This window comes from Lysobacter sp. P5_B9, from assembly GCF_054049835.1.
This window is the reverse complement of the sequence record NZ_JBFULP010000008.1, coordinates 55513-110224: the sequence shown is the minus strand read 5'-3', so window position 1 is coordinate 110224 and position 54712 is coordinate 55513. Positions and strand designations below refer to the sequence as shown.

The 54712-nt window shown below is 67.3% G+C and carries 58 protein-coding genes, 1 pseudogene and 1 riboswitch (2 of these 60 running past the window's edge); of the genes and pseudogenes, 23 read left to right on the top strand and 36 right to left on the bottom strand.

Translation table 11 applies throughout. The features are described 5' to 3' along the window. Positions 1 to 462 carry the 3' end of a vanadium-dependent haloperoxidase gene (locus ACXJJ9_RS15250; protein WP_457097977.1) on the top strand. Its footprint begins 846 nt before the window's first position, so the window shows 462 of its 1308 coding nt (coding positions 847-1308); the start codon falls outside the window, past its left edge; it ends in the stop codon at positions 460 to 462. Positions 463 to 542: 80 nt separating this feature from the next. Here the strand turns inward: ACXJJ9_RS15250 and ACXJJ9_RS15245 are convergent, their stop codons facing one another. From ACXJJ9_RS15245 to ACXJJ9_RS15235, 3 genes are all read right to left on the bottom strand, one after another. Beyond that, the gene (locus ACXJJ9_RS15245) at positions 543 to 920 is read right to left on the bottom strand and encodes a hypothetical protein (protein WP_457097976.1); all 378 of its coding nucleotides are present in this window, start codon (positions 918 to 920) and stop codon (positions 543 to 545) included. An 84-nt stretch (positions 921 to 1004) separates the two neighbouring features. Beyond that, the gene (locus tag ACXJJ9_RS15240; RefSeq protein ID WP_457097975.1) at positions 1005 to 1787 is read right to left on the bottom strand and encodes a LytR/AlgR family response regulator transcription factor; all 783 of its coding nucleotides are present in this window, start codon (positions 1785 to 1787) and stop codon (positions 1005 to 1007) included. After that, the gene (locus ACXJJ9_RS15235) at positions 1780 to 3108 is read right to left on the bottom strand and encodes a sensor histidine kinase (RefSeq protein WP_457097974.1); all 1329 of its coding nucleotides are present in this window, start codon (positions 3106 to 3108) and stop codon (positions 1780 to 1782) included. Before ACXJJ9_RS15235 ends, ACXJJ9_RS15240 begins: the two co-directional genes overlap by 8 nt. 317 nt (positions 3109 to 3425) lie before the next feature. Between ACXJJ9_RS15235 and ACXJJ9_RS15230 the strand changes: the two genes are divergently transcribed. Beyond that, a complete protein-coding gene (locus ACXJJ9_RS15230; RefSeq protein ID WP_457097973.1) occupies positions 3426 to 6107 on the top strand; it encodes a M1 family metallopeptidase in 2682 nt (893 codons plus the stop codon). A gap of 59 nt (positions 6108 to 6166) precedes the next feature. Here the strand turns inward: ACXJJ9_RS15230 and ACXJJ9_RS15225 are convergent, their stop codons facing one another. The 3 genes from ACXJJ9_RS15225 to ACXJJ9_RS15215 all read right to left on the bottom strand — a co-directional run bounded on the left by ACXJJ9_RS15225 (position 6167) and on the right by ACXJJ9_RS15215 (position 9911). Then, positions 6167 to 7270: a HupE/UreJ family protein gene (locus ACXJJ9_RS15225; protein WP_457097972.1), complete on the bottom strand. Its 1104-nt coding sequence runs from the start codon at positions 7268 to 7270 to the stop codon at positions 6167 to 6169. Then, positions 7270 to 8418, bottom strand: coding sequence for a tetratricopeptide repeat protein (locus tag ACXJJ9_RS15220; protein ID WP_457097971.1), 1149 nt, complete (start codon positions 8416 to 8418; stop codon positions 7270 to 7272). Before ACXJJ9_RS15220 ends, ACXJJ9_RS15225 begins: the two co-directional genes overlap by 1 nt. Before the next feature lie 86 nt (positions 8419 to 8504). Next, complete coding sequence (locus ACXJJ9_RS15215) at positions 8505 to 9911, bottom strand: DUF4331 domain-containing protein (RefSeq protein ID WP_457097970.1); 1407 nt, start codon at positions 9909 to 9911, stop codon at positions 8505 to 8507. A 362-nt stretch (positions 9912 to 10273) separates the two neighbouring features. Here ACXJJ9_RS15215 and ACXJJ9_RS15210 point away from each other — a divergent pair, with 362 nt between their 5' ends. Next, positions 10274 to 10849: a sigma-70 family RNA polymerase sigma factor gene (locus tag ACXJJ9_RS15210; protein WP_457097969.1), complete on the top strand. Its 576-nt coding sequence runs from the start codon at positions 10274 to 10276 to the stop codon at positions 10847 to 10849. Continuing rightward, positions 10846 to 11610 carry an anti-sigma factor gene (locus ACXJJ9_RS15205; protein ID WP_457097968.1) on the top strand — a complete coding sequence of 255 codons (765 nt, stop codon included), beginning with the start codon at positions 10846 to 10848 and terminating at the stop codon, positions 11608 to 11610. Before ACXJJ9_RS15210 ends, ACXJJ9_RS15205 begins: the two co-directional genes overlap by 4 nt. Positions 11611 to 11660: 50 nt before the next feature. On the opposite strand, the gene gcvP is transcribed toward ACXJJ9_RS15205, so the two are convergent. Both gcvP and ACXJJ9_RS15195 read right to left on the bottom strand, forming a co-directional pair. Continuing rightward, the gene (gene gcvP / locus ACXJJ9_RS15200; RefSeq protein ID WP_457097967.1) at positions 11661 to 14558 is read right to left on the bottom strand and encodes an aminomethyl-transferring glycine dehydrogenase; all 2898 of its coding nucleotides are present in this window, start codon (positions 14556 to 14558) and stop codon (positions 11661 to 11663) included. 63 nt (positions 14559 to 14621) lie between these two features. After that, positions 14622 to 14773: riboswitch (glycine riboswitch) on the bottom strand. Positions 14774 to 15066: 293 nt separating this feature from the next. After that, positions 15067 to 16116: a sensor domain-containing diguanylate cyclase gene (locus ACXJJ9_RS15195; RefSeq protein WP_457097966.1), complete on the bottom strand. Its 1050-nt coding sequence runs from the start codon at positions 16114 to 16116 to the stop codon at positions 15067 to 15069. A 423-nt stretch (positions 16117 to 16539) separates the two neighbouring features. Here ACXJJ9_RS15195 and ACXJJ9_RS15190 point away from each other — a divergent pair, with 423 nt between their 5' ends. Both ACXJJ9_RS15190 and ACXJJ9_RS15185 read left to right on the top strand, forming a co-directional pair. Further along, on the top strand, positions 16540 to 16959 hold the full coding sequence (locus ACXJJ9_RS15190) for a VOC family protein (RefSeq protein WP_457097965.1): 420 nt from the start codon (positions 16540 to 16542) through the stop codon (positions 16957 to 16959). A gap of 134 nt (positions 16960 to 17093) precedes the next feature. Then, positions 17094 to 18347, top strand: coding sequence for a multidrug effflux MFS transporter (locus tag ACXJJ9_RS15185; protein WP_457097964.1), 1254 nt, complete (start codon positions 17094 to 17096; stop codon positions 18345 to 18347). 47 nt (positions 18348 to 18394) lie between these two features. On the opposite strand, the gene ACXJJ9_RS15180 is transcribed toward ACXJJ9_RS15185, so the two are convergent. Further along, positions 18395 to 19501, bottom strand: a complete 1107-nt coding sequence (locus tag ACXJJ9_RS15180) for an aromatic ring-hydroxylating oxygenase subunit alpha (RefSeq protein WP_457097963.1) — start codon at positions 19499 to 19501, stop codon at positions 18395 to 18397. Positions 19502 to 19761: 260 nt separating this feature from the next. On the opposite strand from ACXJJ9_RS15180, the gene ACXJJ9_RS15175 reads away from it, so the two are divergent. Then, a complete protein-coding gene (locus ACXJJ9_RS15175) occupies positions 19762 to 20460 on the top strand; it encodes a glutathione binding-like protein (RefSeq protein ID WP_457097962.1) in 699 nt (232 codons plus the stop codon). A gap of 89 nt (positions 20461 to 20549) precedes the next feature. Here ACXJJ9_RS15175 and ACXJJ9_RS15170 read toward each other — a convergent pair whose 3' ends face one another. The 6 genes from ACXJJ9_RS15170 to ACXJJ9_RS15145 form a co-directional block, all read right to left on the bottom strand. Next, the gene (locus ACXJJ9_RS15170; RefSeq protein ID WP_457097961.1) at positions 20550 to 22535 is read right to left on the bottom strand and encodes a M2 family metallopeptidase; all 1986 of its coding nucleotides are present in this window, start codon (positions 22533 to 22535) and stop codon (positions 20550 to 20552) included. A gap of 109 nt (positions 22536 to 22644) precedes the next feature. Beyond that, a complete protein-coding gene (locus ACXJJ9_RS15165; protein WP_457097960.1) occupies positions 22645 to 23127 on the bottom strand; it encodes a hypothetical protein in 483 nt (160 codons plus the stop codon). Positions 23128 to 23173: 46 nt separating this feature from the next. Continuing rightward, positions 23174 to 23437, bottom strand: coding sequence for a cell division topological specificity factor MinE (gene minE, locus ACXJJ9_RS15160; RefSeq protein ID WP_310053614.1), 264 nt, complete (start codon positions 23435 to 23437; stop codon positions 23174 to 23176). 2 nt (positions 23438 to 23439) lie between these two features. Continuing rightward, positions 23440 to 24249: a septum site-determining protein MinD gene (gene minD / locus ACXJJ9_RS15155; RefSeq protein WP_310053613.1), complete on the bottom strand. Its 810-nt coding sequence runs from the start codon at positions 24247 to 24249 to the stop codon at positions 23440 to 23442. Positions 24250 to 24391: 142 nt separating this feature from the next. Continuing rightward, the gene (gene minC / locus ACXJJ9_RS15150) at positions 24392 to 25174 is read right to left on the bottom strand and encodes a septum site-determining protein MinC (RefSeq protein ID WP_457097959.1); all 783 of its coding nucleotides are present in this window, start codon (positions 25172 to 25174) and stop codon (positions 24392 to 24394) included. Between the two features lie 49 nt (positions 25175 to 25223). Further along, positions 25224 to 25829, bottom strand: a complete 606-nt coding sequence (locus ACXJJ9_RS15145) for a GNAT family N-acetyltransferase (RefSeq protein ID WP_310053611.1) — start codon at positions 25827 to 25829, stop codon at positions 25224 to 25226. 192 nt (positions 25830 to 26021) lie between these two features. Here ACXJJ9_RS15145 and ACXJJ9_RS15140 point away from each other — a divergent pair, with 192 nt between their 5' ends. The 6 genes from ACXJJ9_RS15140 to ACXJJ9_RS15115 all read left to right on the top strand — a co-directional run bounded on the left by ACXJJ9_RS15140 (position 26022) and on the right by ACXJJ9_RS15115 (position 30798). Continuing rightward, positions 26022 to 27230, top strand: a complete 1209-nt coding sequence (locus ACXJJ9_RS15140; protein ID WP_310053610.1) for a sensor histidine kinase — start codon at positions 26022 to 26024, stop codon at positions 27228 to 27230. Further along, complete coding sequence (locus tag ACXJJ9_RS15135) at positions 27227 to 27880, top strand: response regulator transcription factor (protein WP_310053609.1); 654 nt, start codon at positions 27227 to 27229, stop codon at positions 27878 to 27880. Before ACXJJ9_RS15140 ends, ACXJJ9_RS15135 begins: the two co-directional genes overlap by 4 nt. A 233-nt stretch (positions 27881 to 28113) precedes the next feature. After that, positions 28114 to 29193: a polyketide cyclase gene (locus tag ACXJJ9_RS15130; protein ID WP_457097958.1), complete on the top strand. Its 1080-nt coding sequence runs from the start codon at positions 28114 to 28116 to the stop codon at positions 29191 to 29193. Positions 29194 to 29296: 103 nt separating this feature from the next. After that, positions 29297 to 29665, top strand: a complete 369-nt coding sequence (locus tag ACXJJ9_RS15125; protein ID WP_457097957.1) for a DUF423 domain-containing protein — start codon at positions 29297 to 29299, stop codon at positions 29663 to 29665. A 2-nt stretch (positions 29666 to 29667) separates the two neighbouring features. Beyond that, complete coding sequence (locus ACXJJ9_RS15120) at positions 29668 to 30342, top strand: DNA-3-methyladenine glycosylase family protein (RefSeq protein WP_457097956.1); 675 nt, start codon at positions 29668 to 29670, stop codon at positions 30340 to 30342. Between the two features lie 69 nt (positions 30343 to 30411). Then, a complete protein-coding gene (locus ACXJJ9_RS15115; protein WP_457097955.1) occupies positions 30412 to 30798 on the top strand; it encodes a hypothetical protein in 387 nt (128 codons plus the stop codon). A gap of 31 nt (positions 30799 to 30829) precedes the next feature. On the opposite strand, the gene ACXJJ9_RS15110 is transcribed toward ACXJJ9_RS15115, so the two are convergent. From ACXJJ9_RS15110 to ACXJJ9_RS15080, 7 genes are all read right to left on the bottom strand, one after another. Beyond that, on the bottom strand, positions 30830 to 31630 hold the full coding sequence (locus ACXJJ9_RS15110; RefSeq protein ID WP_457097954.1) for a M15 family metallopeptidase: 801 nt from the start codon (positions 31628 to 31630) through the stop codon (positions 30830 to 30832). A gap of 9 nt (positions 31631 to 31639) precedes the next feature. After that, the gene (locus tag ACXJJ9_RS15105; RefSeq protein WP_457097953.1) at positions 31640 to 32008 is read right to left on the bottom strand and encodes a hypothetical protein; all 369 of its coding nucleotides are present in this window, start codon (positions 32006 to 32008) and stop codon (positions 31640 to 31642) included. Between the two features lie 41 nt (positions 32009 to 32049). Then, the gene (locus tag ACXJJ9_RS15100; RefSeq protein WP_457097952.1) at positions 32050 to 32235 is read right to left on the bottom strand and encodes a hypothetical protein; all 186 of its coding nucleotides are present in this window, start codon (positions 32233 to 32235) and stop codon (positions 32050 to 32052) included. Positions 32236 to 32239: 4 nt separating this feature from the next. Further along, a complete protein-coding gene (locus ACXJJ9_RS15095; RefSeq protein ID WP_457097951.1) occupies positions 32240 to 32425 on the bottom strand; it encodes a hypothetical protein in 186 nt (61 codons plus the stop codon). Then, the gene (locus ACXJJ9_RS15090) at positions 32422 to 32616 is read right to left on the bottom strand and encodes an Arc family DNA binding domain-containing protein (RefSeq protein ID WP_457097950.1); all 195 of its coding nucleotides are present in this window, start codon (positions 32614 to 32616) and stop codon (positions 32422 to 32424) included. The genes ACXJJ9_RS15095 and ACXJJ9_RS15090 overlap by 4 nt, the downstream gene beginning before the upstream one ends. Positions 32617 to 32714: 98 nt before the next feature. Next, positions 32715 to 33605: an SPFH domain-containing protein gene (locus ACXJJ9_RS15085; protein WP_457097949.1), complete on the bottom strand. Its 891-nt coding sequence runs from the start codon at positions 33603 to 33605 to the stop codon at positions 32715 to 32717. Between the two features lie 104 nt (positions 33606 to 33709). Further along, a complete protein-coding gene (locus ACXJJ9_RS15080; protein ID WP_457097948.1) occupies positions 33710 to 34621 on the bottom strand; it encodes a hypothetical protein in 912 nt (303 codons plus the stop codon). Between the two features lie 90 nt (positions 34622 to 34711). On the opposite strand from ACXJJ9_RS15080, the gene purT reads away from it, so the two are divergent. Both purT and ACXJJ9_RS15070 read left to right on the top strand, forming a co-directional pair. Continuing rightward, complete coding sequence (gene purT / locus ACXJJ9_RS15075) at positions 34712 to 35911, top strand: formate-dependent phosphoribosylglycinamide formyltransferase (protein ID WP_457097947.1); 1200 nt, start codon at positions 34712 to 34714, stop codon at positions 35909 to 35911. A gap of 14 nt (positions 35912 to 35925) precedes the next feature. Beyond that, the gene (locus ACXJJ9_RS15070) at positions 35926 to 36330 is read left to right on the top strand and encodes a hypothetical protein (protein WP_457097946.1); all 405 of its coding nucleotides are present in this window, start codon (positions 35926 to 35928) and stop codon (positions 36328 to 36330) included. Between the two features lie 9 nt (positions 36331 to 36339). Here the strand turns inward: ACXJJ9_RS15070 and ACXJJ9_RS15065 are convergent, their stop codons facing one another. From ACXJJ9_RS15065 to ACXJJ9_RS15045, 5 genes are all read right to left on the bottom strand, one after another. Further along, positions 36340 to 36672 (bottom strand): hypothetical protein, encoded by a 333-nt coding sequence (locus ACXJJ9_RS15065; protein WP_457097945.1) that lies wholly within the window; start codon positions 36670 to 36672, stop codon positions 36340 to 36342. Positions 36673 to 36766: 94 nt separating this feature from the next. Continuing rightward, positions 36767 to 37597: an arginyltransferase gene (locus tag ACXJJ9_RS15060; RefSeq protein ID WP_457097944.1), complete on the bottom strand. Its 831-nt coding sequence runs from the start codon at positions 37595 to 37597 to the stop codon at positions 36767 to 36769. 23 nt (positions 37598 to 37620) lie between these two features. Then, the gene (locus ACXJJ9_RS15055) at positions 37621 to 38466 is read right to left on the bottom strand and encodes a hypothetical protein (protein WP_457097943.1); all 846 of its coding nucleotides are present in this window, start codon (positions 38464 to 38466) and stop codon (positions 37621 to 37623) included. A gap of 3 nt (positions 38467 to 38469) precedes the next feature. Beyond that, positions 38470 to 39387 (bottom strand): acyl-CoA thioesterase, encoded by a 918-nt coding sequence (locus tag ACXJJ9_RS15050; RefSeq protein WP_457097942.1) that lies wholly within the window; start codon positions 39385 to 39387, stop codon positions 38470 to 38472. A 62-nt stretch (positions 39388 to 39449) separates the two neighbouring features. Then, a complete protein-coding gene (locus tag ACXJJ9_RS15045) occupies positions 39450 to 40022 on the bottom strand; it encodes an N-acetylmuramoyl-L-alanine amidase (protein WP_457097941.1) in 573 nt (190 codons plus the stop codon). 57 nt (positions 40023 to 40079) lie between these two features. Here ACXJJ9_RS15045 and ACXJJ9_RS15040 point away from each other — a divergent pair, with 57 nt between their 5' ends. The 5 genes from ACXJJ9_RS15040 to ACXJJ9_RS15020 all read left to right on the top strand — a co-directional run bounded on the left by ACXJJ9_RS15040 (position 40080) and on the right by ACXJJ9_RS15020 (position 44918). After that, the gene (locus ACXJJ9_RS15040; protein WP_457097940.1) at positions 40080 to 40577 is read left to right on the top strand and encodes an MOSC domain-containing protein; all 498 of its coding nucleotides are present in this window, start codon (positions 40080 to 40082) and stop codon (positions 40575 to 40577) included. A 68-nt stretch (positions 40578 to 40645) separates the two neighbouring features. Further along, entirely contained in the window at positions 40646 to 41170 is a 525-nt protein-coding gene (locus tag ACXJJ9_RS15035) for a hypothetical protein (RefSeq protein WP_457098089.1), read from the top strand. Then, the gene (gene rlmKL, locus ACXJJ9_RS15030) at positions 41167 to 43362 is read left to right on the top strand and encodes a bifunctional 23S rRNA (guanine(2069)-N(7))-methyltransferase RlmK/23S rRNA (guanine(2445)-N(2))-methyltransferase RlmL (protein ID WP_457097939.1); all 2196 of its coding nucleotides are present in this window, start codon (positions 41167 to 41169) and stop codon (positions 43360 to 43362) included. The genes ACXJJ9_RS15035 and rlmKL overlap by 4 nt, the downstream gene beginning before the upstream one ends. Before the next feature lie 4 nt (positions 43363 to 43366). Beyond that, positions 43367 to 43966, top strand: a complete 600-nt coding sequence (locus tag ACXJJ9_RS15025) for a class I SAM-dependent methyltransferase (RefSeq protein WP_457097938.1) — start codon at positions 43367 to 43369, stop codon at positions 43964 to 43966. Positions 43967 to 44057: 91 nt separating this feature from the next. Continuing rightward, positions 44058 to 44918, top strand: a complete 861-nt coding sequence (locus ACXJJ9_RS15020; RefSeq protein WP_457097937.1) for a pirin family protein — start codon at positions 44058 to 44060, stop codon at positions 44916 to 44918. A 138-nt stretch (positions 44919 to 45056) separates the two neighbouring features. On the opposite strand, the gene aqpZ is transcribed toward ACXJJ9_RS15020, so the two are convergent. From aqpZ to ACXJJ9_RS14975, 9 genes and pseudogenes are all read right to left on the bottom strand, one after another. After that, positions 45057 to 45767, bottom strand: a complete 711-nt coding sequence (gene aqpZ / locus ACXJJ9_RS15015) for an aquaporin Z (RefSeq protein ID WP_457097936.1) — start codon at positions 45765 to 45767, stop codon at positions 45057 to 45059. A gap of 121 nt (positions 45768 to 45888) precedes the next feature. Then, positions 45889 to 46329 carry a hypothetical protein gene (locus ACXJJ9_RS15010; RefSeq protein ID WP_457097935.1) on the bottom strand — a complete coding sequence of 147 codons (441 nt, stop codon included), beginning with the start codon at positions 46327 to 46329 and terminating at the stop codon, positions 45889 to 45891. A 203-nt stretch (positions 46330 to 46532) separates the two neighbouring features. Further along, positions 46533 to 47382, bottom strand: a pseudogene (locus ACXJJ9_RS15005) (pirin family protein). Continuing rightward, positions 47379 to 47756, bottom strand: a complete 378-nt coding sequence (locus tag ACXJJ9_RS15000) for a hypothetical protein (RefSeq protein ID WP_457097934.1) — start codon at positions 47754 to 47756, stop codon at positions 47379 to 47381. The pseudogene ACXJJ9_RS15005 and the gene ACXJJ9_RS15000 overlap by 4 nt, the downstream one beginning before the upstream one ends. A 76-nt stretch (positions 47757 to 47832) precedes the next feature. Then, entirely contained in the window at positions 47833 to 48501 is a 669-nt protein-coding gene (gene nfi, locus ACXJJ9_RS14995) for a deoxyribonuclease V (protein WP_457097933.1), read from the bottom strand. Continuing rightward, complete coding sequence (locus ACXJJ9_RS14990; RefSeq protein WP_457097932.1) at positions 48501 to 49019, bottom strand: phosphoglycerate mutase family protein; 519 nt, start codon at positions 49017 to 49019, stop codon at positions 48501 to 48503. Before ACXJJ9_RS14990 ends, nfi begins: the two co-directional genes overlap by 1 nt. Before the next feature lie 41 nt (positions 49020 to 49060). Further along, positions 49061 to 52534 (bottom strand): transcription-repair coupling factor, encoded by a 3474-nt coding sequence (gene mfd / locus ACXJJ9_RS14985; RefSeq protein ID WP_457097931.1) that lies wholly within the window; start codon positions 52532 to 52534, stop codon positions 49061 to 49063. Between the two features lie 138 nt (positions 52535 to 52672). Beyond that, on the bottom strand, positions 52673 to 52945 hold the full coding sequence (locus ACXJJ9_RS14980) for a DUF4242 domain-containing protein (protein ID WP_310053580.1): 273 nt from the start codon (positions 52943 to 52945) through the stop codon (positions 52673 to 52675). A gap of 74 nt (positions 52946 to 53019) precedes the next feature. After that, positions 53020 to 53634 carry an N-acetyltransferase family protein gene (locus ACXJJ9_RS14975; RefSeq protein ID WP_457097930.1) on the bottom strand — a complete coding sequence of 205 codons (615 nt, stop codon included), beginning with the start codon at positions 53632 to 53634 and terminating at the stop codon, positions 53020 to 53022. Between the two features lie 60 nt (positions 53635 to 53694). Between ACXJJ9_RS14975 and ACXJJ9_RS14970 the strand changes: the two genes are divergently transcribed. From ACXJJ9_RS14970 to ACXJJ9_RS14960, 3 genes are all read left to right on the top strand, one after another. After that, positions 53695 to 54042 carry an MmcQ/YjbR family DNA-binding protein gene (locus tag ACXJJ9_RS14970; protein WP_457097929.1) on the top strand — a complete coding sequence of 116 codons (348 nt, stop codon included), beginning with the start codon at positions 53695 to 53697 and terminating at the stop codon, positions 54040 to 54042. Positions 54043 to 54224: 182 nt separating this feature from the next. Continuing rightward, positions 54225 to 54398 (top strand): hypothetical protein, encoded by a 174-nt coding sequence (locus ACXJJ9_RS14965; RefSeq protein ID WP_457097928.1) that lies wholly within the window; start codon positions 54225 to 54227, stop codon positions 54396 to 54398. A 59-nt stretch (positions 54399 to 54457) separates the two neighbouring features. Next, positions 54458 to 54712, top strand: the beginning of a protein-coding gene (locus ACXJJ9_RS14960) for a cation diffusion facilitator family transporter (RefSeq protein WP_457097927.1). 669 nt of this gene lie beyond the right edge of the window; 255 of the gene's 924 nt are visible here — the first part of the coding sequence; its start codon is at positions 54458 to 54460; the stop codon falls past the right edge of the window.

Here is a 54712-nt window from a genome sequence, read left to right as displayed (position 1 = left end):
GAGAACGCACGTCTGTTCGCACTGATGAACATCGCCGTGAACGACACGCTGATCGCGACGTTCAGGACCAAGTACAAGTACAACTTCTGGCGTCCGGTCACCGCGATCCACTGGGCAGATGACGGCAACCCGGATACCGAGTCCGATCCCAACTGGTCCTCCTACATCACCACGCCGCCGTACCCGGACTACACCTGTGGGCTTCCCTCGACGATCGGTGCCGGTACCGAAGTGATCCGCGACGTCTTTGGCACTGATGATGTTGCTTTCACCTTCACCGCCGCGGGATTGCCGCCAGCCGTGACCCGCAGCTACACCAGCCTGTCGCAGGCGGCGGACGAAGCCGCATCCGCGCGCGTGTATGGCGGGATCCATTTCCGTACCGGCTGCGTCAACGCGGTGACGTTGGGCGAGCACATCGGCAAGTACGTGTTCAACACACGACTGCGTCCACTGCACTGATTCGACATCGGACTCGCCTGCTCCAAGGCAAAGGCCCCGCATGGCGGGGCCTTTGTCATCTCCATGCGCAACATGGGCTGCTACCTGGGCTCGTTGGCCCCGCCACCCTGTGGTGGCTTGCAGTCGCTGCCCAGCGGGATGTCCGCCTGGGTGACGCAGGCGTTGAAACCAGGCAGGCCGACGACTTCGCGCGTGGCGCCCGCCGTCATGGTGAAGCGTTCGATCGGCTGTGTGGCGCAGTCGCTGTCGGCCGGGGCGCACTGGCGCGGAAACAGCGTGTAGTGGCATTCGCCGCTGGCGCTGGCGATGCATTCGAAGTGGGCGATGCCGGCCATGATGCGGGTCTTGCTGTGGATCACGTCGACGCCGTCGATGACGGAGCGACTCACGATGGTGGTGCCACCTTCGCAACCGAACATGGCAAGCAGGTAGTAGATCACGGCGATCAGGTTGCGCATGGCTGTTGTCTCGCGGTTGCTGGCGGCATGGCCGCCATGGCGGAAGGCACGATCACGGAAGCGGCTACGCGCCGTGCGTCGCGATCACATGTGCCGGAACAGGGTCATGAAGGGCTGGCTGACAGTCAGGGTTTCGGGGCGGTTCTTCAGGCGGACCGTGCCCTTGCCGGTGTCGTCGCGCACGATCGAGGCGATCGCCTTGAGGTTGACGATCGTGGAGCGGTGGATCTGCTTGAACGTATCGGTATCCAGCACCGACAGCAGTTCGCGGATCGGCGTGCGCAGCAGGGCTTCGCCCTCGGCCGTCATCACCGTCGTGTACTTGTTGTCGGCGCGGAAGTAGGCGACGTCGTCGACCAGGATCAGCTTCGTCTCGCGGCCGGCGCTGGCGGTGAGCCAGGTAAGCGGCGGGCGCGAGGGGTTCCTCGGCAACGTCGCGCCCAGGCGCTCCAGGACGGCGTTCAGCGCCGCTGCGTCGCTGGCACCCGATGCGGCGCGCAGTTTCAGGCGTTGCACGGTGGCGGCCAGGCGTTCGCGCGCGATGGGCTTGAGCAGATAGTCGATCGCCCCGCGGTCGAAGGCATCGATCGCGTACTGGTCGTAGGCGGTGACAAAGACGATCTGCGTGTGCGGGCTCGCCTGCGCCGCGGCGGCCGCGACTTCCAGACCGGTAAGGCCCGGCATGCGGATGTCGAGGAAGGCGACGTCGGGCTGGTGCTCGTCGATGGCTTCCAGTGCGCTGGCGCCGTCTTCGCACTCGGCGACGATGTCCAGTTGCGGCCAGGCCTCGCGCAGTTGTTCCAGCATGGCGCTGCGCAACAGGGCTTCGTCTTCCGCGATGACGGCAGTGCAGGTGGCCTTAGACATTGCCGTGATCCTCGGCGGCCTTGGCAGGCATGGCAGTGGCGGGCATGGCAGCGGCAGGTGCAGACGCCGGCGGTGAAGTCGAGTTCGCGGCCGGCACGGCCGGAACGGTGATCGTCGCGGCGACGCCGGAGGGGAAGTTGGCGACCACCGCGAGCGAGGCCTTGCCATTGAAGACCAGTTGCAACCGCTCGCGTATGTTCTTCAGGCCAATGCCGGTGCCGGCGCTCTGCACGTTGAAGCCTTCGCCATCGTCGGCGACGGTGATCGACACGCCGTCATCGACAGGCCGTGCGCGGATCCAGACCGTGCCGCCGGCGGTGCGTGGCTCCAGGCCGTGCTTGATCGCATTTTCCACCAGCGTCTGCAGCATCATCGCCGGCAGTTTGGTGCCGCGCAGATTGTCGGGTACGTCGACCTGCACGGCCAGGCGCTGGCCCATGCGGATCTTGAGGATTTCCAGATAGGCGAGGGCGCGTTCGAGTTCGTCGCCCAGCGTCGCCTGTTCGTCCTGCGTGCGCGGCAACGAATGGCGCAGGTACTGGATCAGGTGGCCGAGCATCTCGTCGGCGCGCGGCGGATCGGTACGGGTGAGGTACTGCGCGCTGGCCAGCGTGTTGTAGAGGAAGTGGGGCTCGACCTGCGCATGCAGCAGGTTGAGGCGGGCCACGGTGAGCTCCTTCTCGGTCGCGGTCTGCGCGGCGGCATCGCGTTCGTTGCGGCGGCGCTCGGCGACGCGGCGGGTGATGGCGCGGGTGATCGCGTTGGCGTTCTCGAGGTTGGTGCCGTCGTCGACGCGGAACCAGTCGCTCCATGCACCGCTTTCCGGCTCGCAGATCAGGGTGACGCTGCCGGTGCCGTTGACGGGCGTGACCGTGGCGAGGATCTGGTTACGCGTGTTGCCGAACCATTGCATCGGGTGGAAGCGACCCAGGGGCGGCTCGTCGCCGTAGGTGACCGGGCGCAGTACCTTCGCACGCACCTGCAGGCTGTCGCGTGCGCTCTCGACGTCCTGCGTGCGCGGCAGTTCGCGGATGGCGGCATCGAGCAGGTCGAAGGCCTCGCCTGCCTCGAACGGAATCTCGATCTGGCGGCGCTGGCGGTTGCCCAGGCCTTCCTGCTCGGAGCCGGCGATCAGGCGCACCCGGCGCAGGTGCGAGAACGCGCTGGTCACGACCAGGCCGAGGGTGATGAAGGTGAACAGCACCATCGGCAGTTCAAACCGGCCGATGAGGGGGATCTCGTTGTAGAACGACGTCAGCAGGATGAGCGCGAGGCCCCAGGCGATGGCGATGCGGGCGACGAAGAAGACGTTGCGGATCACGGTGGTTCCCGGGGCGTCGTTGGTTGCGGCGAAGAATAGCCGCCGCTGGCGCGATGGGAACCGAAGCGCGACGAAACCGGGGATCGCGCGACGGAAGTGGCCGAAAGCGGGATGAACCGACGGGATGAACGGGCCGGCAGGCCGGATCTGCGCGAGGGCTCCCATGGGCCCCGCGAAAACCGCAACACCTGTCGATTCCGGCATGACTTCTGGCGGTCGGTGCCATCCCCGCCAGCCCTCACCATCGATCCTTTCACTCACCTCCGGTTTGCGGATATCGGCCCATGGCCGCGCGAGCCCACCACAAGGGACATTGCATGCGTCGCACCCTGGTTACCGCCATCGCCCTGGCTCTCGCCGGCACCGGTTCCGTCCTCGCCGCACCGGCCCCGGCCGCTGCGTCCATGACGACCGCGCCCGAAGTGAAGGATGCGACCACGCAACTGCCACGCACGGTGCGCCCGGCGCATTACGACGTGGCGGTGGTGCCGCACGCCGGGACGATGACCTTCGACGGCCATGTCGCGATCACGCTCGACGTGCTGGAGCCGACGGCGTCCATCACCGTCAACGCCGTCGACATGATCTTCGCCAACGCCACGTTGGCCGGGTTGGCCGGCTCCGGCCGCAAGGCGCTGGTCCCGAAGGTGTCGATCGACGCCGACGCGCAGACCGCGACCTTCACCGTCGACAAGCCGCTCGCCCCGGGCCGTTACACGCTGGCCACCGACTACACCGGCAAGATCGGCACCCAGGCCAATGGCCTGTTCGCGATCGACTACGACACCCGGGCCGGCAAGAAGCGCGCGCTGTACACCCAGTTCGAGAATTCCGACGCGCGCAAGTTCGTGCCGTCATGGGACGAGCCCAACTACAAGGCGACCTTCGCGCTGACGGCCACCGTGCCCGCGAACCAGCTGGCCGTGAGCAACATGCCGGCGGTGGAAACCACGGACCTCGGCAACGGCACCAAGCGGGTGCGGTTCGACCAGTCGCCGAAGATGTCGACCTACCTGCTCTTCTTCAGCCTTGGCGATTTCGAGCGCGCCACCGCGAAGCTGGGCGACACCGAAATCGGCGTCGTCACCCAGTCCGGCCTGGTCGAGCAGGCGAAGTTCGCGCTGGATTCCTCCGTGGACGTACTGCGCGAATACAACGACTACTTCGGTACGCCCTATCCGCTGCCCAAGCTCGACAACGTGGCCTCGCCCGGAAGCAGCCAGTTCTTCGGCGCGATGGAGAACTGGGGCGCGATCTTCACCTTCGAACACACTCTGCTGCTCGATCCGACCATCTCGACGCAATCGGACAAGCAGCGCGTGTATTCGGTCGCCGCGCACGAGATCGCACACCAGTGGTTCGGCGACCTGGTGACGATGAGCTGGTGGGACGACCTGTGGCTCAACGAGGGCTTCGCCACGTGGATGGCGGGCCGCACCACCCAGAAGCTGCATCCGGAATGGAATACCCGGCTCGGCACCGTCGACGGCCGTGAGCGCGCGATGTCGCGCGACGCCGTCGCATCCACGCATCCGGTCGTGCAGCACGTGGAGACGGTCGAGCAGGCAAGCCAGGCCTTCGATGCGATCACCTACCAGAAGGGCGGTGCGGTGATCCGCATGCTCGAGGGCTTCGTCGGCCCCGACGCCTGGCGCGAGGGCGTGCGCAAATACATGAAGGCGCATGCCTACGGCAACACGGTGTCGGACGACCTCTGGCGCGAGGTGCAGACCGCCGCGGGCAAGCCCATTCTCGACATCGCCCACGACTTCACCCTGCAGCCGGGCGTGCCGCTGATCCGCGTCGAATCGGCGTCGTGTGATGGCCACACGACCACGGTCAAGCTGACCCAGGGCGAATTCACCAAGGACCGCCCCGGCAAGGCCGCGCTGCAGTGGCGCGTGCCGGTGATCGCGCAGGCCGGCGGCGAAGCCGTGCGCACGGTTGTCGAAGGCGGCGCGGCGACAATCGAGGTGCCGGGTTGCGGTCCGCTGGTCGTCAATGCGGGGCAGAGCGGCTACTACCGCACGCTGTATGCGCAGCCGCAGTTCGAGACGCTCCGCAAGGAGTTCGCCAGGCTCGACGCCATCGACCAGCTCGGCCTGATGGGCGATGCGTGGGCGCTGGGCATGGCCGGGCTGCGTCCGGCGACGGACTATCTCGAGCTGGCCAAGGCCACGCCCATCGACGCCGACCCGCAGATCTGGGGCGACATTGCCGAAACCTTGACCGGCCTGGATGACTACTACCGTGGCGACGCGAAGCGCCAGGCCAGGTTCCGCGCCTTCGCGATCGACACGCTCTCGCCGGTGTTCAAGCGCGTGGGCTGGGAGGCCAGGGCGGGCGAGGCCGATCCGGTCACCATCCTGCGCACCCAGCTGATCGACGCATTGGGCACGCTGGGCGACGCGTCTGTCATCCAAGAAGCGCAACGCCGTTATGCCGCCGGCGATGCGAATGCGATGCCGCCCGCACTGCGCAAGACCATCCTCGGCGCGGTTGCACGGCACGCGGACGCGGCAACCTGGGAGCGGCTGCACGCTGCAGCGCAGGAGGAAAAGACGCCGCTGGTGAAAGACGAGTACTACGCCCTGCTGTCGTCGGCCGAGGATCCGGCCCTGGCGAAGCGCGCGCTGGACCTCGCCTTGACGGCGGAACCCGGCGAGACCAACAGCGCGGGGATGATCTCGACGGTGGCCTATCACCACCCCGAACTCGCGTTCGACTTTGCCACTGCACATCGTGAGCAAGTGAACGCCAAGGTCGACACCACCTCGCTCAGCCGCTACTACCCGGGGCTGGCGAACAACTCGCTGGACGCGGCCACGATCGCCAAGCTCAAGGACTTCGCGTCGAAGCACATCGCCGCGAGCTCGCGACGCGCCACGGACACGGCGGTGGCCAACATCGAGTACCGGCTGAAGGTGCGCAACGAGCGCCTGCCGGCGATCGATGCGTGGCTGCAGCGGCAGCAGGGCACGACGCGGATGGGGCGTTGAGCGTTGAATAGGTGAACAAAAAGGCCCCGCACGCGGGGCCTTTTTTGTTGCGCATGCTTCTACACGACGCGCTGCCACAGCCACGTCGCCGCCACCGCACAGATTCCCAACGAGAGCAGGGGCATGGCGGTGCCGGCATACCAGCGCGCGCGCCGTAGCAGGAACAGGCCTGGCAGCACCGCGCATACGACGACCAGCTGCCCCAGCTCGACACCCGCGTTGAATCCCACCAGCGCGAGCAGGCGCGTGGTGGTGGGCAAGCCCAATTCGCCCAGCGCCCCCGCGAAGCCGAAGCCATGAATCAGACCGAAGCCGAAGCCGACCACCCAGGCGCGCCGCGTGATCAGTGGCCGGACGTTGTTGATCGCGGCGAGCAACACACTGATGGCGATTGCGGGTTCGACCCAGCGTGATGCGGGCGTCACCCAGCCGAGCGCCGCCAGGCTCAGGGTGAGCGAGTGCGCCAGCGTGAACGCGGTGACTATCCCCAGCACCTGGGTCAGGACGCGACGAAAGCCTTCCGCCGGCAACCATTCGCCGTGCTGGCGCAGCAATGCCGCGGGCAACAGCAGTGACAGCAGGAAGGCGAGGTGGTCGTAACCGATCAGGATGTGGTGCACGCCCTCGCGCAGGAAGTCGGTGAACGGTCGGTCCGGCGCCGCCCCCAGGACCACCGTGCGCGCATCGGTGCGCACGGTGGCGGTGCGTACGCCTGCGCCCTGTCGCAGCGTGACCAGGACGCGATGCTGCGGATCCTGTGCGAACAGCAGGTCGTAGCGCACGCGCATGCGCATGCGTGTGCCCGCTGGCGCAGGACACTGCGCGAGCAGTTGCACCGTGGCGTAGGCACCATCGTCGTAACGGCGCGTGGCGAGTCCGAGTGGATGCAACGCACACGCGCCGGCCGCGGTCGACAGCGTGAGTCCCGAAGCAACCCACTGCTGCAACGGGCGCTCCAACGCGTGGAGTTCGCCCCACGTCACCTGTTCGTCGCGATTGGCGTCGAGCGGGAAACTGAGGGCGATATCGCGGATCGCCAGGTCCAGCTCGATCCGCGTTTCGCTGCCGGAATGCGCGATGTCCAGGTGCGCGACCGACAAGGTGTGCGCCTGCACGGAACACGCGAGCAGCAACAGCAGCAATGCCAGCCAGTGACGCTGCATCAGCGCGCGACCTCCGGCACCGGTGGCAATGACAGGTGCTGCGCCGCCGCCCAACTGCGCAGCGGCTGCAGGACCTCGCTGCGCCCTGCCGCCACGGCCGCGCGCTGCAGCAGCGCCACGTCTTCGTAGTCGCGTTGCGTGCGGAAATTGGCCTGGGCCAGCGCCAGCGCTGCGACGGGGGCATGGCGCGCGACCAGCAGGAACTCGGCTTCGTCGCGCAATTCCACGGGGCTGCCCGCGGCACGCGCGGCCGCGAAGCGTCGTTCCTGTGCGGCCACCAGGGACGACGCTGCGCCGGAGGACAGGCGGCACGCCGCCAGGGTGCGCTGCAGCTGCAGTCCTTCGTGGCCGGTTTGCGCGGCGAGCAGGGACATCACTTCGCGATCGCGGCCCGCGTTGCGCAGGTAGCGCGCGTATGCGGTCAAGGTGCGGACGTCGTCCGGCGCGGGTGCCAGCGCGCGTCGGAACCACGTGTCGGCATCGCGATCACCAGCACGTTCGGCGACTTCGGCACGCATCAGCAGTGCGTAGCGGCGGGTCTCATCCGTAGCGGGGGCGTCCTGCAACCAGTGCTCGAGCGCGCCTGCCGCTGCGGCGTAATCGCCGCGGCGCAAGGACAGCATCCCCACGCACAGCAGGCCGCTGCCAGCGTCGATGCCCAACGCCAGTGCCGTGCAGTCGGCGCGGGCCAGATCCACATTGCCGAGTACCAGCTGGAGTTGCGCGCGCGACAGGTGCGCCGCGGCGTTGCGCGGCGAGTGCGCGATCACGACGTCGAGAAGGGCTACCGCGGCGGAAAAGTCGTGCCGATGCTGGGCGCTGAAGGCGCGGGCCAGCAGCACGTCGGGATCTTTCGTGCCTGCCGGCAGGCGCGCGAGCAGGGCGTCGGCCCGTGCCGCCAACCGCGCGTCGCCGGTCTGCGCCGCGGTGGTCAGCAACTCCCGGATGCGCGTGATCGAAACCGGTGCGACGGCCGATGCCGCGGGAATGGACGATGGCATCAGTCGTGCGTAGCCGTGGGGCAGGCGCTCGAGCACGGCATGCGGATCGTCCGGGACCTGCGATGGTGGGCGTTGCGCCCACGCGGCGGAGGCCGCCATCAGACCGGCAACCAGGGGCAGCGTGCGCAACAGCGCAAGGCGCGACATCGTGACTTCCTCCAGGCCATCCGGCAGCACGCAGGGCGTGGTTGCCGGATGGCCATGCAAGGACGGGCTACGTCAAAGCAGCCCGCTCAGTTGCTCGGTGAACCCGGCAGCGGTGTGTTGAGGTAAGGGAACGTCGCGCGGAAGTCGCTGGCCTTGAGCGCCGCGCCATCGGTGTATGGCAGTTGCCCCGATGGAGCGTCGGCGATGGGCAGCAACACGCCCATCGCCACGCGCAGCTCGATGTCGACCACGTCGTCGCCCGGGCGGCGGCCGTTCGGGAAGCCGGCGCTATCGCCCGCGAGCACGCCGAGCGTCTTCTGTGAGGTGGCGGCCTTGGGCGCGATCGACGTATTCAGGCGCATCATTTCCGCCGGCTTCACCGAGGCCGGCTGATTGAGGCCCGACACACCGGTCAGGAAGGCCGCGATCAGGTCCGTGCGCGGATACCTGGTCGGCGCCTTTACGCCGGGAAACAGCGCCTGGATCAGGATCGGCAGGCTGGGGTTGGTGACGTACTTCGCGAAGGTCGCATCGTTGGCGGGCTGCGAGGCATTGAACCGGTCCTTGTCCGGCAGGCCGATCACCACTTCGTTCACCAGTGGCGCCGACAGGCGCGACACCTGCCGGTAGTGATCGCCTTCGCGCGTGTAGGCCGCGGTCCAGGCGCCGATGATCGGGTTGCCGGAATGGGTGAGGCACGCGATCGGCAATTCCAGCGCCAGCGTGGTGACGTTCGCATCGTCGAGCAGATTGCGCTCGCCGTCCGGCGCACCGACGGGATTGGTGTTGATCAGGTCGAATACCTCGCCGAGGTTGACCGCGAAGCCGTCCTTGCGTTGTCCGGCGAAGACGCGGCCTTCGCCCGCGCATTTGTCCACGCCGATACGCGAGATCTGGCGATCGGCGTACTTGGCGTAGTCGGCGATGGACTTGGTGCCGATGTTGTCGAACGGCTTCTTGAACAGATAGCCACCGGTGCCGAGATTGCGGGCCACCTCGGTCTGGCCGCCTTCCCGCACGCTGACGACGGAGTAGCGTTCGTCGACGTTGCGATTGGCTTCCTGCGCCGCGGTGGCGCCGAACGGCCCGATGTTGCTCAGCGGCGCCGCCACATCGATGCCGTTCACCGGCACGGTGAGGTTCTTGAAACGGTTGCGGAACTTGAAGAAGTAGGAGATGTCGGGAACCGCATCGCCATCGTTGTCGATGTGGATGGCGTACAGCGCATGGGGATCCATCAGGAAGTAGTTCGGACCGCCGTAGGGCGCCTGCAGCGGCTGATAGTTGGCGAGGAAGGTGACGTAGCCGGCGCGCCCGCTTTCATAGCTGCGGAACAGGTAGAAATCAGTGCCGTCGACTTTCGGGGTCTGGGTGATCAGCGGGGCTTCGCGATGGCTGGAACCAAGCGCGGAGCCGGCCGCGACCGTCAAGCCTGCGATGGCGACCGCGAGCAGGCCGCGCTTCGTGAGGGAGGGTTTGACCAAGGGCTTCATGGCGGGGTCCTGGGTAAGTGCAGGCACGAACGGCGCCTGCCTAGCCGAACCGCAGATGCTTGCGCGTCGCGCTGCCTGCGTTCCTGCGTGCTTACGGGGCAAACCCGGTGTCCGGATGCATCCGTTCGTCGGACGGGTCAGGTGGGAGGCGGAACCAGGGAGGCGCCCATCGGTCGGCATCGATGGATACGTCGGTGGGCTGCATCCGGATGCGCCATCGACTCGTATAGCGCTTCGTAGCGCGCATCGTTCGTGGATGTTGGCCGCGACAGCTGCTTGCTGCCGTTAGCCACAGACGGATGGCGACCTGCGTGCGCGCTTCGCCCCTTGCCGCGCTGCATTCGATATCGCCAGGTGCCTGGATGCCCCATTCATCGCTACTACCCAGTGTCGACTCCCGCGAAGAACTGGCGGAGTTGCTGGTGGATGTCGCCAGCGGCAGCCGCAGCGCCTTCGAGACGCTGTATCGCGCGACATCGAGCAAGCTGTTCGGTATCTGCCTGCGATTTCTCTCCGATCGCGCGGAGGCCGAGGATGTGCTCCAGGAGGTGTACGCCAGTGTCTGGCACAAGGCTGTGCAGTTCGACGCGGCACGGGCGAGCGCGATCACGTGGTTGGGAATGATCGCGCGGAACAAGGCGATCGACCGGTTGCGCGCCTTGCCGGGTCCGCAACGGAACGCGCCGATTGAACTGGCCGAAGAAGTGGCCGATCCGCTCGCTTCGCCCTTGCAGCACACCGAGGCAACGACGGAACGCGAGCGGTTGGATCACTGCATGGAGCAACTCGACGACCGCCGCCGCACGCTGATTCATACAGCGTTCTTCGAAGGGGCCACCTATGAGGAACTGGCGGTACGCAGCGGCTCGCCGCTGGGCTCGATCAAGAGCTGGATCCGCCGCGGCCTGATGCAACTGCGGACGTGCCTTGAACAATGAACATTCGCGACCCTCGATTCGATGAAGGCCCAGGGCGCGAACCGCCGGATGCGGACATGCTCGCAGGCGAATACGTGCTGGGCGTGCTCGATGCCGGGCAGCGACGCCAGGTGCAGGCGCGGATCACCACCGACGCCGCATTCGCGCGCCTGGTCGCAGGCTGGGAGCAACGCCTGGGTGCATGGCTCGATGGCATCGAGCCGGTGGTCGTGCCCGTGCATCTGTGGCCACGCATCCGCACGCGCCTGGGCTGGTCGCCGGTCGAAGGCGGCAAGCGCGGCATGTGGCAGAGCGTGGGCTTCTGGAGGGGAATGACGGCGTTGGCCGCGGCTGCGGCTGTGGCGGCGGTGTTCTTTGGCCGCGTGCAACCGCCGCCTGCACCACCGGTCACGCCGCCGGTGGCCGTGCAGCCTGCCGAATCGGCGCAACCAGTGACCACGCTGGCGCGCGACGACGGCTCGCCGGGCTGGCTGGCTTCGATCGACGCGGCACGCGGCACGGTGCGGATGGTGCCGGTGCCGGCACCTGCCGATGCGCAGGGGCGCGTTCCCGAGCTGTGGCTGATTCCGCCAGGCGAGGCGCCGCGTTCGCTGGGCCTGATCTCGGTCGACCGGACACAGCTGGTGATCGTGCCGAAGGCGTTGCTGCGCGCACTGGCGAAGGGCTCCACGCTGGCGATCTCGCTGGAGCCGCCGGGCGGTGCGCCGCAGGGCGTGCCGACCGGGCCGATCATCGCCAAGGGCGGTATCGAGACCATCTAACGAAAAGGCCCCGCAATCGCGGGGCCTTTTCTCCTGGAGCCTGAAGCGGCTTACGCCTCGACTTCGTCCTTGTACGCATCCACCGGGATGCACGCGCACATCACGTTCTTGTCGCCGTAGACGTTGTCGACGCGCGCGACCGGCGGCCAATACTTCTGCAGCCTGAGGGTCGCCAGCGGGAAGGCGGCGAGTTCGCGCGGGTAAGCGTGGGTCCATTCGCTGGCGCTGACCGCGGTCGCGGTGTGCGGCGCGTTCTTCAGCGGGTTGTCCTCGCGGTCGAGCTTGCCTTCCTCGACGGCGCGGATCTCGTCGCGGATCTGGATCATCGCGTCGATGAAGCGGTCGAGTTCGTGCTGCGATTCGGATTCGGTCGGTTCCACCATCAGCGTGCCGGCGACCGGGAAGCTCAGGGTCGGGGCGTGGAAGCCGAAATCGATCAGGCGCTTGGCGACGTCTTCCGCGCTGATGCCGGTGGCATCCTTGAGCGGGCGCAGGTCGAGGATGCACTCGTGCGCGACGAGGCCATTGCGGCCGGTGTACAGCGTCTCGTAGTGCGGCGCGAGGCGCTTGGCGATGTAGTTGGCGTTGAGCAATGCCACCTGGGTGGCTTTACGCAGGCCGTGCGCGCCCATCATCGTGATGTACATCCAGCTGATCGGCAGGATCGAGGCGGAACCGAAGCTGGCTGCGCTGACCATGCCGACTTCGCCGTTGCCCACGCCCTGCGTGCGCACGCCGTCGCTGCCCAGCGCGCGCGGCAGGAACGGCGCGAGGTGCGACTTCACCGCGCACGGGCCGACGCCAGGACCGCCGCCGCCGTGCGGGATGCAGAAGGTCTTGTGCAGGTTGAGGTGCGAGACGTCCGAGCCCCACTTGCCGGGCTTGGCGACGCCGACGAGGGCGTTCATGTTGGCGCCGTCGGTGTACACCTGGCCGCCGTGCTTGTGCACGATCTCGCAGATCTCGACCACGTCTTCCTCGAACACGCCGTGCGTGGACGGGTAGGTCATCATGATCGCGGCGAGGCGGTCGCTGTACTTCTCCGCGGCGCGGCGGATGTCCTCGACATCGACATTGCCGTTGGCGTCGCACTTGGTGACGACTACGGTCATGCCGCACATCTGCGCCGAAGCGGGATTGGTGCCGTGCGCGGATTCCGGGATCAGGCAGATGTCGCGCTTGTCGTCGCCGCGCGAGCGGTGGTACGCGCGGATCGCGAGCAGGCCGGCGTATTCACCCTGCGCACCGGAGTTCGGCTGCAGGCTGACGGCGTCGTAGCCGGTGCACTCGACCAGCATGGCCTCAAGGCCGTCGATCAGCTCCTTGTAACCCAGAGCCTGCTCGGCGGGGGCAAGCGGATGCAGGTTGCCGAATTCCGGCCACGTCACCGGGATCATTTCCGCGGTGGCGTTGAGCTTCATCGTGCACGAGCCGAGCGGGATCATGGTGCGATCCATCGCCAGGTCCTTGTCCGCGAGCGCGCGCATGTAGCGCAGCAGTTCGTGCTCGCTGTGGTGCGTGTTGAAGACCGGGTGGGTGAGGAATGCGGACGTACGCTTGAGGCCGGCCGGGATCGCGTCGGCGGTGGCGGCATCGAGCGCGTCGATGTCGGACGCATCCGCACCGAACAGAGTGGCGAGCCTGGCGACGTCTTCGCGCGTCGTGGTCTCGTCGAGGCTGATCGCGACGCTGCCGCCGTCGATGGCGCGCAGGTTGACCCGCGCGGCTTTCGCCTTGGCATGGATCGCTGCGGCATCGATGCCGGTGACGTGCAGGGTGTCGAAGAAGTCCGGGCCCACGTTGACGCCGGCCTTGCCGAGCGCGGCCGCGAGGATCGCGGCGAGGCGATGCGTGCGCTGCGCAATGCGGGTCAGGCCTTCCGAGCCGTGGTAGGCGGCGTACATCGACGCCATCACCGCCAGCAGCACCTGCGCGGTGCAGATGTTGGACGTGGCCTTCTCGCGGCGAATGTGCTGCTCGCGAGTCTGCAGGGTGAGACGGTAGGCCGGCTTGCCTTCGGCATCGACCGACACGCCGATCAGGCGGCCCGGCATCGAGCGCTTGTAGGCGTCGCGGCAGGCCATGAACGCGGCGTGCGGGCCACCGAAGCCGAACGGCACGCCGAAGCGCTGGGTGTTGCCGACGACGATGTCCGCGCCCCACTCGCCGGGAGCGGCGATCAGGGTGAGTGCGAGCAGGTCGGTGGCGACGGCGACCAGGCCACCGCGCGCATGCACGGCATCGGCGAGCGCCTTGTAGTCGCTGACCTGGCCGAAGGTGTTGGGGTACTGCAGCAGCACGCCGAAGGCGTCGAGGTTCAGCGCTTCAGCGTCGTCGGCGACGACGACTTCAATGCCCAGCGGTTCGGCGCGGGTACGGATGACCTCGAGCGACTGCGGATGCACGCCACTGGAGACGAAGAAGGTGTTCGACTTCGATTTGCACGAACGCTTGGCCAGCGTCATCGCTTCGGCGGCGGCGGTGGCTTCGTCGAGCAGCGAGGCGTTGGCGATCTCCATGCCCGTCAGGTCGGCGCACATGGTCTGGAAGTTGATCAGCGCTTCCATGCGGCCCTGCGAGATCTCGGCCTGGTACGGCGTGTAGGCCGTGTACCACGCCGGGTTCTCCAGGATGTTGCGCAGGATGACGTTCGGCGTGTGCGTGCCGTAGTAGCCCTGGCCGATGTAGGACTTGAACACCTGGTTCTTGTCGGCGATCGCACGGATCTTGGCGATGGCTTCGACTTCGGTGATCGGCGCCGGCAGCGCGAGCGGATTGGCTGACTTGATCGAACCGGGAACGATGGCGTCGGTCAGCGCTTCCAGCGAGTCGTGGCCGACGACGCGCAGCATGTGTGCGATCTCGGCGTCGTTGGGGCCGATGTGGCGCTCGAGGAAGGCGTCGTGGTGTTCGAGTGCGCGCAGGGAAGCAGGCTTGGTCTGGGACATGGCAGGGCGTCGTCTGGAGGCCGCGGTCGCGGATGCGGTTGCGGCATGGCGTGCTCGATGAGAGCGTGCCCCTCTGTCCTTTTGCCTGAGAGTTTGGAAGCGCGCGGGAGGGGGAGGAGATCCCGATCTGCGCTTCTTGCCCCTTCGGCGCCGGTTCTCGCTCATGCCCCCATACCGGGCGGGCGGTGCAAGCCGGTCTCTCCAGAGTTTGTCGCGACACGGAAGTACGTGGGCCTGAGCGATTCCGGGCGGTTGCGCCTTCGGCAGCGGATCAGGCCAGGGCCCGATTGGTCCGCTTCTCCCACCGTGTGCGTGGAGTGCGAATTATACCGGTTGGAAGCGCTCCGCCGGCGCTGCCGTGCCGGCCCGGGGAAGGCGGATTCGCTGGGCGGAATCGAGGTTCGGAGCCGTCCTCGTTCAGATTCGTGGCCGGCACCGTCGCGGGCCTCCGGTGCCGCCCCTGCGACCAAGGCGGCGACGCGGCGCTGGAATGGGGCGGGTTCGGCCGCTACGCGGACGTGGACGTCGGGAAGCAGTGATCGTCGGGTCGGACCAGGTCGCCTGCCGCATACACGCGGTTGCGTCCCGCCGCCTTCGCCGCATACAGCGCCTGATCGGCGCGCTTCAGTACCGCTTCGACGCGATGGGCGCCCTGCATGCACGCCACGCCGACGCTTACCTTCGGCGTGATCTCATCCTCCCACTCGCCCACCAGCCGGATGGCGTCGATGCGCGCGCGCAGGCGTTCGGCGACGGTCACCGCGCCTTCGCTGCTGGTGTTGGGCAATACCACGCCGAATTCCTCGCCGCCCAGCCGGCCCAGCACGTCGCTGTCGCGCAGCTCGCGGCGGCAGGCATCGGCGACCGCCTTCAGTACCTTGTCGCCGACATCGTGTCCGTGGCTGTCGTTGATGCGCTTGAAGTGGTCGATGTCGAGCATCAGCACCGACAGCGGATGGCCGTAGCGATTGGCGCGCGAGAACTCCTGCCGCGCGGTTTCCAGCAGGCTGCGGCGGTTGCGCACCCCGGTGAGTTCGTCGGTGGTGGCCTGGCGCGCGAGTTCTTCCTTCAACCGGTAGAACTTGGTGAAGTCGGTCGCGATGCCGAGCAGGGAAACGATCTCGCCCCCGCTGTCGCGCTGCGGGATCTGCACGACCCAGAAGTGGCGGATCTCGCCATCGGCGGATGCGGAAATCTGTTCGCCCGACTGGGTCTCGCCGGTCGCGAACACGCGGTCGTCGAGCACGCGCCAGTCCGCGGCGATGTCAGCGGAAACCAGTTCCTCGTCGGTGCGGCCGATCAGCTCATGCGGCGCGCGACCCGCGACCGCGGCCATCTTTGCGTTGGCATAGGTGTAACGGCGCTGGCGGTCCTTGGTGTAGATGCAGGCATCGACGTTTTCCAGGACCGATTCCAGCAGCGCGTTCTTCTCCAGCAGCTCTGATTCGAGGCGCTTGAAGTGGCTGGTGTCGCCGGCGATGCCGGCAGGATCGGCGATGTCCGTGCGCCCGCCGCGAGGGCTCGCGTTCAACGGGGGGCGCGGCTCGTTGTCGTTCACGGCCGGCTCCTCCCTGGGCTCCATGCGGCGGTCGCCGGTTCCGCGGCGATCTTCCAGGCGTGCCGTGCGCGACCGTAAACCTGCCCGCCCGTACCTGGCGACGCCGGGTACGTACAACCGATCCATCGCGGTGCGCGGACGCGCGGTTTCGCGATGGGCCGGTGCTTCTGCGTGGGCAGGTTTCGGGACACGTGAGCAAGGTACCCGCAGGGGTGAAGAGCTTCCACCACGACGACGACCCGTTCCGTGACGGGCGTGGCACATGGTCCGGGCGCTGGCGCCGGTTTTCGACGAGTGGCTGGGCGTCGTTCACGGATGTGACCAAATTCGTCGTTGCCTGCACTCCCGGGGCACATGCATTCCGGCACGGGATCGCGTGCCGGTGGTGCTTGCTATGCTGGCCCGCCCACGCCATTGAATTTCATGACCACGCGACCGCCCTTCGCGCTCCAGCAGATCGACCACGTCGTGCTGCGTGTCCGCGATGAAGCGGCGATGGTGGCCTTCTACTGCGACGTGCTCGGTTGCACCGTGGAGCGGCGCCAGGATGCGATCGGCCTGGTCCAGCTGCGCGCGGGCCGATCGCTGATCGACCTGGTGCCGGTGGCGGGCAAGCTCGGCGCCATGGGCGGTGCGGCACCGGGCGTCGAGGGCCGGAACATGGACCATCTGTGCCTGCGCGCCGAGCCCTTCGACCTCGAAGCGATCGTGGCGCACCTGCAGGCGCACGGCGTGCGCATCGGCGACTTCGGGTCGCGCTATGGCGCCGAGGGGGAAGGACCTTCCCAATACCTGTTCGATCCGGAAGGCAACCTGGTCGAACTGAAAGGCGCCCCCGATTGAAATGAAGCGGCCGCGCAGACGAGGCCGCCTCCGCGGCCATGGATCGCGAACGGCTTGATTGCCGAAAGAAATAAGCAGGGCCGCTTTCGAAAGAAGCATCGGCCACGGCGATAGAACAAAAACAACAGGAAGCCATGACCGACACCGCCACATCGCGCATCCCTTTCCGACGCCTCGCCCTGTTGCTGGGCGGCCTGGCGATGTTCGGACCGTTCTCGATCGACACGATCTTCCCTGCGTTCCCGGCCATCGGTGCGCAACTCGATGCGGACAAGGTCGCCATCCAGCAGACGATCAGTGCCTATCTCGTCGCCTATGCGCTGATGAGCCTGGTGCACGGGCCCTTGTCGGATGCGATCGGACGCAAGCGCGTCATCCTCGGCGGGCTGGTCGTCTTCACCTTCGCTTCGATCGGCTGCGCGCTGTCGCGTGACCTGACGACCCTGCTGGCGTTCCGTGCGCTGCAGGGCCTGTCGTCGGGCGTCGGCCTGATCGTGGGACGCGCGGTGATCCGCGACGTGCTGCACGGCGAAGCCGCGCAACGGCTGATGAGCCAGGTGTCGATGATCTTCGGCATCGCTCCCGCGATCGCGCCGATCATCGGCGGCTGGATCCTCGGCTGGAGCGCATGGCCGGTGATCTTCTGGTTCCTCGCCGCGTTCTCGGTCGTGTTGCTGGTGGTGACCTGGCTGGGACTGCCGGAAACCCACTTGAAGGAAGCGCGCCTGCCGTTGCGCGCCGGTCCGCTGTTGCGCGATTACGTGTCGATCTTCGCCAATCCGCGCTTCCAGCGGTTGGCGGCGGCGAGTGCGTTCAACTTCGCCGCGTTGTGGCTGTTCATTTCCTCCGCACCGGCATTCGTCGTCGACCACCTCAAGCTGGGTGAAGGCCAGTTCGGCTGGTTCTTCGTGCCGATGATCGGCGGCATGGTGACGGGGTCGTTCGTCTCCGGGCGCACGGCGGGCAAGATCAGCGGCGAGAAGCTGGTGCGAATCGGCTTCATCGCCAGCGCCATCGCGATGCTGCTCAACTTCGCCTACACGCTGCTGGTCGACACGCCGACCGTGCCATGGGCCGTGCTCCCGATCTCGCTCAATGCCTTCGGCATCGCCCTGGTATTCCCGATCGTGACGCTGGCGATCCTCGACATGTATCCGCGCCAGCGTGGCTCGGCCTCGTCGCTGCAGGCGTTCACCAGCCTGGTGCTCAATGCCCTGATCGCGGGCGTGCTGTCACCGCTGATCAGCGCGCACGTACTGTGGATGGTGGTCACCGCAACGGTGTTCCTGTCGCTGGCATTCCTGTTCTGGACGTGGGAACGGCGCGTGTCCAAACCCATGGTCACGTCCACCGGCGAAGCCGAAACCATGCCGGGCGAAACCCTGTAACCAGGCGGCGTCCCGCCCGCGGCGCGATGCGCCTCACCGGGAACGTCCTAGCGGGAAGCTGCTTCGGCGAGCCCCGCGTTCCGGTAGGTGCTGCGCAGCAGTTCGTGGAAGTGGTGCACGGCGTTTTCGCGCAGCGGATTCAAGCGTCCGGGCTCATACGAACCGGAAGCCAGTCCGCGCTGCACGTCCTCGCAGATGGTCAGGTCCTCGAACTGCACTTCATCGCTGAAGCGGACGTCGGCCAGGCGCCGCGCCGAGGCTTCCTCGGACTCGTCCATCGCGTAGTAGAAGTCGAATTCCACCCGGCAGCGGTCGACGCCCTTGGGAATGATGCGGTTGGTCTGCATGCGCCCGGGGACGATGTTGAGCATCGTGTTCGGCCACATCCAGTAGTACAGGGCGTCGCCGCTGCCGTAGAGGTCGTCGCCGCTTTCCAGCGGACTCCATTGCAGCGAGTACCAGTCGTGCGTCTCGGTGACGTAGTTGCGGTAGTCGAGCAGCTTGTTCAGACCGGGATGCACATGCGGGACGTGGTAGCCCTCGAGATAGTTGTCGACGTAGATCTTCCAGTTGCACCCCACGTCGTAACCGACGCGGCGATGATGTCCATAGCGTTCGAGGTGACGGTCGGGTCCCAGGCGCGCGTCGATGTCCTTCACGAAGGCGTCGAAGGCCGGGGCATGGGCTTCGTCGACGGCCGCGAACACCAGGCCTTGCCACACCCGGACCGCCAGTTGCGGCAGCTTGATGTCGCCGACATCGAACTCAGTCGCCGTGCCCATTTCCGGAGCGGAGCGCAGCGTGCCTTCAAGCGTGTAGGTCCAGCCGTGGTAACGGCAGCGCAGCGATTTCGCCGCCAGGCCATCGCATTGCGCGAGTGGACCGGCGCGATGGCGGCAGACGTTGTGGAAGACCCGGATCTGCCCGTCGGCGCCGCGAACCGTGATCACCGGCAGGCCGGCAAAATCGCTGACCACGTGATCGCCCGCGTTCTGCAGCTGGCACACGTGCGCCAGCAGCTGCCAACCGCGGTCGAAGATGAGCTGGCGGTCGACCGCGACCATCGCGGGGTCGGCGTAGTAGCGGGCGTGCAACGCACGGGCGCGGTCGAGCGGCTGCGGTGCGAGGTCGTGGGCGGCGTCGGATCGGTTCATCCGCGGAGTATCGCTCTTTTCATCCGGGCTGCCATCGGCTGGCATGGCCGCAAATCGCACGTTCCAGACAACTGGTTCCCGCAAAGGACCGCGATCTGGTTCCCACGCGCGGCGGTCGAAAACCCATCCTGTGCACCAGCGGATCACGGTGTGGCGCACGCCGGCATTTCCGCAACACAGTGAGCCGCGAACGCGCTTGCGCAAGGCAACCTGCGTCGCAATAGATACCAGGCAACCCGTTACCGCCGGAGCCGCGACAGATGATCGACCTGTACTACTGGGGCACGCCCAACGGCCTCAAGCTCAAGCTGTTCATGGAGGAGAGCGGCCTGCCGCACCGGATCATTCCGGTGGACATCGGCGCGGGCGCGCAGTTCGCGGCCGACTATCTGCGTATCTCGCCCAACAACAAGATCCCCGCCCTGGTGGACCACGATCCGGCAGGAGGCGGGGCGCCGGTTGCGCTGTTCGAATCCGGCGCGATGCTGCTGTACCTCGCCGAGAAGTGCGGTCGCTTCCTTCCGGCCGACATCCGCGGCCGTGCCGAGGTGCTGCAGTGGCTGTTCTGGCAGGTCGGCGGACTGGGACCCATGGCGGGACAGAACGGTCACTTCGTCGTGCATGCACCGGAGAAGGTCCCGTATGCGATCGGGCGCTACGTGAAGGAAACCAATCGACTTTACGGTGTGCTGGACAAGCGCCTGGCCGACCGTGAATTCATCGCCGGCGACTACTCGATCGCTGACATGGCCAGTTACCCATGGATCGTCCCGCATGAGCCACACGGCCAGGACCTCGATGAATTCCCCAACCTCCGGCGCTGGTTCGAGACGATCCGGGCGCGGCCGGCCACGATGCGCGCCTACCAGGGCGTAGCGCCGGCGTATGCAGGTCGCAACAACATCTCCGACGACGAGCGTCGCATCCTGTTCGGGCAGACGGCCGCCAGCGTGCGGTGACGTGGCACGGACGGGACTCCGCAGGCAAGAACAGCGCAGATAAAAAAAGGGCCGGCGATTGCCGGCCCTTCCTGTTGCGGTGTTGCCTGTCAGCCGGCCGCTTTCTTTTCCGCCGGAGCCGACGCCGCGCTGGCGGCTTCCGCGTTCCAGCCGCAGGTCTTGCCTTCGTTCTGCTGCTTCAGCCACGCCTGCAGCGGGGAGAAGTATTCGAGCACGGCGGAGGCGTCCATCTTCTCGCTGCCGGTGAGTTCCTTCAGCGTCTGCTGCCACGGCTGGCTCGCGCCCTTGCTCAGCATCGCCTGGTACTTCGCGCCGGCGGCCTTGTTGCCGTAGAAGCTGCATTCGTGCAGCGGGCCCTTGTAGCCCGAGGCATCGCACAGCGCCTTGTAGAACTGGAACTGCAGGATGTGCGAAAGGAAGTAGCGCGTGTACGGCGTGTTGCCCGGCACGTGGTACTTGGCGCCCGCGTCGAAGAAGTCTTCGCCGCGCGCGGTGACCGGGGCGACGCCCTGGTACTTGGCCTTCAGGTCCCACCAGGCCTTGTTGTAGTTGTCCGGCTTGATCGAGCCATCGAACACGCCCCAGCGCCAGCGATCGATCATCAGGCCGAACGGCAGGAACGACACCTTCGCCAGCGCCATGCGCATCTGCGCGTTGATCACCGCCTCGTTGCTCGGCGTCTGCGCGCCGACCAGTCCGATCGACTGCAGGTAGGACGGGGTCATCGACAGCACGATGGTGTCGCCGATCGCCTCGTGGAAGCCGTCGTGCGCGCCCTGCTGGAACATCGGCGGCTGGTCGTTGTACGCGAGGTAGTAATAGACGTGGCCGAGTTCGTGGTAGATGGTGGTGAAGTCTTCCTCGTTCGGCTTGATGCACATCTTGGTGCGCACGTCGCCGGCCATGTTGATGTCCCACGCACTGGCGTGGCAGACGACGTCGCGGTCGCGCGGCTTGATGAACTGCGTCTTGGTCCAATAGCTCTCCGGCAGCTTGGGCATGCCGAGCGAGGTATAGAAGTCCTGCGCGCGCTCGGCCATCGCCTTGGCCTCGAACAGGTCGGCGGCCTGGGCGATGTCGTTGCGTTCCACGTAGTTGGCGTCGTGGTCGAGGTCGCGCAGCAGCTCGGCTTCCTTGGCATCACGTGCCTTCTTCAGCGCGGACGTGATGTCGAGGTTGCCGGCCTGTTCGTCGCTGTAGGGCTTCAGGATCGGCCAGAGGTTGCCCCAGTCCTGCTGCCACATGTTGCCGGTCAGGTGTGCCGGCAGCATGCCGCCGGCCACGTGGCCCTTGTCGCCGTACTTCTTCTCCAGCTGCGTGCGGGTGTAGCAGTGCAGCTGTTCGTACAGCGGCTTGACCTGCAGCCACAGGCGATCGGTCTCGGCGGAGAGTTCCGCCGGCGTCATGTCGTAGCCGGAGCGCCACAGTTCGCCGGTATCGGCGAAACCCATGTCCTTGGCGCCGGTGTTCACCAGTTCGACGAAGCGGGTGTAGTCCTTGCGCATCGGCTGCGCGATGGTGTGCCAGCCCTGCCAGGCGTCGAGCTGTTCCTCGTACGAGGAGGACGGGTCGCGCAGCACGTCCTCGAGGTCGCCGAGCTGGCGACACTTGCGCGCGCTGCCTTCACCCTTGCAGTACTCGCCCGAGCCGTACATGCCTTCCAGCTTCGTGGCGATGCCGGTGAGTTCCTCCAGCTGCTTCGGGTCCTTCGGCGGTGGCATGGCCACCGACAGCTTCAGCAGCTTGATCGCGCGCGCGGTCTGGGGCGACATCTTCTGGCCCTCGAACTTGCGCGATTCGTCGATCCACTTGTTGAGCTGGGTCAGGAAGCGTTCGTTGGCCTTCGCGGTCAGCGCTTCGGTGTCGCCGTTGATGTAGGTCGACGATACCCACTGCGCCGCATTGAGCTCGGGATAGATCTTGCGCATTTCATCGTTGACGCGCGCGACGAACTGGTCGGCGGTCTCGCCCTCCGGTGCCTTCACCGCTTCCGCGGGGGCCTGTTCCTTCTTGCAGGCCGACAAGGTGAAGCCCGCGGCTATGGCGAGCGCGAGCAGGGCATGACGATGGTTCACGGTGGATCCTCTGCGGGCGCCCGGGCGGGCGCGAGAAACGCGAGGCTAGTGTGGGCGGGCGGGGGGCTGCAAGTGATGCCCGTCGCGGCCCCGCGATCGGCAAAGCCGATCAGGCCGCTGCCGGGACCAGACGGCCGTTTGGAGCGTCGATCAGCCCGTGCGCGAACAACCACTGCCACGCGGCCTCGGCATCGTGTTCGAAGTAGGCGCGGGCGGAGCCCAGGCGGAAGGTGTAACCCCATTCGTCCATGTCGGCGAGGACGCGGTCGCGGCCTACGCCCGCAAGCTCGTCGCCGAGGAGCGCTTGCAGCACGCAGACGGCGTCTTCTTCCTCGACCGAATCGGTGGCATCGGTGTGGACCAGGGCCCGGCGCTCGGGGGGCAGCACGATCAGGTGGGCGGCCTCGTGCAGCAGCGAATGCACGGGCGTGTCGCCGCGCGCATGGACGGTAGTGCCGATCAGGCCGGCTTCGCTCTCGCCCCAGTAGCTGCCGGGAATCGCGTCGCCGTCAGGCACGAGCTGCAGTTGCAGGCCGTACCGGGCGAGGAGGGTGGTGATGTCGGAAACGGCGATGTCGGCGAGGGTGAGCATGCGAACGTAGCCGACTCCCCTGCGGCGTGCGCAGGGGAGTGGTGGATCAGGCCTGGATCGGGTTTTCCGGCAGTGCGACGGAGATGTCGAGCACCTTGTTGTCGCCTTCGCCGATCAGGTCGACCTTTACCGCCTCGTCTTCGACCTTGACGTACTTGCGGATCACTTCCAGCAGCTCGCGCTGCAGCATCGGCAGGTAGTCGGGGCTGCTGCCGCGGCCGCTGCGCTCGTGCGCGACGATGATGCGCAGGCGGTCCTTGGCGATCGAGGCGGTGGGCTTCTTGGTGATGAGGAAATCGAACAGGCCCATGGTCAGCCTCCGAACATCTTGCTGAAGAACCCCTTCTTCTCGACCTGCGTGAAGCGCATCGGGCGGTCCTCGCCCAGCAGTCGCGAAACCGCATCGTCGTAGGCCTGGGCCGCATCGGATTCGGTTTCAAGGATGACGGGCTCGCCCTTGTTCGAGGCGTTGAGCACGTCGCCGGATTCGGGGATGACGCCGATCGTCTTGAGGCCGAGGATTTCCTCGACGTCGCCGACGCTGAGCATCTCCCCGGTTTCCACGCGCTTGGGGCTGTAGCGGGTGAGGAGCAGGTGTTCCTTGACGCGCTCGCCGTTCTCGGCGCGCTTGGTCTTGGAGGCCAGCAGGCCGAGGATGCGGTCGGAGTCGCGGACCGAGGACACTTCCGGGTTCACCACCACGATCGCCTGGTCGGCGAAGTACATGGCGAGGAAGGCGCCCTTCTCGATGCCGGCGGGCGAGTCGCACACGATGTAGTCGAAACCCTCGTCGGACAGGTCCTTCAGCACCTTCTCCACGCCTTCCGTCGTCAGCGCGTCCTTGTCGCGCGTCTGCGAGGCGGCGAGCACGAAGAGATTGTCGAAGCGCTTGTCCTTGATCAGAGCCTGCTTGAGGCCGGCTTCGCCGCTGATGACATTGACGAAGTCGTACACCACGCGGCGTTCGCAACCCATGATCAGGTCGAGGTTGCGCAGGCCGACGTCGAAGTCGATGACGGCGACCTTGTGGCCACGGCGGGCGAGACCGCAGGCAACGCTGGCGCTGGATGTGGTTTTCCCCACGCCGCCCTTGCCCGAGGTGACAACGATGATTTCTGCCAAGTTTTCTCTCCCAAGTCCTGTTCGACGGCGGGGTGCGCCGTTCTTCTTTTAGCGTGCTTTCTTGAAGCCGGGGCTCGAGCCCCGCGTTCTTGTGAGCACTATGTACAACAAAAACACGCCGGGCAGGCCCGGCGTGCGTGAATCAGTCGAGCGCGGCGATCTTCAGGTCCTCGCCCTCCAGCCAGATCTGCACGGCCTTGCCGCGCAATTCCTTCGGGATGTCTTCCAGGACCTTGTAGCGGCCCGCGATCGCGACGAGTTCGGCGTGGAACTCGCGACAGAAGATGCGCGCCTGCTCCCAGCCCTGCGCGCCAGCCAGGGCGCGGCCGCGCAAGGGGCCATAGATGTGGATGGAGCCGTCGGCCATCACCTCGGCGCCGGCGCCGATGGTGGTCAGTACGCTCAGGTCGCGGTTGGCGGCATAGACCTGTTGGCCGGAGCGCACGGGCGTCGACTGGATCAGGCCGGGCGCAGTCGGGGCGGCTTGTGCGGGGACGGGCTGTGCCGGGGCGGGCTCGGCCTTCGCCTTGGTTTCGTGCTTGGCGCGCGGAGCGGGTGCAGGAGGTGCTTCGGCTTCGCCATCGCGCTCGTAGGAAGCGCGGAACTTCGCCAGAAGGGGCAAATCGAGCTGTTCCGACAGGCGCTCGATCTCGCTGGTGCCGTAGGCGAGCGCGACCGGCAGCACGCCGGCGTCGCGCAGGCCGTCGATCAGCCGGCGCGCGGTGTCGACGTCCGGAGCCTGCGTCAGCCCGCCGAAATCGATCACCACTGCGGCACGCGCGAACAGCTTGGGCGCGCGCTGCACGCGCCCGCGCATTTCCTCGATGAGGCGAGGAACGTCGAGGCTGCGGATGCGGAGATTGGCGATGCCTACCTGGCCGATCTTGAGATCGCCGGCCAGCTCGTAGTCGACCGCCACGCTCACGTGCCCACCATGGGCAGCGGCGTCGCGGACGTTGTCGTGGGCGACGACGTCATGGACGTGTTCCGGTTGCGCGCGGCGGGACGTGGCCGTTCAGGGCACGCGGCTGGCTGAGCCATGCCACATCGGGAAGCTGGTCGCCGTAGGTGTCGTGCACCCAGGCGTAGCTGCACAGCGGCTTCATCAGCATCGCCGCGCGCACGCCGGTTTCATCCATCACGTGCTGGCCGACTTCGCGGAAGCCGAAGCTGCCATGGAACAACAGCACCGGGTCGTTGGTGCCATCGAGGAATACTTCGCAGGCCATGTGCGGGTAGCGGAGCTCGGCATAGCTTTGCGCGTCGGCGTAGAACGCGCGGCCGACACCGCCGCCGCGGCGGCGGCTCGCCACCACGATGCGGTCGATGTAGAAGAATTCCGGGTAACGCTCGCGGAACCAGCGGAAATTGCTGCTGTCGTGCTGCGTACCCGAACCCATCCCGATCAGGAAACCCGCCAGCGTCCCGTCACGTTCGGCCACGCGGAAGTACTCGGCGTGATCGAAGAAGTGGCGCAGTCGCGTCGCGTCCAGCGGCAAGATCGCGGGTCCGGCGGCGTTGTTGAGAGCGAGGACGGAATCCAGCTCGTGCTCACGCACGTCGCGGACAACGATCGACATTTCGTCGTAACTCCATGGTTCTGGCCGGCAGCGGCCCTGGTGCCGTCGGCCGGGCGATTATCGCATGCCGGCAGGCACGGCGAGTGGGGGCCCCCCACCGAAGTCGCGCAGGTCGGCATGGGCCTCGTTCCGGGCGCCCTTGCATGACTTTCGGACGGCTCCGCTACAGCAGGTAGTGGTTAGCATGGGTTCATGCTTTCCCGACTCAACCATTCGCGCCTGCTGCGCTACGCCGGTCTCTTCACCTGGGGCGCGGTGGGCCTGTGGTTGCTGAACGTCTGGCTGGACCCGACCTTCGTGCCGCCCGAGCCGGGCGAGGTGCTGAGCCTGCGCATCATGCGCTGGCTGGCGGTCTACCTCGTCTTCGGCGTCGTCTACTGGTGGATCACGCGGTCGCTGGGCCAGCGCCGCCCCGGCTTCGCCGACCACGCCCTGTTGCTGGTGCTCACCGCCTGCGCGATCGGGGTGAGTTATTTCTCCGGCTCCGGCCTGGGCAGCATCCTGCTGATGGTGCTGGCGGGGCTGCTGCCCTGGCTGCTGCGGCTGCCGGTGGGCATGGCCTGGCTGATCGCCAGCAACCTTGCCACCGTGCCCGTGTTCGTCAACGCGCTGGATTTCCCGCCCATGATCGGGGTCCTGCAGTCGCTGCTGTACCTGGGCTTCTCCAGCTTCGTCTTCGTGACCGCGCTCGTCGCCCGCCAGCAGGCCGAAGCCCGCGAGGAACAGCGCCGCCTGAACGCCGAACTGCGCGCCACCCGCGCCCTGCTGGGCGAAAGCGTGCGCGTCAACGAGCGCACCCGCATCTCGCGCGAGCTGCATGACCTGCTCGGCCACCACCTGACCGCACTGAGCCTGAACCTCGAAGTCGCCAGCCATCTCGCGCCGGAAGGCCGGGCGCGCGAGCACGTCCAGCAGGCCCACACGCTGGCGAAGTTGCTGCTGACCGATGTGCGCGAAGCCGTCAGCCAGCTGCGCGAGGGCGGGGCGATCGACCTCGCCGCCGCGCTCACGCCGTTGTCGGAGAACGTTCCCGCCATCGACATCCACATGGATATCGAAACTCCGCTTACCCTGGACGATCCCGAGCGCGCCCACGTGCTGCTGCGCTGCACCCAGGAAATCATCACCAATACGGTTCGGCACGCCCACGCGCACAACCTCTGGATCCATGCGCGCCGCGAGGGTGGCAACATCGTGGTCGACGCACGCGACGACGGGCGCGGCGCGGATGCACTGGTGGCGGGCAATGGGCTGCGCGGCATGCGCGAGCGCCTGGTCCAGCATGGCGGCGACCTGAGCATCGAAACCCAACCCCGACCCCATCCCGAAGCGGGATTCCGCCTGCGGCTGACGCTGCCGGCATCGGCCACCCTGGCCGCAAGCGAAGGAGCGATTGCATGAGTGAAAAGAGCATCCGTGTGCTGCTGGTGGACGACCAGACCCTGGTGCGCCAGGGCGTGCGTTCGTTGCTGGCCCTGGCAGAAGGCATCGAGGTGGTTGCCGAAGCCAGTGACGGCAAGCAGGCAGTGGACGTGATTCCACAGGTCCAGCCCGACGTGGTGCTGATGGACATGCGCATGCCGGTGATGTCGGGCCTCGAGGCTCTGCAGGCGCTGGCACGCACGAATTCGCTGCCTCCGACGATCATCCTCACCACCTTCGACGACGACCAGCTGGTGCTGGCTGGCCTGAAGGCGGGTGCCAAGGGCTACCTGCTCAAGGACGTGTCGCTGGAACAGCTGGTCGGCGCCATCCAGACCGTGGCCGACGGTGGTTCGCTGGTGCAGCCGGCGATGACCCAGCGCCTGCTCTCCGGCCTGGAACACATGCGTAACGACTTTGTCAGCCTGGATCGTCCCGATCCGCTGACCGAGCGTGAAACCGAGATCCTGCGCCTGATGGCGGGTGGTTTCTCCAACAAGGAGATCGCCAATTCCCTGGGCGTGGCCGAGGGCACGATCAAGAACCATGTGTCGAACATCCTGTCCAAGCTCGGCGTGCGTGATCGCACCCGGGCCGTACTCAAGGCGTTCGAGCTGCAACTGGTCTGACCGACAGGATGCCGGCCCGGCGCAGCGCGCCGGGCGGGCCACCCCCGGCGCGCCCGCCGGCGGGACCGTGCCGCAACCTTGACCGCCTTTGCGTTTCATGGCGGTCCGGGCGGTTTCCGGCCCCGGGACCCGCCCCATCACCCGCTTGCCTGCTGCCTTGCGGGCACCGGCTGCGGTACGATTGTCGACTTGCGCCCCGGCCGATTGCCGAGACCGGGCCCTGGAGAACCTGAATGACCCGTCTGCTCGAGATCCTGATTTCCCTGGCGATCGTCGCCGTGCTGTTTACTGTCGTCGGCTTCATCCTGCCGTCGAGCCGTCATCTGGAAAATTCGGTTGAGACCAACCGCAAGATGACCATCGTGTTCGACACCTTGAACAGCGTGCGCCGCTTCAAGGACTGGAACCCCGCCGTCGCCGGCGATCCCAAGATCAAGATCAACCTCTCGGGCCCGGAAACGGGCGTGGGCGCGAAGGTCAGCTGGGACTCCGAAGAAAAGGCCCTGGGTCAGGGCAACTGGGCCATCACCAAGAGCGTGCCGGGCCAGGTGGTCGAATACGCGATCGAAGACGTCGACCGCGGCCATAACAAGCGTTCGGAATTCACCTTCTCCAAGACGGGCAAGGCGGGTCGCAACATCCAGATTACCCAGAGCTACGACGTCGACTACGGCATGAACCTGCTCGGCCGCTACTCGGGCCTGTATGTCACCAGCAACGTCGGCGAGAAGATGAAGCTCGGCCTGAGCAGCCTGAGCAACATGCTGGCCACGATCCCGAACCTCGACTACACCGTCCTGGGCAAGGACGATCCGACGATGGCGCCGCGCCTGGTCGATCGCCCGGCCGAGAACCTGCTGGTGCTCAATGCCGCGGTTCCGCTGAACCAGATCACGATCCAGACCCAGATGAAGACCAACATCGAGTGGATCAAGAAGAACATGGCCGCCAACGGCCTTGAAGCCGCCGGCCCGGTGCGCATCATCACCAACGAATACGGCAGCCAGATCTACTCGTTCGACGTCGCCCAGCCGGTCCGCAAGGCCGGTACGGATGCGAGCGCCAAGCTGGAAGGCCTGAACCTGGCCAACAACGTCGAGCTGCTCTACAACCCGCCGAGCAAGATCGCCATGGTTCCGTTCAAGGGCCACATGTCGAACCTGCAGAACGTGCGTGATGCGCTGCGCGCCTGGACGATGACCCGCGGCTATGAGCCGACCGATCGCGCCTACGAGTCCTGGAAGGCCGGCATCGACGCCGGCTTCGCCCCGGGCCAGGAAGGCGAGTACGACGTGGTCTGGTCGGTGAAGTAAGCTACTTCCGATCCGTCCCGCCAGAACGCCGCGCATTGCGCGGCGTTCTGCTTTTCAGGTCCCGGCACTACAAAGGTCCGGCGTGCCGACTTATCGTGCGGGCATGTACACCCCCAACGATCTGGCTGCACGCCTGCGCCTGTTGACCGCTACCGGCGCCGTGCTCGCCGCCGCGGCCGTCGCCTTGTCGGCCTATGCCGCCCACGCCGCCCAGGGCAACGCGCAGGCATCGCTGTACGTCGCGTCGATCCTGGCCTTCGGCCATGGCATCGCCCTCGTCGCATTGGCGCCGCGCACGCCGACCCAACTCCATTTCGCGGCGCTGTGCGGCCTGCTGCTTGGCACCCTGCTGTTTTCCGGCAGCCTGGTGCTGCACCACGTGCTCGAGCTGCCCGTACGCCTCGCACCCCTGGGCGGCAGCGTGCTGATCCTGTCCTGGCTGCTGTACGCAGTCGCGGCCCTGAGACGCTGACGATGCCCCGGCACAGCCGCGGATTCGATACCGAGGCCGCCTTCGCGCACCTGGCGAAGCGCGATCGCAAGCTCGGCACCTGGATGAAAAAGTTGGGCCCGATCGAGCCCGACGCGCGTTGGCGCAAATCCTTCGATCCGGTCGACGCGCTGGCGCGGGCGATCCTGTACCAGCAGCTCAGCGGCAAGGCCGCGGCGACGATCGTGGGCCGCGTCGAAGTCGCGATCGACAACAACCGCTTCCATTGCGACACGCTGGCCAGGATCGATGACGTTGGCCTGCGCGCCTGCGGCGTGTCCGGCAACAAGGCCCTGGCGCTGCGCGATCTCGCCGCCCGCGAAGCGCGGGGCGAAATCCCCGACCTGCGCCGCATGAGCACGATGGACAACGACGCCATCATCGATGCGCTCACGCATATCCGCGGCATCGGCCGCTGGACGGTCGAGATGATGCTGATGTTCCGGCTCGGCCGCCCCGACGTGCTGCCTGTGGATGACCTCGGCGTGCGCAAGGGCGCGCAGGTGGTGGACAAGCTCGATGAGATGCTCAAGCCGAAGGAACTGCTGGAACGAGGCGAATGCTGGGGGCCATACCGCACCTACGCCAGCCTGTATCTGTGGCGCATTGCCGACGCCGGAGTGAAGGCGAAAGAGCCGACCCGGCGCTCGCAGGAATGACCTGTCGCCGGCGCTGCTCTGCGCTACGCTAGCTGGCATCACGAATCGGGCTGCGTCCCGGAGGTGGCCATGGATCAGCGGAACCGGAAATGGGTCGCAGCGGTGGCGTTGGGTGCGCTGCTCGCGATGGCGGGTGCGGTGGCCAGTCCATCCAACAAATGGCGGATTCAGGTCAGCGGCGGCGCGGAGAGCGCAGGCACCATCGTCCTGGAGATCGCGCCCGTTGACGGGCCTCCAGAGTCCGTGACGGTGGAGGTGGCCGACGGCACCGGCGAAAACCAGGTGGCAAAAACCATCCGCGATGCCATCCGCGGCCAAGTGGGCCAGCGCTACAAGGCGGAAGTGGATGACGGCGAAGACGTCCTGGTGAAGCAGGCCCGGGGCGGCCCGAAATTCGACCTCACCCTCACCAGCAACACCGTCCAGGGCGTGCGCCTGAGCTTCGACAAGGAATAGCGCCAGCGGGCTTTCGCGGCGTTGCTGCGGGTCAATGCCCCTCGAACCGCCAGTGCCACGGTTCGTAGACGATCCCGTGCGGGTTGTCGCGCGGATAGCTCATCACGAAACCGTATCCGGACGCGTTGTCGCGCAGCCACGCAAACGCCGGCGTGCGTTCGAAGCTTTCTTCCGCAGGCGCTTCGTCCAGAGTGCCGATGTCGAGCGCGCGCCCGGAATGGTGTTCGCTGTAGCCCGGCGCCGCGTTGACGGTGAGGATCTCCTCGACGCTGAGTCCGCGCGCCCGTTTCCGCTCGAAGATGCCCAGCTGGTAGTCGTGGCTGCGATAACCCGAGATCGCTTCCAGCACCACGCCCTCGTGCATCGCGGCGGCCTGCATCGAGCGCCAGGCGCGCGCTGCGGGAGAAACGAGCCATAAGGGGCGGCGATAGCGGTCGAAACCGGCGAGGGCAAGCGCCGCGGGTTCGGCCACGAGCGGCAGGTGGGTGCGTTCGCCGTAACTGTCGTCCAGCCCGAGCGCGTGCAGGCGCTCCTGCAGGAAGTCGAGCGGCAGCTCGCCGATGGCGTCGATGCCGACACGGCGGTGTTCGGTCAGGTGGTCGAGCGCGCCCAGCGCGGTTTCGATGCCCGGCTCGGTGCGGAGCCGCTCCACCATCGCCAGCAATCCTTCGGGCAGGTCGGCGGCGAGGTAGCGGCCGTCGCGCTTGCGCCGCAACACGTGGCGGGCGCGGGACAGCGCGCGCGCGTCGTGGTTGCTGCGTGCGCCCAGCAGCCACGCGGGCCAGATCTCGATCTGCGGCGTGTTGACGAGGATGTCGGAGCGGCGGCGCATGCTGCCAGCTTAGCGGCGCGGCGTCGTCGCCGTCATCCCGCGCCGCCGCTCGAGCAGCACCTGCGGCTGGCGCGGTTGCAGCAGCAGGCCGAAGCCGCGCGTTGTGGGGATCCAGACGACACGGCGGCCGTCGGAGGTCGCCACGAACGCCTTGTGCCAGTCGCGCAGGCGAAACCAGCCGCTGTGGAACCCCGGCAGGCCCACGCCGTTGGTCTTCAGCAGGGTCCTGAAGCCCGTGTGCTCGTCGAGATCGACCACGCGCGCGTCGGCCAGCTTGAGGTCGGACAGCGCCAGTCGCTGGCGATAGAAAGTAGTTGCGACCTCTATCCCGGATTCATCCAGCGTCAGGCGGTGCCGGCGCAGTGCGCGGTCCAGCACGCACCAGGCCAGGCACGTGCACCCGGTCACTGCCAGCACGGCTAGCAGCGCGGGTATCGCCGCGCCGCCACTCCAGGCAATGCATGTGCGTATCGGCCGCTCAGGCTGACCGCGAGGATGGCAATCGTCACCGGCAGGGCAACGGCAAGCATGAACAGCGATCCGCGTGCGCGCGCACTGGCGGGGAGCAACTGCAGCGCCGGATCCTGGGAAGCGGGGCGGGCCATTCGATCAGCGCCGCGCTTCGCGCCAGGTCATCAGTGCCAGGGTGCCGGCGACGACGCAGGCGACGCCGCTGGCCCAAAGCGGGATGCTCATGCCATTGACCACGATCTCCCAGCCCAGCAGCACGCGGGCAAGTTGCAGGATGGAGATCAGCCCGAGCAGCAGGCAGGCGAGGGAAGTGAACGGTTTCATGGCAATTCCTCCGGTGGCTCTTCGGTGGATTCCTGGGCGGCGGGTTTCAGCCGCCCCGCCTTGCGCAACGCGTCGCGCAGTACGTATTCGATCTGCGCGTTGAGGCTGCGCAGTTCGTCATCGGCCCAACGCTGCGCCGCCGCCAGGACCTCGGCATTGATGCGCAGCGGATAGGCCTTTTTCTCCGCCATCGGGCTTATTTCCCGCGGCGGCGGCTAGCGGCCACGGCGATGAGGATGATCACCGCGATGGTGGCGCACGGAAAGATCGGGTTCATGGCCGTCGTTCCTCAGTACAAGGTGCCGGCGTTGACGATTGGCTGGGTGGCGCGCTCGCCGCACAGCACCACCAGCAGGTTGCTGACCATCTGCGCCTTGCGCTCCTCGTCGAGTTGCACGACGCCGTTCTTCTGCAGTTCGGCCAGCGCCATCTCGACCATCCCCACGGCGCCGGCGACGATGCGCGTGCGCGCCGCGATGATCGCGTTGGCCTGCTGGCGCTGCAGCATCGCCTGGGCGATTTCCGGCGCGTAGGCGAGGTGGCTGATGCGGGCGTTGAGCACTTGCACGCCTGCATCGGCCAGGCGGTCCGACAGTTCCTGTTCGAGGTGCTGCGAGATCTCGGCGGCATGGCTGCGCAACGCGATCTGGCCGTCCTCGTGCTGGTCGTAGGGATAGCTGGTGGCCATCGTGCGCAGCGCTGACTCGGACTGGATGTGGACGAAGCTCTCGTAGTCGTCGACGTTGTAGACGGCTTCGGCGGAATCGATCACCTGCCATACGATCACCGCCGCGATCTCGATCGGCGAACCGTCGAGCTCGTTGACCTTGAGCTTGCCGCTCTCGAAGTTGCGCACGCGCTGGCTGATCTTCTTCTTGGTATAGAAGGGGTTGTTCCAGCGCAGGCCGTTGTCCTTGACCGTGCCCACGTACTTGCCGAACAGGCTGAGCACGGCGGCCTGGTTGGGCTCGACCATGTACAGGCCGAACAGGCAGAACGCGGCGAGCAGGCCGATCACCACGCCCGCGATCGCCATCGCCGGGGAAGTAGCCGTGACGACGTGGGCGTCGCCAACGTTCAGGGCGCCGTGCAGGAACAGGTACACCGCCAGCACTTCGGTGGCGAGGATGCCCAGCAGGGTGGGAATGCCGGGAAGTGAGCGTAGCGGGTTCTCTTTCATGGTCGGGGTCTCCTGTTTCCGCGAAACAGTGATATCACTTTGATATCAGGTCAACAGGGATCCGACGGGCGGTACAGGCCCAGGGAGTCGGGGCGCCGGAGCCGCTAGGGTTCCAGCCGGTACAGCGGCGCGGGAATGAATTCGCCGGTGACATAGATCGCCTTGCCATCAGCCGACCAACCCATGGCCTCGGCCTGCGGCAGCCACGGCAGCGCGCTGACCTTGGGTATTGCGGCGACGGCCTGTGCCCACGACTGGCCATCGCGGCGCGGATACAGCAGCAGGTCGCGGTAGGTCATCACGGCGAGGGTGCGGTCGTCCGGCGAGATGTCGGCGGCGGTGACCTGGTTCATGATCCGCGCCTGCTTGGGATTGCTGCGCAGTTCGGCGGCGCTGGGCTGCGGCACCCCCGCGAGCGTGCCGATCAATTGCGCCGTCTGCACGCCGCTTTGCGGTCGCAGCGGCAGGACGAAGACCTCGGGCGGTTGTCGCTTCTTCGAGATCAGCAGGATCTGGCGGGCGCGTTCGTCGACGGCGACGGCCTCGCAGTCGCGCGCGCCGTCGGGCCAGCGGAAGGCAATCGACCACGCGGGCTTGAGACGCGCATTTTCCAGCCTGGCCGGCTCTTCGATCACATGCAGTTGCAGCGTGCGGCGCAGGCCGCCGTTGTCGCCCGTGTCGGAGATGAGCAGATAGTCGCGGCCCTCGAGGCGGAAGGCCGCCATGTCTTCCCAATCGGTCTTGGTGATGCCTTCGATGCGCAATGTGGCGAGGCGATCGCCATCGGTGTTGACCGCGAACAGGCGGGCCGGATTGCCGCCGTCGTCGTGCAGCCACAGCACGTTGCGATGGCGCCGCGATGCGGCGAGGCCGCTGATCTCGGCCAGCTGCGAATCCAGCAGCACGCCGGAGAGCGAGCCGCCGCGCGCTTCGTCCGCCTTGCCCGCATCGCGCGAGCAGCCCGCTGCAGCGAGCAGGACGAAGGCGAGCAGCAGGGAAAGGCCGGTACGCGACATGGCTGAAGCATCGCACGCGTCCCGCGATCCGGCCACGGCAATGGGTGCCGGTAAACTACCCGCCCCACTTGCCACGCGCCTTCGACCGCCATGACACAGCTTGGTACGCCGCTATCCCCGCACGCCTTCCGCGTGCTCCTGCTCGGATCGGGCGAACTCGGCAAGGAAGTGGCGATCGAGCTGCAGCGCTTCGGCGTGGAAGTCATCGCCGCCGACCGCTACGCCAACGCACCGGCGATGCAGGTCGCGCACCGCAGCCACGTGCTCGACATGCTCGACGGCGCCGCCATCCGCGCCTTGATCGCGCAGGAGCGGCCCCACCTGATCGTGCCGGAGATCGAGGCGATCCATACGCAGACGCTGGTGGAACTGGAACGGGAGTTCGCCGAGCACGGCACCGGCACGCGCGTGATCCCGACCGCGCGCGCGGCCCGGTTGACCATGGACCGCGAGGGCATCCGCCGGCTGGCGGCGGAAACGCTGGGCCTGCCGACGTCGCCCTACCGCTTCGTCGACACGCTCGCGGACTACCGTGAGGCGGTCCGGGCCATCGGCCTGCCGTGCGTGGTGAAGCCGGTCATGTCGTCCTCGGGCAAGGGCCAATCGCTGGTGCGCACCGACGCCGACATCGATGCCGCGTGGGATTACGCGCAGACCGGAGGCCGCGCCGGTGCGGGCCGCGTCATCGTCGAAGGCTTCGTCCACTTCGACTACGAGATCACCCTGTTGACCGTGCGCCACCGCGACGGCACCAGCTTCTGCGAGCCGATCGGCCACCTGCAGCGCGACGGTGACTACCGCGAGAGCTGGCAACCGCAGCCGATGTCGGCACGGGCGCTGGAGCGCGCGCAGCAGATCGCGAAGTCGATCACCGATGACCTCGGCGGCTGGGGCGTGTTCGGCGTGGAGCTGTTCGTGCAGGGCGACGAAGTGTGGTTCAGCGAGGTGTCGCCGCGTCCGCATGACACCGGCCTGGTGACCCTGGTGTCGCAGGACCTGAGCGAGTTCGCGCTGCATGCGCGGGCGATCCTGGGGCTGCCCATCCCGGTCATCCGTCCGCAGGGCGCGTCGGCCTCGTGCGCGGTGCTGGCGCAGGGGCATGGCGTGCCAGTGTTCGCCGGCGTGGATACCGCCCTGGCGCAGGCCGACACGCAGTTGCGCCTGTTCGGCAAGCCGCGCGTGGAAGGCCATCGCCGTGTCGCGGTTACGTTGGCATTGGCGGATGATGTCGAACAGGCGCGCCAGCGCGCGCGTGATGCCGCCGCGGCGCTCACGATCGAATTGGGTTGAACGGAGCAGATGCCATGAACGATCCGCAAGGCTACTTTGTCTTCTTCCATGCCCAGGCGCTCGAGGCGCTGGGGGCGCCGATCCAGCCATACCTGCTGGGCGAAGGCGAGAACAAGCACATCCTCTGCCGCGAGGTCGACACCGGCGGTGCGCTGATCGAGATGACGCTCAGCGGACAGGCGCAGGACGGCCGGACGGTGCAGATCGAACTGATGGTGCCGAGCGCGATGGTGCGCATGATCGTGTCGGCGCATGGCGATGAGCAGTTTGGCTTCCAGCCGCGCTTCGTGGCGGCGCCAACCCACGCATCGCCGGCCATGGGCCCGGCGGCTGCCGCGCCGGCGCCGGCGCCGGCTTCTACCAGCACGCCGACTGGCACGTCGACCGACACTCCGACCCAAGCGCCGCCCAAGCCCTGACGCGCGTCCCTACAGCGCGCAGCCGTACCGGGTGAACTCTTCGCGCGCGACCTCGTGCGTGATGCCGCAGGCCTGCGGCAGGGTCGAGCGGTGCTGCGGGTCGGCCGCGGCTTCCTTCCACGTGGTGAACATCTGGTGCGCTTCGGCAGTCAAGGCGGCGCGCTTGTCGGCAGGCACCTTTTCCCGGATGCAGGTGTTGACCCGGGCGAGGTAGTCGTCGCACTGGATGATGCCGATGACGCTGTCGGCGGGACTGGACGCATCCTTGGACTCCGCCGGCGAGCATGCGGCGACCACGAGGCACAGCAGGGCAACCGACGGGTGCAACGTCTGGATCTTCATGAAGGCGGCTCGCAGTAGGGCTGCGATGCGCAGCCGATGACCGCGTACTTCAGGGCGCGCGTGTTACGGGATCATTAAAGAAAGATGGCAACGCCTAGCGCGTCTCGAAATCGAGTTCGCGCCACTCGCGTCCGTCGAAGCCTTCGATGGGGCGGAAACGGCGCTTGTAATCCATCTTGCGATGGCCGTGGATCCAGTAGCCCAGGTACAGGTGCGTGCGCCCGGTGCTGCGTGCCCATTCGATCTGCTTGAGGATCGACAGGGTGCCCAGGCTGCGATGTTCGAGACCGGGCTCGTAGAAGGTATAGACCGCTGAAATCGCCGAATCGACGACGTCGGTGACGGCGACGGCGAGCAGCTGGCCGTGGCCATTGTCGGCATGCTCGCGCAGTTCGATGAAACGCCCTTCGCTCCAGCTGCCGACCAGGAACTGGTCGAATTCCAGCGCGCCATGGCCGTCCATGCCGCCGCCCGCGTGGCGCGCGGTGAGATAGCGGCGATACAGGGCGAGTTGCTCGTCGGTGCGTTCCGCGGTTCGCACGCGCATGTCCACGTTGGCGTTGCGGGCGAGGCAACGGCGCTGGCTGCGATCGGGGTGGAACCGCGCCACCGGAATGCGCACGGCCACGCAGGCACGGCATTGCGCGCAGTGCGGGCGGTAGACGATGTCGCCGGAGCGGCGGAATCCCCAGCCCAGCGCCAACGGGTACCACTGCTGCATGCGCGGATCGCGCGGATCGAATACGAGGTCGCGCGCGACCCGTTCCGGCCAGTAGCCACACGCATGCTCGGTGGTCTGGAACAGGCGGAAATCGTCTGCGTGCTGGCCGGGGTCGGTGCCCATGGCGGCAGCATAGCGCCGCCGCGCCGGGGTGGCGCGGGCGTGGCGTGAAGTCAGGCTGCCGGGGGCGGGAGGCCCCGGCATCGTCACAGGAAGCGGTCCCGCGGTTAACCGCCCGTGCCGTAGGACGCGACGTGGCGCAACACTTTCGTAACCTGCCAGGCACCGCCGACGCGCTTCACCTCCAGCGTCTTGTAATGCGCGTACTGGCCGTGATGGAAGGATTCGAATTCGACCGTGCCGGCGCCCGGGCCGGTCGGCTTGAACGAGCGCACCGTCACCAGCAGTGCCGGCTTGCCGGTTGTGGCCTGGTAGCTGCCGCGGTCGGGATCGAATTCCCGCACGCACTGCGAMATCGGCACGACCTCGTTGGTCGGCTGCTTCATCGCGGCGATGACCGCACCGGAGGCGTCGGCATCATCGATGGCCAGGCACAGCACCATTCTTTCCTTCGCCACTTCCTTCGCGAATACGGCCAGTGCCAGCGACTCGGGCGTGCCACCTGCACGCGCGGCCTTGTCGGACACGACCGGAGCGGCGGGCGCAACCACCTGCCTGGGTGCATAGCAGCCGCGCAGCATCGCCAGCACGATGATCACTGCCATGCCCGCAAGCAGGACCATCTTGAAGCGGAACATGCGCTTCTGCGCCGGCGACTTCTGCACGACGGTTTCGTCGTGGCGGAAACTCAATGGCTGGAAGCTGTCGGTGGGGCGCGTGGATTCGAGTAGGCCGTTTTCGCGCAGGACGTCGCGCGCGCGGATGTGGTCCTCCGAATGCACCGTCCACACCGCCGGCTCCACCGCCGACTGGTCGCTGTAGCTGGCGCGGCTGCGCATCTTGCCCTTGTAGGAGCGGCCGTCGGTGATGCGCACCTCGATGCCGGCGTCGCGCAGCAACTGGGCGACGGCTTCGACGTTCTCGAGGCGAAGACTGCTGAATACCTTGCGCATTGCTTACTTCGCCTTTCCGTCTTGCGTGACATTGCCTTGCTTGCCCGCATTCGCCTCGACAACGCGGATGAGGCCTTCCTGCGCGGTGCTTGCGACGAGCCGTCCCTGGCGGTCGTAGATCATGCCGCGCGCCAGTCCCCGCGAGGACTGCGCGCTCGGGCTGTCGATCGAATACAGCAACCAGTCGTCCGCGCGGAACGGACGGTGGAACCACATCGCATGGTCGAGCGATGCCATCTGCACGTTCGGCTGGTAGTAGCTGATGCCATGCGGGAAGGTCGCCGTGCCGAGCAGGTGGAAGTCGGAGCAATAGGCGAGCAGGGCGCGATGCAGTTCCGGGGCATCGCCGACCTTTTCGGACAGCCGGAACCACACATGCTGGTACGGCGGGCGCTTGGGCGGATTGAGTTCGTCGCGCGGATATACGTGGCGGAATTCGAACGGCCCCTGCCGCGTCACCCAGCGTTGCACCTTGGTGGGCAGCGTGGCGAGGATTTCCGGCGCGAGCGCAGGCGCGGGTTCGATGTCCTCGGGCTTGGGCACCTCGGGCATCGACAGCTGGTGCTCGGCGCTGTGCTCATCCTTCTGGAACGAGGCGGCGAGGAACAGGATCGGCTGGCCATGCTGGATCGCGGTGACGCGCCGCACCGAGAAGCTGCCACCGTCGCGCGTGCGGTCGACGACGTAGACGATCGGGGCCTCGATGTTGCCCGCGCGCAGGAAATAGGCATGCAGCGAATGGGCGTGGCGCGCCTCGCTGGCCGAATCCATGGTCGCCTGTGCCGCCGAAAGCGCCTGGCCGAGCACCTGGCCACCGAACACGTACTTGGTGCCGATGTCGCGGCTTTGGCCACGGAACAGGTTGTCCTCCAGGCGTTCGAGCGAGAGCAGTTCGATGAGCTCGGAAACGGGGGAGGTCATGGGCGACGCCTGCGTGGGGAAGCGGAATTATATCGGTCGCCGGGGGGCGCCCGTCCGAGCCACTAGGGCAGCAGGCGCTGCAATTGCACCGAATCGAGCACGCGGGGCCAGGGAAACAGCGGGCCCGGATCGCGTTTGCGCGTCACCTGCACCGAGGGGTCGTCGGATGCGGCCGTGGTGGTCGTGTCGAGGTCTTCGTGGCCGGCGATCTGCGTGAGCGACGGTACGTCCTGCTGCAGTTTCCGTAGTAGCGCGATCAGCGCGGCGACCTGGACTTCGGTGTAGGCCTCGCCCATGCCCTGGTGCCGCGAATCGTGCCAGTCCGGATAGCGCCCGGTATTCACCAGCTCGATGCCGATCGCGCGCGCGTTGTAGCCGCGCACGTGGTGGGCAATGCGTTGCAGCGGCACGTACTGGTAAACGGTGCCGTCGCGATCGATGTAGTAATGGCCGCTGTTGCCGGTGCCCGAGGCGTAATGCACGCGCTCGCCGAACTGGCGCGCCATCGCCATGTCGGGCAGCTCGGTGCAGTGGATCACCACCAGGTCGATCTGTCCGAGGGGACGTTCATCCAGACGGGCTTCGTAGGGCAGCAGGTCGACGGTGATTGGCGGAAGCGGCAGGTCGGGCAACATGCCGCGGATGCTAGCATTCGCCTCCGTTCCTCTCGTTCTGGCCTGGGCCGGCCCGCCATGACCCTGCCACCCGCCGATTCCGAGCTGGGCAAGCTGATGGCCACGCTGCCGCGCCCCGGTCGCGTGGAGTGGATAGGGCTGCGTCCCGCGCGTGCGCAGGCCATGCGCGAGATGACGGAAGCCGAAGCCGTGGCCGGCAAGGGTCTTGTCGGCGACCGTTACGCAAGCGACAGCGGCAAGCGTGGGGTCACCCTGATCCAGGCCGAACACCTGCCGGTGATCGCCGCGCTCTCGGGGCACGCCAGCGTGCTGCCGGCGCTGCTGCGGCGAAACGTCGTGGTCTCGGGCCTGCCGCTGATCGCGCTGAAAGGCCGCCGCTTCCGCATCGGGGCGGTCGTGCTGGAAGGCACGGACGAGTGCGATCCATGTTCGAACATGGAAAAGGCGCTCGGCCCGGGCGGGTTCAACGCGATGCGCAGCCATGGTGGCCTGTGCGCGCGGATCATCGAGGGCGGCGTGTTCCGCCTCGGCGATGCGGTGGTCGCGCTGACCTGACGCGCCGCCGCGTCATTTACTCCTGCATGCGCACCCGCGCATGCCAGACCCAATCGCAACGGAACGACATGCCCGGACACTGCATCCTCTGCCACGGCTTCGAAAGCGGTCCCGACGCGACCAAGGTCACGGCGCTGGCCGACGTCGCGCAGCGGCTGGGTTGGACTTCCCAACGTCCCGATTTCACAGACCTCGATGCGAAGCGCGACGTGAGCGACCTTGGCGACGTGTCCGCGCGCGTGGAGCGCCTGCTCGGCATCGCGCGCGAAGCCGCGGCGCATGGGCCGCTGGTCCTGGCGGGTTCGAGCCTGGGCGCGTGGATCGCCGGCAAGGCGTCGATGCAGGTCGCGGTGAAGGGCCTGTTCCTGATGGCGCCACCGATCACCCTGGATGCGGCGCATCCGATCGAGGCCGCGCGCATACCGACCAGCATCATCCACGGCTGGGACGACGAGCTGATTCCCGCCGGACAGGTCGTCGCATGGGCACATGAACGCCGCGCCCGCCTGCTGATGGTCGACGACAGCCATCGCCTTTCGGCGCATGTCGATGCCAGCGCGAGCGCGTTCGGCCAGTTCCTGGAGTCGCTGTGAAATTCTTCGCCAGTTGCGGCAAGGGCCTCGAATACCTGCTCGCCGACGAGTTGATCGCGCTGGGCTGCGCGCGCGCGACCGCGACCATGGCCGGCGTCAACGTGGAAGGTTCGCTCCTCGACGCGCAGCGCGCCGTGCTGTGGTCGCGGCTGGCGAGCCGCGTGCTGTGGCCGCTCGTGGAATTCGACTGCCCCGACGAGCACGCTTTGTACCAGGGCGTGAGCCAGCTCGACTGGCCGCAGCACCTCGCCGGTGGCGACACCCTCGCGGTCGATGCGCATGTGTCGGGCGAGGGCATCACCCACGCGCGTTACGCCGCGCAGCGGGTAAAGGACGCGGTCGTCGACGTGATGCGTGCGCGCACCGGTGCGCGTCCGGACGTCGACGTGGAAGCGCCGGACCTGCGCCTCAACCTGGTCGTGCGCAAGGGCAGGGCGGTGTTGTCGGTCGACCTCGGCGGCGGTCCGCTGCATCGTCGCGGCTGGCGCCGCATGCAGGGCGAAGCTCCGCTGAAGGAAAACCTCGCCGCCGCGGTACTGCTGCGCGGCGGCTGGCCGCGTGTGTATGCCGAGGGCGGCGCGCTGCTCGATCCGATGTGCGGCAGCGGCACCCTGGTGATCGAGGCTGCGCTCATGGCGGCCGATGTCGCCCCGGGCCTGCAGCGCGAGGGCGGCTTCCGGCCCACGCGCTGGCGCGGTTTCGACGCCGAGGCGTGGAAGCAGTTGCTCGATGACGCGCAGGCACGCGAGGCCAGGGGGCGCGACGCCCTGCGGCCGGTGTTCCAGGGCAGCGACCTCGATCCGCATGCGATCCGCTCCGCGCGCGAGAACGCGCTGGTGGCAGGCGTGGCTGAGGCGGTCGCATGGAAGGTGGAGGACATCCGCCAGCTGGCTGCCGCAGGCGATCCGGGGCAATTGGCGCGCGAGGAATCCGCGCGCGAGCAATCGGCGCGCGGCCTGGTTGCCTGCAATCCGCCCTACGATGCGCGCCTGGCCGCCGATCCGGCGCTCTATCGCGCATTGGGCGACGCCTTGAAGCGTGGCGTGCCGCAGTGGCGCGCGAGCCTGCTGTGCGGCGACGCCGACCTGGCCTTCGCCACCGGCCTGCGCGCATCGAAGAAGTACCAGCTCTTCAACGGCGCGATCGAGTGCACGCTGATCGTCGCCGACCCCGTCGCGCCGCCGCAGCGCGAACGCAGTTTCGAGCCGCAGGCGTTGTCGGACGGCGCGCAGATGGTCGCCAACCGCCTGCGCAAGAACCTGCGCAAGCTCAAGTCCTGGCGCGAGCGCGAAGGCGTGCACTGCTTCCGCGCCTACGACGCCGACCTCCCCGAATACGCGGCGGCGATCGACGTTTACGAAACCGACGAGCCCGTCGGGGTTGGAAGCGGACCCCGGACATTCCTGCACGTGCAGGAGTACGCAGCGCCGGCGGACATTCCGCAGGACGTGCAGCGTCGCCGCCTCAACGAGGCATTGGCGGCCGCGCGCGAGGTGTTCGCCGTGCCCCGCGACCAGATCGCGTTGAAGACCCGCTCGCGCGGCAAGGGCGGCAGCAAGTACGGGCAGTTCGACACCCGCGGCGAATTCATCGTCGTGCGCGAAGGTGATGCACGCCTGCGCGTGAACCTGTTCGACTACCTCGACACCGGCCTCTTCCTCGACCATCGCCCGATGCGCCTGCGCATCGCCGACGAGGCGCAGGATGCGCGCTTCCTCAACCTCTTCGGCTACACCGGCGCGGCCACCGTGCATGCCGCGCTGGGACGCGCGCGGCAGACCACCACCGTCGATCTGTCCGCGACCTACCTGCAATGGTGCGCGGACAACCTCAAGGAAAACGGCATTGGCGGCGCGAAGCACCGGCTGGTGCAGGCCGACGTGATGGAATGGCTCGAACACGACGAAGGCGAATACGACCTGGTCTTCTGCGACCCGCCCACCTTCTCCAACTCCAAGCGCGCCGATGATTTCGACGTGCAGGCGGCGCACGTGGAACTGCTGCGCGCGGCCGTGGCGCGCTTGTCGCGCGAGGGTGTGCTGTACTTCTCCAACAACTTCCGCCGCTTCCGCCTGGACGAAGCGGCGGTTGCACAATTCGCACGCTGCATCGAGATCAGTCGCGATACCATCCCGGCCGATTTCGAGCGCGATGCCCGCATCCACCGTTGCTGGCAGTTGCGGCGCCTGTGAGACCATGAAACGACCACGCCACGGATTCTTCACCTTTTTCTGGCAATGGCTGAAGAATCCATTGCGGACCGCCGCCGTGGTGCCGTCCAGCTCCGAGCTGGCCTACGCCATGATCGCCGAGCTGCCGGAAGGCACGCGGCGCGTGATCGAGTTGGGTGGCGGCACGGGAGCGATCACGCGCGAGCTGCTCGCGGCCGGTATCCATGCGAAGCAACTTCTCGTGCTGGAACTCAACGAGGAACTGCACTCCCACCTGCACACCCGCTTTCCTGGCGTGCATATCGTGCTTGGCGATGCGCGTTCCCTGCGCGAACTCGCGCACGGCTGCGGCTTCCTCGATGACGGCCCGGCGGATGCGATCGTTTCGGGGCTGGGCCTGCTGACCATGCCGCAGCCCTTGCAGCGGGAGATCCTTTCGGCTGCGTTCGCGTGCCTGGGTGCCGACGGCGTGTTCGTGCAGTTCACCTATGGTCCGGCGGCACCGGTCGCGGAGCCGGTGGTGGACCAGTTGAAGCTCAGGGTGCACCGCGGCGATTTCGTCCTGCGCAACATGCCGCCAGCGACGGTGTACGTGTACACCCGCCACGCCACGGCCGCTGATTGACCCCATTGGCGGAACGATCCTCCGCCACGGCGTCACTGGCCGTTACCGCTGTCGGCGCCATTTTTGTGCGCAGCCAACAGGAGCGCTTTCCATGACCACTCTCACTACCGACCGCTACGCCCGCGCCGTGCGCACGCTGCGCGGCCAGGCCACGTCCGACGGCGCCGGCGTGCGCCTGACCCGCGTCATCGGCGGGCCGACGCTGCCCGACCTCGATCCGTTTCTGCTGCTGGATGAGTTCGGCACCGACCGGCCCGAGGACTACCTCGCCGGATTCCCGGAGCACCCGCATCGCGGCTTCGAGACCGTCACCTACATGCTCGACGGCCGCATGCGCCATCGCGACAACCACGGCAACGAAGGCCTGCTGACGCCCGGCAGCGTGCAATGGATGACCGCGGGCCGCGGCCTGGTGCATTCGGAAATGCCGGAACAACAGGAAGGCCGTATGCGCGGCTTCCAGTTGTGGGTGAACCTGCCGGCGAAGGACAAGATGACGCAGCCGCAGTACCAGGAATTCCCGGTCGAGCGGATCCCGGTAGTGCAGCCGGCGGCAGGGATAAGTGTGAAGGTCATTGCCGGTGCGGTTGGCGAAACCCGCGGTCCGATCGTGCAGCCCGCGACCGATCCGCTGTACCTCGATATCGCGCTGGACGCGGGAGCGAGCTGGGACTTTCCTCTGCCCGAGGGCCATAGCGCGTTCGCGTATGTCTTCGAAGGCGAAGCGACGGTTGGCGACGGTGAGGGCGCACGCAGGCTGGGTACGCACGAACTGGCGGTGCTCGGCGGCGGCGACGTGTTCAAGGTGGCGGCGGCCGGCCCGGAAACGCGACTGATCCTCGTCGCGGGCCGACCGTTGCGGGAGCCGGTGGCGCGTTACGGTCCGTTCGTGATGAACACCAAGCAGGAAGTCATGCAGGCGTTCGTGGATTTCCAGGAAGGGCGCTTCTAGGAGCGCTTCCAGGAGCGTTCCAGGAGCGTTTCCAGGAGCGTTTCTCAAACGTCCCTGAAGAGCCTCCACGTTGAACAAGCGCGAAGACAAAAACGGCCACGTCGCGAGACGTGGCCGTCGTCGTATTGGGAGCTGGGGTCAGTCGCGTTCCAGCATCCGATGCAGGTAGCCGCCGAGCAGGCCACCGAGGATCGGTGCCAGCCAGAACAGCCACAGCTGCGAGAGCGCGCCGGGGCCGGCGAACAGGGCGACGCCGGTGGAGCGCGCCGGGTTCACCGACGTGTTCGTCACCGGGATGCTGATCAGGTGGATCAGGGTCAGCGCAAGGCCGATCGCGATCGGCGCGAAGCCGGCCGGAGCGCGTGGGCTGGTGGCGCCGAGGATGACGGTCAGGAACATCGCGGTCATCACCACCTCGCACAGGAAAGCGGCGGCAACGCTGTAGCCGCCCGGCGACAGCGCCCCGTAACCGTTGCTGGCGAACGCTCCTGGGGCATTGGGATCGACCGTGAACGTCCCCGTCCCACTGGCGATCTGCATCAGGATGAAGGCGGCGAGAATGGCGCCCACAACCTGCGCGACGATATAGGGCACCAGGTCGCGCGCGGGGAAGCGGCCGCCCGCCCACAGGCCCAGGCTCACGGCCGGGTTGAAGTGGCCGCCGGAGATATGGCCCAGGGCGTAGGCGCCGGTCAGCACCGTCAGGCCGAATGCCAGCGACACGCCGAGCAGGCCGATGCCCAGTGGATTGCCGTCGCCGCCGAACTTCGCTGCAAGCACTGCGCTGCCACAACCACCCAGCACCAGCCAGAACGTGCCGACCAGCTCGGCACCCAGTCGTTTCATCATGAGCCTGCTCCGTGCCCGGTCCGGGATGGACCGGTCCGGTGCCGATGCTACGCCAGGCCGCAAAAGAAAACGGCGCCGGCAGTTTCACCCGCCAGCGCCGCCTGTTGCCCCTATTGCTGCGTCAGTTGCTGCTGAGGCGCGTCGCGTCGAACTTCAGCGACTGCGTCTGCTGCAGCACCTGGTTCAACTCTTCCGGCGACTGCGCTTGCACCCAGATGTAGGCGACGCGGCCGTCCGGCAGTGGCACCAGGGTCTCGCGCGCCTGGACGCGCGAACCCGCGATTTCGGTGCGATACCAAGTGACGTCGCGGCCATCGATGGTCACGTGCTCGGCGCGATTGCCCCCCTTGGGCTTGAATGGCGCGTCCTGCGCAATGGTCATGCCGAACGCCTCGCTGCCGTCCGCGCGCAGCGCGCGGCAGAAGTCGGAACCGGCAGCGCCGCGATGTTCCCAGGTCAATCCGGTATCGGCGGCGAGATACGGGCATGCACCCGAGTCCTGTGCCGCGGCGGCACCCGCAAGCGGCAGCAGCAGTGGCAGTAGCCAAACTGGCTTGTTCATCAGAATTTCCCCCTGGCGATCTTGCGACTTCGTTAAAGGTCTGTGAAACGGGCGACCTTGGGCCGAACATAGCGCTGTTTCAGGGGCTTGACAAATTCCGGCTTTTCACATCACTGAACGTGGCGATGGTATCCGGTGAAACCGTTTTCGGGGTGAATTGCACCTTTTAAATCAATGGCTTGCGTTTGTGTCGCCAGATGCAGTCAATGATCGGGCAGGGGGATGAACTCGGTCTCCCCGGGAATTGCGCCGAATCTGCCATCGACCCAGTCCTGCTTGGCCTGCTCGATCCGCTCCTTCGAACTGGACACGAAGTTCCACCACATGTGCCGCGGGGCATCCAGCGGTTCGCCGCCAAGCAGCATCGCCTTCAGCGGCGTCTTCGCGCGCAGGCGCGGCCGGGTGGCGGGGTCGAGCACGATCAGGTGCTGCGCGGGAATATCGACGCCATCGAGTTGCGCGTCGCCTTCGAGGATGTAGAGCGCGCGTTGCGCGTGATCGGCGTCGAGCGCGAGTTCGGCATCCGCGTCGAGATCGATGGCGACGTAGAGCGTGTCGGCATACACGCGCACCGGCGATTCCTCGCCATAGCCGCGGCCGGCGACCACGCGCAGCCAGGCACCATCACGGCGCTGCTGCGGCAGTGCCGCCGCGGCGTGGTGGAAGAAGCCCGGCTCGGCTTCCTCGTACGCGCGCGGCAGCGCGACCCAGGTCTGCAGCCCGTGCATGTTCGCGCAACGCCGGCGGAGTGCGCTCGGAATGAGCGATGCCGCGCCCCGCGGTCATCCAGTTCACATCGCCGGGCTCGATGTCCTGCACGCTGCCCAGCGTGTCGCGGTGGGTCATGCGGCYCGACCACAGGAAGGTCACGGTCGCCAGACCGATATGCGGATGCGGGCGCACGTCGACGCCACGTCCGGCTTCGAACATCGCCGGGCCCATGTGGTCAACGAACACGAAGGGGCCGACCGAACGCGCCTGCAGCGAGGGAACGGCGCGGCGTACCTGGAAACCGCCCAGGTCGTGAATGCGCGGGGCGATGATCAACGTCATGGCGCAGCCTCCACGTTGCCCGAATCCACGCGGACGGTGACGCGTGGCGCGTCGCCTTGCGCGATGTCGATGAGCCGCAGCTGCCACGCGCCGATGCGTGTCGTGCGCAGGCGTTCGGTATTCAAGGTGACCCGCGTCGCGGCGCCGTCCCGTGGCGAATACTCGAAGAGGACATCGGCGTCGCCGGCGCGGATGCATTGCACGTCGGGCGGGCAACGCGAGTCGTTGGCGATGCCGGTGTAGCCCAGTGTCGACGCGTCAGGCAGCGAAACGTGCTGGCCCACGCGCATCGTGAAGTCCTGGCCGGTGGTGATGACACCCCCACTGGCACAGCCTGACAACGCCAGTACACCCAAGGCGAGGAAACGGGACATGACAATTCCTGTCGCGGGACTTGCCGACAAGGCTAGCACCGTGGCCGCGAGACGGACGGTACGGAAGCGCAACGGTCTATTCGTCGCGGCGCGACGCCAGGCGATCGGCGAGCCGCGTCGGCTCGGGCAGGCGATAGGTGGTGACGAAGCGCATCGTCATTTCCGGTGCGCTTGGCATGGCCACGCGATGGCCCGGCGACACCGCCAGTGGCAGGCAGCCGACCTTGCTCCGCAGCAGCCAGCCGATCTGCTCGCCCTTGTCGCGCAACGTGGTGAACGCACCGCGCATGTCATGCAGGGTCGTGGAGGACTCGCCGACGAGGATCTTCTTGGCCACGCCGATCGTGGGCAGGTCAGTGGCGACACCGAAATGTGCGGCGATCCCGAGCCGCCGCGGGTGGGCGATGCCGTGCCCGTCGATGAAGCACAGGTCTGGCTCGGTGGAGAGCAGCGACAGGGCTTCCAGCAAGGCGGGCAATTCGCGGAAGCTGAGCAGGCCGGGAATGTAGGGCATGCGCGTGGGCTGCCGCACCACCTGGGTTTCCAGCGTCTGCAATGTATTCGCGTCGAGCAGGACCGCGGCCGCGCGCGTGGTGGCACCGTCATCCTCGAATCCGACATCGAAGCCGGCGATGGTGCGCAGGGGCTTGGCGAACGAATCCTTCACCCGCACTTGCTGCGCAAGCTCGTCCTGCACTGCACGCAGAGCGGCGACATCACCGGTCCATTCGGGGACGGTCATCATCAGTAGCGGTCCACCTGCATGGCGGCGCGACCCTGCGCATCGACGTGGATGGTGATGCGGCGGTCGTATTCCGCGTCGCCGATCGGCAGCACGCTGCACTGGCACAGGGCGGCGGCGATGTCCGGCACGGTATTGCTGTGGCCGACGACCAGCACCGTGCCATCGTGGTATTCGCGGCGGAGCTGCGCGGCGAAATCGCGCGCGGGGAGTTTTGCGTCGTAGGTCGTCACCGGCAGCGAATGCGCGCCTGCGGACGGCGCGGCGGTCGCCTGCGTGCGCTTGTAGGCGGTGGCGTAGACGGCGCGCAGCGGCGCCTCGCCCAGGCCTGCGGCCAGCGTTTGCGCACGTGCTTCGCCCGCGCTCGTGAGCGGTGGATCCTTGCTGCCGTCGTCGGCCTTTTCGGCATGGCGCACCAGGACGAAGGTGATGGCATCGTCGTGCGGCGACTGCGACGCGCACGCCGCGAGCAGCGTTGCAAGCAGCAGTGTGGAGGCGATTGCCCGGGGCTTGGAAAGCATTCGATTGTCCTTTGCGTTGGTTCCGCAGGATGGCATGGGCGTTACGCCGCGCGATCGAGCATGGTCAGCAGGCCGCGTGCCGCCGCGACGCGCGAAGCCGCATCCGGCAGTTCCAGCTTCACGCGCAACTTGTCCGGGCCTTCCATCTGGTAGTGCTTGGGCTGGCCCTGGATCAACCGGATCACTGCCATCGGGTCGACTGTAGGCCGTTCGACAAATTGCAGGCGCCCGCCCTTGTCGCCGAGATCGAGCTTGCGGATGCCCAGCGCGGTGGATTGCAGCTTCAGCTCGGCCACGGTGAAAAGGTGCTTCGCCGGATCCGGGAGCAGGCCGAAGCGATCGATCATCTCCACCTGCAGCTCGCGCAGTTCCTCAACATCGCGCGCACCGCTGATGCGCTTGTACAGGGTCAGGCGCGTGTGCACGTCGGGAAGATAGTCGTCGGGGATCAGCGCGGGCACGTGCAGTTCGACTTCGGCGCCGCGCGCGTCGTGGGCATCGAGGCCGGGCAGCTTGCCCTGCTTGATGGAGCGCACCGCACGTTCCAGCAGTTCGGTATAGAGGCTGAAGCCGACCTCCGCCATCTGCCCGCTCTGGTCCTCGCCCAGCAGTTCGCCGGCGCCGCGGATCTCGAGGTCGTGCGTGGCGAGGGTGAAACCCGCGCCCAGTTCGTCCATCGCCGCGATCGCTTCCAGACGCTTCTTGGCATCGGCGGTGATCGAGCGCTGGTCCGGCACGACGAGATAGGCGTAGGCACGGTGGTGCGAACGGCCGACGCGGCCGCGCAGCTGGTGCAACTGGGCCAGGCCGAACTTGTCGGCGCGGTTCATGATGATGGTGTTGGCGTTGGGGATGTCGATGCCCGACTCGATGATGGTCGAGGCCAGCAGCACGTTGAAGCGCTGCTTGTGGAAGTCGAGCATCACCCGTTCCAGCTCGCGCTCGGGCATCTGGCCGTGGGCCACGCCGATGCGCGCCTCGGGAACGAGTTCCTCCAGCTGCTTCTGCATGCGGCCGATGCTCTCGACGTCGTTGTGCAGGAAGTACACCTGGCCGCCACGCGAGAGCTCGCGCTGGAAGGCCTCGCGCAGCTGGGCGTCGTCCCACGGCACGACGAAGGTCTGCACCGCCAGGCGATGCGCGGGCGGGGTGGCGATGATCGACAGATCGCGCAATCCCGCCATTGCCATGTTGAGCGTGCGCGGGATGGGGGTCGCGGTGAGTGTCACCAGGTGCACGTTCGCGCGCAGCGCCTTCAGCGCCTCCTTCTGGCGCACGCCGAAGCGCTGCTCCTCGTCGACGATCACCAGGCCAAGGTCCTTGAAGCGCACGTCGCCCTGCAGGAGCCGGTGGGTGCCGACGATCACGTCGATCTTGCCCTCGGCGACCTTGGCCAGTTCGGCTTCGATCTCCTTCTTGGTCTTGAAGCGCGACAGCACTTCCACGCGCAGCGGCCAGTCGGCGAAGCGGTCGCGGAAGTTGCGGTAGTGCTGCTCGGCCAGCAGCGTGGTCGGCACCAGCACCGCCACCTGCTTGCCGGCCGCGGCGCTGACGAAGGCGGCGCGCACGGCGACCTCGGTCTTGCCGAAGCCGACGTCGCCGCACACGACGCGATCCATCGGCTGCGAACTGGCGAGGTCGCGGATGACGGCTTCGATCGCGGCGTGCTGGTCGGGCGTTTCCTCGAACGGGAACGCCGCCGCGAACGGCTCGTACATCGCGCGGTCGATGTCGATCGCGAGGCCCGCGCGCGCGCGCCGCTTGGCCTGGATTTCCAGCAGTTCGGCGGCGACGTCGCGGACCTTCTCCGCTGCTTTGCGCTTGGCCTTGGTCCAGGCCTCGCCGCCGAGCGAATGCAGCGGCGCGGTTTCCGCCGAGGCGCCGGAATAGCGGCTGATCAGGTGCAGCTGCGCGACCGGCACGTACAGGCGGTCGCCCTTGGCGTATTCGATCTCGAGGTATTCGCCGGGCATGCCGCCGGCTTCGAGGGTGATGAGTCCTCGATAACGACCAACACCATGGTCCTCGTGCACGATCGGCGCGCCTTCGGACAGTTCGCCGAGGTCGCGGATGATCGCTTCGGGCTCGCGGCCGGCACGCTTGCGGCGGCGCGGCTGCGCGGCGCGTTCGGGGAACAGCTGGCGCTCGGTGAGGAGCGCGAGCGCGGGTTGGCTGAGTGCGAAGCCGTCTTCCAGCGGTGCGACCGCGATCGCGAAGCGTTCGTTGTTCGCCGCGAAGGTGGTCCAGTCCGGCACGACCGCCGGCTGCAGCTGCGCCGCCTGCAACAGCTCCAGCAGCGCCTCGCGCCGTCCCGGTGAATCCGCGGCGATCAGCACTCGGCCCGGATAGGTGTGCAGGAACGATTTCAGCGCTTCCGCCGGCTGGGCGTCCTTCGCCGCGATCGGCAGTGCCGGCGCCGGCAGGTCGCCGAGCGCCACGGCCCGGTCCCGTTGCGGGTGCGTCTCGCCGCAGACTTCGACGCGATCGCCCTGGTTGAACTGTTCCCGCAGCGCGTCCGGTGACAGGTACAGCTCGTTGGGCGGCAGCAGCGGGCGTTCGAGGTCGTGGCGGCGCTGCTCGTAGCGCTCGGCGGTCTGCTTCCAGAATTGTTCGGCCGCTTCCAGCGCGCCGTCGCCGATCACCGGCAACGCATCCGCGCCGAGGTAGTCGAACAGCGTCGAGGTCTGCTGGAAGAACAGCGGCAGGTAGTACTCGATGCCGGCGGGAGCGAGGCCCGCCTTGAGGTCCTGGTAGAGCGCGCTGCGGCGGGTGTCGACATCGAAGCGGTCGCGCAGCGCGTCCAGCGCGTGCTTGAGCGAAGCCTCGTCGAGCGGCAGTTCGCGGCCCGGCAGCAGGTGCACCGAGTCGATCTTCTCGAGCGAACGCTGCGATTCCGGGTCGAACACGCGGATGGTGTCGATCTCGTCGTCGAGCAGTTCGACCCGGAACGGCGAATCCGCGCCCATCGGGTACACGTCGAGGAGGCCGCCGCGCACGGCGAAGTCGCCGGGGTCGAGCACCTGCGGCACGTTGCGGTAGCCCGCGCCTTCCAGGCGGCGTTTCTCGGCATCCAGATCGAGGCGCTGGCCGACACGCACGTCGAAGCTGCCACCGACGACGTGCCTGAGCGGTGCCAGCCGCTGCAGCAGCGTCTGCACCGGCACCACGACTATCCCGCGCTTCAGCGCCGGCAGCCGATGCAGCGCGGCCAGTCGCTGGGAGACGATGTCCGGATGCGGGCTGAACTGGTCGTAGGGCAGGGTTTCCCAGTCCGGGAACGGCAACACCGGCAGCGACGCGTCGCTGCCCACCAGCGTGCGCAGGTCGGATTCGAGCTGGTTGGCGCTCTGGTTGTCGCGCGCGATCGCCAGCACCGGCCCCGCGTGCGCCATCGCCGCCGCGGCGATGTGGAACGCGAGCGCGGACGGCGACGCTGGCGCGCGCCACCAGGCGCGCTGCTGGCCGGCCTTGGGCAGGGGCGGGGAGGGAAAGCGGGGAAGGATGGATTCGTTCATGGACGCTGCGCAAAACGACGACAGCGCCGGACGCAGTCGATGCGTCCAGCGCGGGGCAAGGGGGCGCGCAGTTTAGCGCGGGGCTCCAGCCGGGGCGTTATCGGCGCGTGGCCCGATCGGGAGCGGTCAGCGGCACCGCTATTCCGCCGTCACCGGGTCGATGACCGATATCACCTCGGAAACGCGATCGGCTGGGAAACCACCCCGGCGCGCGTGTTCGCGGATGAGGTCCTCGCTGGGCGCGATGTACACGCAATACACCTTGTCGCCGGTGACATAGCTGTAGTCCCAATGCACCTGCGGGCCGAGCTGGTCGAGGACGAAGCAGGCTTTCTGGGAAATGGCGCGCAGCTCGCCGGCAGACAGGGTGCCGACACCGGGAATGTCGCGTTCGATCACGTAGCGGGGCATGGCATCACCTGCGGACGCGTTGGTCAGGCGCGTGGTGCGGGCCCCCCTCCACGCGCAATCTCCCTCAAGCAGGTTCAACGCCCCTGGTGGGCGTGGACGGACGACCACTGGTCGGACGGCAGCCGGGTGCTGCTGCGCGGCTTCAACTCCAGCGTTACCCGCACCAGTCCTGACGATTCCTGGCGGAATTCGCGCTCGAAGCCGAGCGACTGTGCCAGCGACAGCATCGGCGCATTGTTTTCCAGTACGTCGCCGTAGAGCCGGGTCAGCTTCTTGCCCTTGGCCCACTTCACCAGGCGCGTCATCAGGTAGCGCCCCAGGCCCATGTGCTTGATGTAGCGGCTCACCAGGATCGCGAACTCGGCATCTCGGCCGTTCTGGTCCATCGACACCCGCGCCACCGCACCGATCAGCGCTTCGCCCGGGGGCAGCGGCTCGGCCACCACCAGTGCGAATTCGGTGCGCGGATTGACGTGGGTGAGGCGCTCGGCGGCTTCCGGCGAGAGTTCCTTCATCGCGTGCAGGAAGCGCTGGCGGATCTCGTCGGGTTCGAGCAGGCCGAAGCCGGCGCGCAGCGGCTCCCCGTCCTCCGGGCGGATAGGGCGGATCAGCACCTGCCGTCCATTCGACAGCGTCAGCCGTTCATGCCAGGGCGGGAGGCGCTCGCGCGGGGGAGAAGCTCCTGTCATGGGGCCAATATTGGCACACTGATTGTTTAGAACTTCATCACACGATTGGGTGGTTTACAGATGGACGAAAGTGCGTTGCGCAGGCTCGCGGCCTGGCCCGGCGTCGAGGCCGGGATCAAGTGGGAGGACGACCTGGTCTTCACCGTGGCCGGCAAGATGTTCTGCGTGACGTGCCTGCGCGGACCGCACAAGGGCTCGATCAGCTTCAAGGTGGAGGACGAGCGCTTCCTCGAGTTCACCGGCCGCCCGGGCTTCATCCCGGCGCCGTACATGGCCCGCGCGCACTGGGTGCAGATCGCCACGGCGAAGTCGCTGCCAGCCGCCGAACTGCGCGAACTCATCCGTCGCAGCTACGAACTGGTGCGCGCCCGGCTGCCAAAGAAGACCCAGCGGGAGCTCGCCGACTGAGGCCGCGCGGGCCCGGGGTCGCCGGGTATTCCAGGGTGCAGGCGGAGGCTCCGTCGGCCCGCCCTGGCCCATTGTCGGGTTCCTGCCCCTGGCGGGCCGTCCGGGTCGCCGGCGTGCCTGGCGCCGTGGTGGCCGCCGATGCCTGGCGGGAGTGACGGCACGGCGTTCACCCTCTCGCGGCCGTGATCGCGGCCGTGCTGGTGGCGATGATCGCGGCGATGGTCCACGCGTGGCCCGATGCGCTGGGCGCTGGTCATTCGATCGACTGCGTAGCCGCGGCAGGAATCACCGATGCCATCGCGCGGTCGCTGGTCCGCATCGCCGCGCGGGTCGGGCCGGCATCGTCGCGATGCTAGAATTCGCCGGCTTTTCCGCGGATCGCATTGGCAACCGCACGCACACAAGGAACAGATGCATGGCCGGTGGTGGTGATTCGACCCGAGCGATCTTCTTCGCGCTCGGTGCCAACTTCGCGATCGCCGTGGCGAAGGGCGTAGCGGCGTTCTTCACCGGTTCCAGCGCGATGCTGGCCGAGACCGTGCATTCGTTCGCGGACTGCGGCAACCAGCTGCTGCTCCTGCTCGGGCTGCGCCAGGCCAAGCAGCCGCCGTCGCCCGACTACCCGCTCGGCTACGGCAAGGAAATCTATTTCTGGTCCTTCCTGGTCGCG

Coding starts and splice junctions, on each gene's coding strand:
- ACXJJ9_RS15245 (WP_457097976.1), bottom strand. CDS start 920: ATGCGCAACCTGATCGCCGTGATCTACTACCTGCTTGCCATGTTCGGT.
- ACXJJ9_RS15240 (WP_457097975.1), bottom strand. CDS start 1,787: ATGTCTAAGGCCACCTGCACTGCCGTCATCGCGGAAGACGAAGCCCTG.
- ACXJJ9_RS15230 (WP_457097973.1), top strand. CDS start 3,426: ATGCGTCGCACCCTGGTTACCGCCATCGCCCTGGCTCTCGCCGGCACC.
- ACXJJ9_RS15225 (WP_457097972.1), bottom strand. CDS start 7,270: ATGCAGCGTCACTGGCTGGCATTGCTGCTGTTGCTGCTCGCGTGTTCC.
- ACXJJ9_RS15220 (WP_457097971.1), bottom strand. CDS start 8,418: ATGTCGCGCCTTGCGCTGTTGCGCACGCTGCCCCTGGTTGCCGGTCTG.
- ACXJJ9_RS15215 (WP_457097970.1), bottom strand. CDS start 9,911: ATGAAGCCCTTGGTCAAACCCTCCCTCACGAAGCGCGGCCTGCTCGCG.
- ACXJJ9_RS15210 (WP_457097969.1), top strand. CDS start 10,274: ATGCCCCATTCATCGCTACTACCCAGTGTCGACTCCCGCGAAGAACTG.
- ACXJJ9_RS15205 (WP_457097968.1), top strand. CDS start 10,846: ATGAACATTCGCGACCCTCGATTCGATGAAGGCCCAGGGCGCGAACCG.
- gcvP (WP_457097967.1), bottom strand. CDS start 14,558: ATGTCCCAGACCAAGCCTGCTTCCCTGCGCGCACTCGAACACCACGAC.
- ACXJJ9_RS15190 (WP_457097965.1), top strand. CDS start 16,540: ATGACCACGCGACCGCCCTTCGCGCTCCAGCAGATCGACCACGTCGTG.
- ACXJJ9_RS15185 (WP_457097964.1), top strand. CDS start 17,094: ATGACCGACACCGCCACATCGCGCATCCCTTTCCGACGCCTCGCCCTG.
- ACXJJ9_RS15180 (WP_457097963.1), bottom strand. CDS start 19,501: ATGAACCGATCCGACGCCGCCCACGACCTCGCACCGCAGCCGCTCGAC.
- ACXJJ9_RS15175 (WP_457097962.1), top strand. CDS start 19,762: ATGATCGACCTGTACTACTGGGGCACGCCCAACGGCCTCAAGCTCAAG.
- ACXJJ9_RS15165 (WP_457097960.1), bottom strand. CDS start 23,127: ATGCTCACCCTCGCCGACATCGCCGTTTCCGACATCACCACCCTCCTC.
- minE (WP_310053614.1), bottom strand. CDS start 23,437: ATGGGCCTGTTCGATTTCCTCATCACCAAGAAGCCCACCGCCTCGATC.
- ACXJJ9_RS15145 (WP_310053611.1), bottom strand. CDS start 25,829: ATGTCGATCGTTGTCCGCGACGTGCGTGAGCACGAGCTGGATTCCGTC.
- ACXJJ9_RS15140 (WP_310053610.1), top strand. CDS start 26,022: ATGCTTTCCCGACTCAACCATTCGCGCCTGCTGCGCTACGCCGGTCTC.
- ACXJJ9_RS15135 (WP_310053609.1), top strand. CDS start 27,227: ATGAGTGAAAAGAGCATCCGTGTGCTGCTGGTGGACGACCAGACCCTG.
- ACXJJ9_RS15130 (WP_457097958.1), top strand. CDS start 28,114: ATGACCCGTCTGCTCGAGATCCTGATTTCCCTGGCGATCGTCGCCGTG.
- ACXJJ9_RS15125 (WP_457097957.1), top strand. CDS start 29,297: ATGTACACCCCCAACGATCTGGCTGCACGCCTGCGCCTGTTGACCGCT.
- ACXJJ9_RS15120 (WP_457097956.1), top strand. CDS start 29,668: ATGCCCCGGCACAGCCGCGGATTCGATACCGAGGCCGCCTTCGCGCAC.
- ACXJJ9_RS15115 (WP_457097955.1), top strand. CDS start 30,412: ATGGATCAGCGGAACCGGAAATGGGTCGCAGCGGTGGCGTTGGGTGCG.
- ACXJJ9_RS15110 (WP_457097954.1), bottom strand. CDS start 31,630: ATGCGCCGCCGCTCCGACATCCTCGTCAACACGCCGCAGATCGAGATC.
- ACXJJ9_RS15100 (WP_457097952.1), bottom strand. CDS start 32,235: ATGGCCCGCCCCGCTTCCCAGGATCCGGCGCTGCAGTTGCTCCCCGCC.
- ACXJJ9_RS15095 (WP_457097951.1), bottom strand. CDS start 32,425: ATGAAACCGTTCACTTCCCTCGCCTGCCTGCTGCTCGGGCTGATCTCC.
- ACXJJ9_RS15090 (WP_457097950.1), bottom strand. CDS start 32,616: ATGGCGGAGAAAAAGGCCTATCCGCTGCGCATCAATGCCGAGGTCCTG.
- ACXJJ9_RS15085 (WP_457097949.1), bottom strand. CDS start 33,605: ATGAAAGAGAACCCGCTACGCTCACTTCCCGGCATTCCCACCCTGCTG.
- ACXJJ9_RS15080 (WP_457097948.1), bottom strand. CDS start 34,621: ATGTCGCGTACCGGCCTTTCCCTGCTGCTCGCCTTCGTCCTGCTCGCT.
- purT (WP_457097947.1), top strand. CDS start 34,712: ATGACACAGCTTGGTACGCCGCTATCCCCGCACGCCTTCCGCGTGCTC.
- ACXJJ9_RS15070 (WP_457097946.1), top strand. CDS start 35,926: ATGAACGATCCGCAAGGCTACTTTGTCTTCTTCCATGCCCAGGCGCTC.
- ACXJJ9_RS15065 (WP_457097945.1), bottom strand. CDS start 36,672: ATGAAGATCCAGACGTTGCACCCGTCGGTTGCCCTGCTGTGCCTCGTG.
- ACXJJ9_RS15060 (WP_457097944.1), bottom strand. CDS start 37,597: ATGCCGGGGCCTCCCGCCCCCGGCAGCCTGACTTCACGCCACGCCCGC.
- ACXJJ9_RS15050 (WP_457097942.1), bottom strand. CDS start 39,387: ATGACCTCCCCCGTTTCCGAGCTCATCGAACTGCTCTCGCTCGAACGC.
- ACXJJ9_RS15045 (WP_457097941.1), bottom strand. CDS start 40,022: ATGTTGCCCGACCTGCCGCTTCCGCCAATCACCGTCGACCTGCTGCCC.
- ACXJJ9_RS15040 (WP_457097940.1), top strand. CDS start 40,080: ATGACCCTGCCACCCGCCGATTCCGAGCTGGGCAAGCTGATGGCCACG.
- ACXJJ9_RS15035 (WP_457098089.1), top strand. CDS start 40,646: ATGCCCGGACACTGCATCCTCTGCCACGGCTTCGAAAGCGGTCCCGAC.
- ACXJJ9_RS15025 (WP_457097938.1), top strand. CDS start 43,367: ATGAAACGACCACGCCACGGATTCTTCACCTTTTTCTGGCAATGGCTG.
- ACXJJ9_RS15020 (WP_457097937.1), top strand. CDS start 44,058: ATGACCACTCTCACTACCGACCGCTACGCCCGCGCCGTGCGCACGCTG.
- aqpZ (WP_457097936.1), bottom strand. CDS start 45,767: ATGATGAAACGACTGGGTGCCGAGCTGGTCGGCACGTTCTGGCTGGTG.
- ACXJJ9_RS15010 (WP_457097935.1), bottom strand. CDS start 46,329: ATGAACAAGCCAGTTTGGCTACTGCCACTGCTGCTGCCGCTTGCGGGT.
- ACXJJ9_RS15000 (WP_457097934.1), bottom strand. CDS start 47,756: ATGTCCCGTTTCCTCGCCTTGGGTGTACTGGCGTTGTCAGGCTGTGCC.
- nfi (WP_457097933.1), bottom strand. CDS start 48,501: ATGATGACCGTCCCCGAATGGACCGGTGATGTCGCCGCTCTGCGTGCA.
- ACXJJ9_RS14990 (WP_457097932.1), bottom strand. CDS start 49,019: ATGCTTTCCAAGCCCCGGGCAATCGCCTCCACACTGCTGCTTGCAACG.
- mfd (WP_457097931.1), bottom strand. CDS start 52,534: ATGAACGAATCCATCCTTCCCCGCTTTCCCTCCCCGCCCCTGCCCAAG.
- ACXJJ9_RS14980 (WP_310053580.1), bottom strand. CDS start 52,945: ATGCCCCGCTACGTGATCGAACGCGACATTCCCGGTGTCGGCACCCTG.
- ACXJJ9_RS14975 (WP_457097930.1), bottom strand. CDS start 53,634: ATGACAGGAGCTTCTCCCCCGCGCGAGCGCCTCCCGCCCTGGCATGAA.
- ACXJJ9_RS14970 (WP_457097929.1), top strand. CDS start 53,695: ATGGACGAAAGTGCGTTGCGCAGGCTCGCGGCCTGGCCCGGCGTCGAG.